Genomic DNA, 55239 nt, shown 5'->3' with positions numbered 1-55239 from the left:
ATCGCCATCTTGACGTTGGCGAGTTCCACCGCCGAACCGTCCGCCTTAACCCGGACCTTGACGTTCGCATCCACAACCCGCTTCACGGGCACAAGGATCTTCATTTGCCTGTCACCTCTTTCACGATAGTCTCTTCACGCTCGTCGGGCGCGCTATAGCAGCGTGCACCTCTTCAGAGTTGTCGAAAGCCGACATTCCGGACGGAATTCTGGTCTTCGCCACGCCAGTAGGGTGGCGCTTCCGTAGTTGCGGCGACCCCGCGCGTCAATATCGGGGCGCACTCGGATCCTCGGCGAAGCACTCAAATCGGTTCAGTCCGGACCGGAAACGGTCCCCCGGCCCCAGCGCGGCGCCGGCTGCGCAGGTTGTGGGTCGCTTGGCGCCGGCTCCACGGCTACGGGCACCGGACCGGCAACCACGGCCGGCTCCTCGTCTGCGCCGGCGAGTAGCGGTACGCCGCGGCTGCGCAAGACAAGCACCAGCACGGCTCCAGCGATGATGCCGCCAATATGGCAGGCCCAGGAAACCTGATCCTCGCCCCCCTGGGCGAACATGAAGATCTGGAACAGGATCCACAGGATCAGCGGGATGAAGGCCGGGATGCGCAACGGGATGCGCGCGAAGACCAGCACCCATACCTTCACCCGCGGATAAAGGATCAGATAGGCGGCGACCACACCGGCGATGGCGCCCGACGCGCCAATCAGCGGCACCTGCGAATCCCAGGCAACCAGACCCTGGAAGAAAGCGCCGGCGATGGCGCAAAGCAGGTAGAAGACGAGGTAGCGGACATGGCCGAGTGCATCCTCGACATTGTCGCCGAACACCCACAGGAACAGCATGTTGCCGCCGAGGTGGAAGATATCCGCGTGCAGGAAGGAATAGGTCAGATAGCTCAGGCTCTCCGGAATGACGACAAATTGCGGAGCGAGCTCGACGCTGTCATGCACAACCGACGGGATGAAACCGAGGCCCAGCACCGCGGCGTTGGCGAAATCCTCGCCGCCCAGTGTGGTGACAAAGTAGATCAGCACGTTGAGCGCGATCAGGCTGATCGTCACATATTGCAGCTTGATGTGCCGCAGCCGGTTGGTGTCGTAAAGCGGGATGAACATCGGGCCTCTCCCGCTTCCGGCGGATTCAGCGGTTCTTGCCGGGAACCCATAGCACGTCGGCATTTCCATTGTCATTGACCGCGCGTGCGGCGACGAACAGAAAGTCCGAGACACGGTTGATGTATCTTATCGCCTCGCGGTTGACGTGCTCGTCCGGGTCTTGCGACAGCGCCACCATGATGCGCTCGGCGCGGCGGGCCACCGTGCGGGCGAGGTGAAGGGCAGCCGCTGCCGGCGTACCGCCGTTGAGCACGAAGGATTTGAGCGGCTCAAGGTCCTTGTTGAGGAGATCGATATCCTGTTCGATGCGGTCGGTCTGCGAGGCGATGATGCGCAACGGCTCGTAGTCGAGCGGCTTGCCATTATCGGGGACTGCCAGATCGGCGCCGAGGTCGAAAAGGTCGTTCTGGATGCGGCCGAGCATCGCATCGATCGCCGGATTTACTGCCGCGGTATGAATGCGGGCCATGCCGATGCAGGCATTGGCCTCGTCGACCGTGCCGTAGGCGTCGATGCGAAGGTCGGATTTCAGCCGCCGCTCGCCAGAGCCGAGGCCTGTGGTGCCATCGTCGCCAGTGCGGGTGTAGATCTTGTTGAGCTTGACCACGGGTTACCTCCCGGCTGGCGGCTGCTGCGTCACTTACGGGTGAAATACACCGCCAGCATGATCAGCACCAAGGCCACGAACTGCAAGAGCACGCGTGTCTGCATCAGTTTGTTGGAGGTCATGCTGGAGCCGCCGCGCATCATATTGATGAGGCCGCGGATCAGTACGATCACCACGGCGACCATAACGAGAACGGCGAGGATGTTGAAGACGGTTGCCATGGTGTGTTCCAGTTGGATTGCGTTCAGGCGCGTTTGGCGAGCAGACGGTAGAGTACCGATGACGGCAGGATGCGTTTAAGGATCGCGCCGATCCTGGCCGGCACTGTTACCACATAATGCGGGCGTGGGCGCCGCGACAGAAGCGCATGGTGCAAGGCGGCATAAACCACCTCCGGCCCGGGCTTCAGCCGCGATGTGCTGCCGCCGGCCCGCAGCCGTTTGAGTTGCGCCGCATAGGCGAGGCGATGAACGGAATTCTCGTGATCGATATTCGCCAGGAACCATGCGAGGCTGTTGCTGGCTATCTTCGATTTCACCGGCCCCGGTTCGATCAGCGAAACATTGATGCCGCTGCCGAGGAGCTCTTGATAGAGGGACAGCATCAGCCCTTCGATAGCGTGCTTCGATGCCGAGTAGGCGCCGCGAAAAGGCACCGGCGCGAGGCCGAGGATCGATGAGCAATGAACGAGACGACCATGGCCCTGGCGGCGCATCACCGGTACGACACGGCGAGTGAGGTCATGCCAGCCAAAGACATTGGCCTCGAACTGCTGCCGTAAAGCCTCGACCGGCAGGTCCTCGACGGCGCCGGGCTGTCCGTAGGCGCCATTGTTGAAGAGCGCATCGAGCCGGCCGCCGGTCCGTTCCAGCACCGACGCCACCAGCGCCTCGATCGATCCGGGCTCGGTGTAGTCCAGATAAAAGGCCTCGATGCCGTCGGCCTCGAGCGCAGCGATGTCTTCGGGCTTTCGGGCCGTTGCGAACACCCGCCAGCCTTCCTTCTTAAGAGCATGGGCGCAATAGGCGCCTATGCCGGAAGAGGCACCTGTGACAATGATGGTGCGCAACTCTTCTCCGGGAGGACTGGTGGTTTGACCTAGGGTTGTCATTTACCGCAAACCCTTCCCATATTCGCGGCGTCGGGACAATCGAAGGGAACGCGGTTCTTGTTGCGGAAGATCGTAGCCCTCAAACGCGTCCTCTACGACGCGCTCGGCCATTTCAACACCGACGACGGCTGGGCAATGGCCAGCCATCTGGCGATCACCGCGCTGATGGCGCTTTTTCCTTTCCTGATCTTCGCCACGACGCTGGCGAGTTTTTTCGGCGCGCAGGCTTTCGCCGACACCGCCGTGCACCTTGTGTTCGACACATGGCCCGAGCAGATCGCCAAACCGATCGCGCGCGAGGTGCTCAACGTGCTTACCGTCCGGCGCAGTGACCTGTTGACCTACGGTATCGTGCTTGCCGGATATTTCGCCTCGAACGGCATCGAGGCGCTGCGCACCTCGCTCAACCGGGCCTATCGTGTCTCGGAAACGCGCGGCATCATCTATCGGCGGGTGCAGAGCATCATCTTCGTGCTGATCGCGACGGCCGGGTTTTTGGCCATCAGCGTGCTGCTGGTCTTCGCGCCATTGCTGGCACGGCTGGCCGAGTCGCATTTCGAATGGATAAAACCCTATATGGGCACGATCACGCTGTGGCGTTACGTCATCGCCTCGGTAGTCATCATCGGCGGCCTGTTCGCCGTGCATTTCTGGTTGCCGGCCGGCAAGCGCCGCTTCGTTTCGATCGTGCCTGGCATCATCTTCACGCTGGTCGGCTGGCTCATCGGGTCGACCATCTTCGCCGCCTATCTCGATCATTTCTCGTCCTATGTGACGACCTATGCCGGCCTCGCCTCGATCATGATCGCCGTCGTGTTCCTCTATATCGTCTCAGCGATCTTCATCCTCGGTGGCGAGCTCAACGCCGCGATCAGCCGCTATTTAGAGGCGCGTGCCCGCGTCGGTGGCTGAGCCGTCGCCAGCCCGACGCCGAGCGTCGCGATCGCCATGCCGGCGATCTGGAGCGGGCTCAAGTGCTCACCGAACAATGCCCAGGCGATGACCGCGGTGACAGCCGGCACGAGGTAAAACAGCGAGGCGACCTTCGACATTTCGCCGTCGCGGATCATCACCATCAACAGGAAGATGGCGCCGATCGACAGCACCAGCACGAGCCAGGTCATGGCGAAGATCAGTTCGCCGTTGACGATGACCGTTCGGGTCTCGAAGGCGAGCGAGGCCAGAGCCATCACCGATGCGCCGCCGACATATTGCCAGAACGTGGCAGCCACCAGATCGCCGCCGGAAGCAAAGCGCTTCTGCCAGATGGTGCCGGCGCTCATGCCGAGTACCGAGACCAGCGAGGCGCCCAGTGTCTCGGCCGTCACGCCGCCGCCGAGCGCACCGAGCTTCGGCCAAAGCACGATCACCACGCCGATCAACCCGAGGCCGAGACCGGCCCAGTGGCGCGGCAGGATGGCCTCGCCGAGAAGCCGGCCGGCGAGCACTGCCGTGATCAGCGGCTGCAGGCCGACGATCAGGGCTGAAAGTCCGGCGGGCATGCCCCGGTGGATTGCCCAGAACACGCCGCCGAGATAGATGCCATGCATCAGGATGCCGGCACCGGTCGCGTGCAGCGCCTCATCGCGGGTGGCGCGGCTCGAACCAAGTGCGGCCATCAAAGCGACAAGCAGGATTGCGGCCAGGACAAAGCGCGCGGCCAGGAACGTAAAGGGCTCCGCCCACGGCATGGCATAGCGCGCGCCGATGAAGCCGGTCGCCCACAGGACGACGAAAGAGGCGGGGATGAACCGCTTGAGGCTGTGCATTTCCGGAGGCCGCGATGAATTCGGGTGAGGGATCGACTGCGGCGACTGCTTAATGCCGTTCGGGCCGGCAAGCAAAACCAAACGGTTGATCCATAGAGTCATTTGAATTAAAGGAGCGCCGTTGATGGCCGCGAGCTCACCGGTCTAGTCTAGAGACCGACCAGCCGCTTGAGATCGGCGGGCGATGCGCCCGCCTTACGCTGGGCGGCAAGGCCGGTATTGCCAAGGCTCTTCGACAGTTTTCGTCCGTCCGGGCCGAGGATCAGGCGATGGTGAAAATAGGCCGGCTGCGGCAGGCCAAGCAGTTGCTGAAGCAGCCGCTGCACGCTGGTCGCGGAATAAAGGTCCTGGCCGCGCACGACATGGCTGACGCCCTGCAGCGCGTCGTCCATGGTGACGGCGAGGTGATAACTGGTCGGGATTTCGCGGCGCGCCACGACCACGTCGCCCCAATCCTGCGGATGGGCTTCGATACGACGCATCGCGGAGAGCGTCTCGTCCGTGTGTTCGGCCCATGACAGGTCCTTGCCGGCGCGCGCTATTGCCGCATCGACGTCCAGCCGCCAGGCAAATGGCACATTTTCGGCGACGCGCCGCTTGCGTTCGCTCGCCGTCAACGCCTTATCGGCGGCGGGATAGAGCGGCACGCCGTCCGGGTCGCGCGGCCAGTCGCGGCCACGCTTCTCGCTGTCGGCGATAAAGGCGCGGATCTCACTTCTGCTCATGAAGGCCGGGTAGACAAGTTCTTCCTTGATCAGCCGCTCGAGCATCGCCCGATATTCGGCAAAATGCTCGGACTGGCGGCGCACCGGTTCCTCCCAGCCAAGCCCCAGCCATTTCAGGTCGCGAAAAATGCCTGCCTCGAATTCCGGCGTGCAGCGCGTCGTGTCGATATCCTCGATGCGCAGCAGCAGGCGTCCGCCCGCCGCCTTTGCCAATTTCTGATTGAGCAGCGCCGAATAGGCATGGCCGAGATGCAGTTCGCCGTTCGGGCTCGGCGCGAAGCGGAATGTCAGCAGTGTCATTGTCCGGCGGCAATCGGGTTGTGTGGCGCTTTCGCCAATTGCTACTTTGCGCCGGTGGCGTCGTGCGTCCAGAGGGACACGTGACGAAGCGTGCGGCACTTTTGATTTTGGAACAAGCAGACATGCAACGCATCGCCAGTCTCGACGACATTGCGCAAGGGCTGGATAGGCTATGCTTACTCGACCCACGCCTGGAAAAAGTGCGCGGCATGGCCGGCGAGGTGCCGCTCAGGCTGTCGGAGCCGGGGTTCAGGAGCCTTGCCTCGATCGTCGTTTCACAACAAGTGTCCCGCGCGAGCGCCGATGCCATCTTCGGCCGGCTGACGAGACTGCTCGATCCGCTGACGCCGCAGGCGATACTTGCCGCCGACGAGGCGATCTTTCGCGAGGCCGGGCTGTCGCGGCCCAAGCAGCGCGGCCTGGTTGCCGTCGCCCGGGCGGTGGCCGACGGGCTCGACCTCGATCACCTCTGCCAACTCGATGCGACGGAGGCGATCGCAGCGATGACCAAGGTGGCGGGCATTGGCCCGTGGACGGCTGAAGTCTACCTTTTGTTTGCCGCCGGACACCCAGATATCTTTCCGGCGCGCGACGTTGCATTGCAGAGCGCGGTCGGCCATGCACTCGGCATCGACCCGCGTCCGCCGGAGAAAATGCTGATCCGGCTTGCCGAATCATGGAGCCCGTGGCGCGGTGTCGCATCGCGGCTTTTCTGGGCTTATTATCGCGAATTGAAGGGCAGGGATGCCGCGCCTCCGGCCTGAATCCGCAAAAAAGCATTGAAATCATGCGTTTTTGAGACCCGGCATGATCGACAATCCGCTTCACATCCCTGTCATGTCGGGCTTACAGTATCCGCGTCGACCGGTTCTAGGGTGAAGGAGGTCAACGACGTGACGGTTGCCGTATCTCCGGATGGGCTTCCAGCGCTGGTGCTGAATGCGGATTACCGTCCGCTCAGCTATTACCCCCTGTCGCTCTGGTCCTGGCAGGATGCCATCAAGGCGGTGTTCCTCGAGAGGGTGAACATCGTCGCCGAATACGAACACGCCGTCTCTTCACCGACCTTTTCGATGAAGCTGCCGAGCGTCGTCAGCCTGAAGGCTTACGTGAAGCCGTCGAGGCATCCGGCGTTTACCCGTTTCAACGTCTTCCTGCGTGACCGTTTCCAATGCCAATATTGCGGCACGCCGGACGATCTGACGTTCGACCATGTCATTCCTCGCCATCGCGGCGGCGCCACGACCTGGGAGAATGTCGTCGCTGCCTGCTCGCCCTGCAATCTGAGGAAGGGCGGCATGATGCCGGCCCACGCCAAGATGTGGCCGCTGCAGAAGCCCTACCAGCCGACGGTGCATGATTTGCATAATAACGGCCGGCTGTTCCCGCCCAACCATCTACACGAAAGCTGGATGGATTATCTGTACTGGGATGTCGAACTCGAACCATAGAGTTCGGCAGAAATCCGGCATGCCGGTCGCCTGACGCAGCTTTCTGCGCTTCCGGTGCTCACGTACTTTAGTACGCTCCACTCCGGTTCTCGAAAGCCACGTCATGCACTCCGGCCTGACGAATTTCTGGACGAACTCTGCGTTGCGCCGCTCAGTCGCGGGCGAAGGCGCTGCGGAAGGCTACGACTGCCAGGACAAAGCTGGCGATGGCGTTCCAGCCGGCCAGCGACAGGCCGAGGATGCGGAGCGCCGCCTTGTCGCAGGAGGGCGGGACGAATTTGTCGAGCGCATCGAGCACGCCCTTGCCGCCGGTGTCCACCGGCCCGGCGGCTGCGGTGCAATCGGCCGGGCCTGGCCACCACGCCCATTCGACGCCGGAGTGATAAACGCCGAGATAGACGCCGTAGAGCATCAGCAGGCCGCCAATAGCCAGCAGGCCACGGCTTACCCAGGCTGGCGCGTGAAGAGCCGACGCAAGCACCGCCAGCAGCATCAAGGGCACGCCGACGTAGTAAGGCGTGCGCTGCTCGAGGCAGAGCTTGCAGGGGATGTAGCCGCCGAGATACTGGAAGGCCAGCGCCGAGCCGACCGTGGCGGCCATGGCCACAGCGAGAAACAGGGCGGTGCGCAGCCGCTGGCGTCCGGTATCGGCATTCACGGTCGCTGTCATCGGACTCAGTCCATTCGGTTCGATGCCGTTCAGACGGCGTATTTGACGACGATATAGAGCAAAATCAGGGCAGCGGCGGCGGCGCCTGCAATCTGGCCGAGGCGCTTTTCGATGAAGTGGCGGATCGGCTCGCCATAGCGGCGCAAGAGCCACGCGAGAAACAGGAAGCGAGCACCGCGCGCCATGATTGCCAGCACGATGAACAGCAGCAAAGGAACACCGATGACGCCCGACAGGATCGTCACAACCTTGATCGGCGGCAGATGGGCGAGGCCGGAGGTGACCAGCATCAGGATGATGAAGCCGACACCCGATGAGACGCGCATCGCCTCGAACTCGTCATATTTGCCATAAAATTCGAGGATCGGCCGCGCCACCGCATCATAGGCATAATGGCCGATGAACCAGCCGGCGATGCCGCCCAGCACCGAGGCGACGGTGGCGACCAGCGCGTAACGATAGGCGCGATCCGGCCGTGACAGCGCCATCGGCAGATAGAGGACGTCGGCCGGCACCAGGAACACCGAGCTCTCGACGAAGGCGATGAAGGCCAGCCACCATTCGGCGGATTTGCTCGCCGCCAGCGACAAGGTCCAGTCGTAAAGTCCGCGAAGCATCGGCACTCCTAATGCACGCCCAAACCAGAAGCGGTCTTGGGATCACGACATGTACAAACAAGACTTGGAAGCGCCCCGCATCAACCTCGTCGGACAAGGTGCGCTTCAATGACATGCGCCGCCTGTCTAGAAAGATTTTCCGCGCTGCACAATGGCAGCTGCTTCACGAAATCGAAAGGCTGAGGCTTGAGCGAGCCCAGATGTCGGGATTTGGCCAGTTGACGAGCAAGCCATGGCGTCGAACACTTGCCCGCTGAAGTGCGTCAAGGCAGTTTCCAATTACATCGTGGGTTTTCCGGTCGAACACGATCCGTGTTTAAATACCGGCGATTGCTGTCGCATCCTCTCTCCCTGCTTCGCCCTTTGCGCCATGTCGTTGTCTGATTTCATTTATCGCCCTTTTGATTTGCGCCATGTCGTTGTCTGATTTCATTTATCGCCCTTTTGAAAAGCTCATCCGCCCGCTGGATATTCCACCCGCGCCGCTGCCTGCGAGCGGGCCGTTTGCACTGCTCCTGCATTTTGCGCGGATGTTCCGCGGCACCCTTGCGGCCATTACCGTCCTGATGATGGCGGTCGAGGGGATCAACCTTGCGACGATTTGGGGGGCCTCGTTCGTCGTCGATGGGGTGAGCGCGAAGGGCGCGGCGGTTTTCCTGCAGGAGGACTGGCCGACGCTGGTCGTGCTCGGCGTGCTGGTTTTCCCCGTGCTGCCGTTGCTCATCTTCGTGGGCAATGCGCTGAACTCGCAGACGGTGGCCGTATGCATGCCGGCGGCGATGCAGTGGCAGGGCCACAAGGCGGTGGAACGTCAGGATCTTGCCTTCTTCCACGACCTCTTCGCAGGTCAGGTGGCGTCGCGCATTTCGCAAGTCGCATCCGCCGTGCAGCAGCAGATCGTCGTGGCCTTCTACAGAATACCGCTGTTTCTGGTGCAACTCGTCGGTTCGCTCGTTCTGCTTGGCGCGTTGTCCTGGCCGCTGGCGCTTCCGGTTTTCCTCTGGATCTCCGCCAACATCGCCATTGCGGTGGTGGCGGTACCCCAATATTCCGAGCGGTCGCGCCGCTCGGCGCGGGGGCGAAGCCTCGTGGTCGGCGCCATGACCGACCTCTACAGCAACATTCAGATGGTCAAGCTGTTTGCGGCGGAAGACAGCGAGGCGGGCGCGATGCGGACCGTGATGGAAAACGCCATCGAGACCCAGCAGCGCGAAAGGCGCATCTATCTGACGACCGATATGGGCGTCGTCCTGCTCAACGTTGCCCTCTTTCTCACCAACGTTGCCATAGGGCTCTGGGGATTTGTCGCCGGCTTCGTCACGGTTGGTCAGTTCGCCGCTTCGATCGCCATCGTGCAGCGGCTCAATGCCAACTCCCGTGCCTTCCTGCAGATGGGCCAGCAGATTTTCCAGGCGGTGGGCACGATCCGCGACGCAATGCCGGTCGTGACGACGCCGCCGACCATAAAAGACGCGCCGAACGCCAAGCCGCTCGACGTCACGGCCGGCGAAGTCGAGTTCAAGAACATCCAGTTCGAATACCGCGAGGGGCAACGGGTGATCGAAGACCTGTCGCTCACCGTGCGCGCAGGCGAGAAGGTCGGGCTCGTCGGCCTCTCCGGGGCCGGCAAGTCGACCCTTGTCAGCCTGCTCCTGAGGTTCTTCGAGCTGAAGGGCGGCGCGATCCTGATCGATGGGCAGGATCTCCGCAGCGTGACCCAGGCCAGCCTTCGGGAGAGCATCGGCGTCGTCACCCAGGACGTCTCACTGCTGCATCGCTCCGTCGGCGACAACATCCGTTATGGCCGGCCCGATGCCCCGCCGGAGGCGTTGGAGCGCGCCGCGATGCTGGCCGAGGCCGACGGCTTCATCGCCGATCTCAGAGATGGCGAAGGCCGCACCGGCTACAACGCTTTCGTCGGCGACCGCGGGGTGAAACTTTCCGGCGGCCAGCGTCAGCGCGTCGCGATCGCCCGGGTGTTGCTCAAGGACGCGCCAATCCTGGTTCTCGATGAGGCGACGTCCGCATTGGACAGCGAGGCCGAGGCGGCGGTCCAGGACAAGCTCGCTCTTCTGATGGAAGGCAAAACTGTGATCGCCATCGCCCATCGCCTGTCGACGATTGCCAGGATGGACCGGATCGTCGTCCTCGACAAAGGCCGCATCGTCGAGGAGGGAAAACCATCGGCGCTGCTGGAGCGCGACGGGCTCTATGCCCGACTGTGGAAGCTTCAGACCGGCGGCTATATTGCCGACGCCCTCGAGGAGATGTGAGCCGCCCTCGGTGATGATGTTTTGCTCATGGCCGGCTCGATACATTCTGCTTTCACTCCGGAAACCGGACTTGGCTGAACTCGTTTCCACCATAACGTTCGGAAGCCGATCCCAACTTCATCGCTCATGAGCGAAGCCATAATCCCGAACTCCCGTGCCGCCATTCTCGAGCGGCGATCTGCCGGCGCGCTGACATGGTCCGGCCCCGCCCTGATGTTGTTCGCGCGGTCGGCTTTCGCTGTTGCCGCGCAGGGCCTGGTTGCGGCCGTGTACGCTGCGCACGGTTCGGCGACGCCCTGGCGCGACGCAGGGGCTTGGCTGCCGGTATACGGCAGCTTGATCGACGCGGGCTGCCTTGGACTCCTTTGGTGCCTTGCGCGGCGCGAGGGCATCACGTTGCTCGATTTGGTCGGTTTCGATCGCAACCGCTTGGGGCGCGATCTGTTGTTGGACGTTGCGCTCATCCTCCCGAGCCTCGTTTTCATCTACGTTGGGATCACCGCCAGCAGCCTGTTGGTCTATGGCAACCCTGACGCACCGCAAATATACGGACCTTTGCCGCTCTTGCCTGCGCTCTACGGGGTGCTGATCTTTCCGTTGGTCTGGGGCATTACGGAGCAGACCACCTATAACGGCTATCTTCTGCCGCGTTTCCAAGTCTTGTCGGGAAGCACGGGATTTGCCGTTGCCGTCGTAGCGTTTTCCTGGTCGTTTCAGCATGCGGTGATGCCGCTGACGTTCGACCCACACTTCATGCTCTACCGGCTCTTGGCACCGATCGCGCATTCGACATTCATCACCCTCGTGTACCTGCGCGTGCGCCGCATCCTGCCGCTGGCGACGGCGCATTGGCTCATGGATGGGGCGTCGGTATTCATCGGCATTCTGTGGCCGCTGTTGCGGTAGAAGGGTTCAAACGGGCTGAGATGCCCACTTTAGACCGAAGCCTCCGATCGACGAAATCGAAAGCCTGGGTTTGAGCTACATGGGGTCTCGGGAATTGGCCAGTTGACGAACAGGCCTCCAACCGTATAGTCCGCGCCCATCCAGGCCGCCCGGCCTGAGCCCCTATGGCGGAATTGGTAGACGCGCTCGACTCAAAATCGAGTTCCGCAAGGAGTGCTGGTTCGATCCCGGCTAGGGGCACCATTTTTAAATTCCCACCCACTTCTTATTGAACCTAATGGCGTGGGTGGGATCGTCCACGACGCCCTCGACGGCCACCGAATGGTTGCGTCTTGCCTGTTGCCGCAAGCTGCCCAAGCTTCCGCTGAACGGTGCGCGGACCAGCCCCAAGCGCAATCTGGCGTTCCTCACCGCACGCGATCAGGCGTGCCGCGGTCCCGCAAAAAGACGTTGCCGCAAAGTCGATCGCTGCCCGACGGACATGTTTCCTCCCGCGAACTACCCACCAGACCCGGCCCACGGATGCAACCTCGGGAGGTGAGATATGCGGGCATTATGGCACGATGCGAAACAGCTTCGTCTTGGATCGTGCTGCGGGCCGGAGCCGCCGCCGTGCCTAGCGCAGGGCCGCCACGACGTCGGCGAAGTCGGCCCGCTTGCCATTGCCGGCGCGACGCAATTGCACCTCGACCGGCTTGCCGTCGGATTGGTCGCAGTAGACGATGGGTCCGGGCCGCACCCATTTGTCGCCCCACTCGGTCAGCGCGATAATGACCGTTTTGAATTCCAGCCCCTTCCGGGTCAGGACGTAGTCGGCCTGCTCGCCGGCGGCACCCGGGCGACGGTCCATCAGGCCGGCCTCGACGAAATCCTCGAGGCGCTTGGCCAGGATGTTGGTGGCGATCCCCAGGCTCTTCTGGAATTGCGAAAAGCGCGTGCAGCCGCCGAATATCGCGTCGCGCAGGATCAACAGGCTCCAGCGCTCGCCGACCAGTTCCAGGGCGCGTGAGGCCGAGCAGTTTTGTTTTTCATAGAGACGACCAAGCATGGTGTGAACATACCCTATTGACTTGCATCATGCAAGTATGCATTGTGCTTGCATGATGCAAGCGACAGAGGTCGAGAGAGTGTCGCTCCACTTCATCGCCCGAGATTTCGGGTGTCCATCAACCAATCAGATCCAGACAGGAGATATGTTATGAAAAAGGAAGAAGATTACACGACGTCATTCGTCGTTAAGCAAAGCCCCGAAGAGGTTTTTGCCGCGGTTGTCAATCCGCGAGCCTGGTGGTCGGAAGATATAGATGGCGATACCAACAAGCTCGGTGCGATATTCTACTATCATTTCAAGGATATCCACCGCGGCACATTCAAGGTCACGGAGCTTGTGCCTGGCAAGAAGGTCGTCTGGCACGTCGTCCAGAACTACTTCAACTTCGTCAAGGATGCGACCGAGTGGACCGGCACGGACGTGGTCTTCGAGATCGCGCCGACCGAAAAGGGGACCGAGCTGCGTTTCACCCATGTCGGGCTGACGCCGAGTGAAGAATGCTACGATGTCTGCCATGACTCGTGGCGCTTCTATGTCGCGAGTCTCCGCGACCTGATTTCGACGGGCAAGGGGCAACCCAACAAGGGCGAAGAGAACGCCAACCCAACGGTTGTGCCGCAAAACGAGGACCTCGGCGCCGTCGAGCGCAAGGCGGCAGGCGATGGCGCCGGGATGATCGTCATGACGACGGCAGCGGCGAAGCCTGGCATCGAAAGCAAGGTGCGGAATGCCCTGCGGGACGTGGCGGGGGCGGCCCGCAAGCAAAGCGGGTGCATCGACTATAGCGTCTTTCGCTCGGAGGCAGAGCCCAACGTTACCATCTGCGTCGAGCGCTGGGCATCGAAGCAGGAGCGCGACGCTTTTCTACGCTCGGCGGACGCGAAGAATTTCGTTTCGGCCATAACCGGCGCCTTCCTGGAGCGGCCTTCGCCGATCTCCTACACGACGTTGGAAGTCGGGTCCTAGTTGCAAGGTTCGCCCGGCGACGGCGCCGGCTGCCCTGGAGCAATGCAATGGGGAGACGGCGTCCAAGCGTGTGAACAGAAAACCATAGCCTACTTGCATGATGCAAGAACGAATAGCTTGTATTTATGCAAGAGGAGGAGAGATCGCCGTGCCGAAATCGATGGAAGTCACAAACAAAGCCGTTCTCGTGACCGGGGCCAATCGCGGCCTCGGCAAGGCGCTGGTCGAGGAAATATTGAGGCGGGGTGCCAAGCGCGTCTATGCCGGCGCGCGCAAACCGCTCGCCCACGCGGATCGGCGCGTCACGCCGCTGATCCTGGACGTGACCGATGCGGTGCAGATTGGGGCGGCTGTCGAGCGGATCGGGTCTCTCGATATCCTCATCAACAACGCCGGCATCGGGCTCTACGACGATCTTGGCGATCGTGCTGCGCTCGAGCGACACCTCGCCGTCAACCTGCTCGGCGTGCATGGCGTAACCCACGCATTCCTGCCGCTGCTCACGCATTCGCGCGGCGCCGTGGTCAACATCCTGTCGGAAGCGGCTCTCGTTCCCTTCCCGATTATTCCGTCTTACTCACTATCGAAGGCCGCCGCGTTTTCCATGACGCAATCGCTGCGTGCTCTCGCCGGCGCTCGTGGCGTGAGCGTTCATGCAGTCCTGTCCGGTCCCATCGACACCGACATGAGCAGAGACGCCGATATACCGAAGAGCTCCGCGGAGAGCGTCGCGAAAGGCATCCTGGACGGCATGGCGCGAGGGGAAGAGGAAATCTTCCCTGATCCAAAATCGGCATCCATGGCCGAGAGCTGGCGCGGCAGCGCGTTCAAAGCGCTCGAACGCCAGATGGCGGCTTTCGTCCAAGCCATGCCCACCAAGCCATAGGCGACTGGCCATCGATGCGCTGCCAGCATTTGCAATTCAGCGCCCCACAGTGGAGTGGAACGTCATGCTGTTGAACGCAACCTTCCCCGGTTTTCACCAGCGGATCACGATGACTTTGTCGGTCCCGTTGGCGAGTTCGACAGCTTCGGTGCCATCCGGTTTGCGGCTTTGGATTCTGGCGCTCTCGACAGCTTCAACGCCAACAACGTTGACTGCAAAGGCTTCATCGATTTCGGCGGCACAGACCAAGGTGTCCGGCGGCAGGTCCTTTACTTGATCCAACAACTCGCGAAGCTTCATGGTCGAATCTCCTTGGCGATAGCAGGAATGAGCAGCACGCTTTCGCCGCACATTCGGAACCATGTCCCTTGAGAAAGGTTCCCGATGAGGTGGAGATGCCGCAGAATGGGACGAACACGGCGATCCGCCCGTCGCGATGATGTGAACGCGCCGTGCGAAGCATCTGTCTCAAATCCCTGTCCCTAATGCTGCCGGCGCAATTCCTTGTTGATCATGCCGCCCATCGCTAGACCGACCGCCATCACCGCAAAAGTCGCCGCGATAGATCGCTTCGGCAGCACCGTCTCCCAACCTGGCGTCAACCGCTTCGGCACGAAGCCATAATCTGTTGCCGCGGCAATGGCCGCTGCCGCCAACGCATCGCGAAATATCAGAAGCGACGGACGCGACGGCCTCGAGGCGAGCCATAGTTCGAAAAGGAATGCCCAGAAGATGGAGGAAGCGTGATGCGTGCCATAGCCGACGAGCGTGTGCGCCACGTCACCGCGCCGCACCGACGCGGCCTGTTCGCCGTAGAGCCAGTGGCTGGTCGCATTCGTGGGCTGCAGGGCGCCTTTGCCTTCCCGCCTGGCAAGCAGGGCCAATGCAGCTGTCGTGGCGAAGCTGACGATCGTACCCGAAACGGCTGCGGACAATCCTGTCCGGATCAGACTTTTCACTTGGTCCTCCGTCGTTTCGCGGTCGGCTCCTTGGAACGCCTTTGTGAATTCGCGGCAGTGTCGTGATTGCCAAAACGGCAAAACGAGTCCGAAGTTCCGGGAACGGACTTTTGGTTGGACGTTATCCCAGGAGCGTCCTCCGGGATAACGCCTTTGAAGTCCGGCTGCCTTTCCTCGCAAGCTACGGATCGTACCCTGAGCCGCTATTACATCGGCCCCGGCACCATCTTGGTCGGCTGCTCAGGCATCGGAAACGGATAGTTGTCGCATTTCACGTCCGGGTTCGTCGGGCTGAACATTCCGAGCGGGTTGTCCTTGAACAGCCAGGCGTGAAGGTCGTAGTGGTGGAACTCCTTCGGGATGAGCGGGTAATGCCCCTCCATCGGCCCCTGGAATGTCTGGCCGAAGAGCTTCGGCGGCTCCTTTGTGTCCGGCGTCAAGGGCACGAGCCATTCCGCGCCGACCAGGCGCAATTCGCCGCCGACCGGCTCATAGATCAGCACATTGGGGCGCGTCGGATCCGCGGTCGGGCCGACAGTCGTGACATTGACGAAATGGATGCCCATCGCGCCCTTCGGGTAGTCCATCGCCCCCTCTACCTTTTCGCCGCTGTAGAAGACGCATCCTACCGTCGATAGATAAAGCTCGCGAATGGCAACCTTGTAGTCTTCATACCTGGACAGCGATTTACGCAGGGCATCGATCTCGGCTTTGTCGGGTTCGGCCGCCCGAGGAGTGGCGGCGTTCAGACACGCGCCAATGAGACCTGCCAAGGTGAGGATACCGACACGCCTGAGGTGAGTTGTTTTCATCATGCATTCCTCCCAGATTTTTTTCTTCTGGCCGTGCAGGACCGAGGCGGCAGTGATGCTGGACGCGCGGCCGTAATTGATCGCCTCATCCCGGTTGGGACTGCGTCGATGCTAATCCTTTCCGCTGATCGGGAGAATTAACCCTGACGACCTAGGCCCGAGAGAGCCGACGGTGCAGAGACGGACGGTCGGGCCCACTTTGGACCCCATGCACTAGCGCCGGCGCAGCAGGCTCCTCATCCGGTTGCGCAGCAGGCGCGCCATGTTGCGGGTTTCGCGGTAGAGGTGAAGCTGCGACGCCGCCTGGCGGGCGGGGCGGTCGGCGTCCGGCGTCAGCCCGATCACCAGCGTGCCCATCGGCTTGCGTTCGCTCCACAGCCGGCTCATCACCGGATGGTCGGGCACCGCGCAGGAATCGGTCATCATGATGTTGGGGTCGTCGAGATGCTGCCTGGTCACCTCGATCATCAGCAGCGTGCCCGGCGAATAGGCAGCGAGCGTCTCGTCATAGGCGGTCTTCCAGGTGTAGGCGACGCCGGCCTCCACAAAGACGATCAGGCAGGCGATGGTGCGGCCGTCGAGCGTCAGCGAATGGATGCGGCAGAGATCCTGCTCGGCCAGCCGGTGCACCGCCTCGCGGGCGAAGGCGGCGCGGTAGCGGTCGATCGCCATGGCGGTGCGCTCGCGGCCTTTCCAGCCGGCAGCCTCCAGCGTCAGGAAATTTTCGATGGCGTGGCGGATCTCGTCAGGCCCGCGCGCCACGACATGCTCCAGCCGGCCGAGGTCGGCGAGGCGGCGCTTCAGGCGGCGGAACTCGCGATAATGGTGCGCGCGCAGCGAAGCTTTCAGATATTCCTCGCCATCGAGCTCGCTTTCGAGCACCGGGCGCTCGGCCTTGCCGGTGGTGACCAGCGTCAGGCCGCGCGATTCGGCGACGCTGGCGAGCAGGCTCGCCACCGGGCCATCCAGCCTTATGTCGGGCAGCACGAAGACCTTCGGCAGCTTGAGATGCGGCCTCGACAGCATCGCGAAGAAATCCTCGATGACGCCGATCGGATCGTCGCGGTCGACCAGGGGCGTGCCGATCGGGCCGAACGGGCTCGACCAGGTGCGCATGACGGGAACCCCGAGCGGCACCACCGGTCGCTCGACCGAGAACGGCACCAGCAGGCGCAGCCGGTTGCGATACTGGTCACCGTCCCGGATGACGGCCAGCCGCACCTCGCGGTCCTCGAGCCTGGGCATGGCCGGCGCCAGGAAGCGCGGATTGAAGAAGACGTTGGACTCGATCGTGCGGGTACAGAGATAGTCGAGCTCCTCGACCAGGTCGAAGCCGGCGGAGGCCGGATAGATGGCAAGCTTGCGCTCGGGCCGGTTGTTGGCGAGGATCTCGACATGGGCGGGATCGGCTTCGCGGGCAAGCCCGGCAAGGCCGGACACCATGGCGCCGGCCGGGCCGCCGCTGGTTTCCTCGAGCAAGGGGACGGCAGCCATCAGGCGGCTCCTTTGGCGGGCACGAAAATGACCATGGCGATGCCGAGCTTGCGCCAGACCGTAAAGGACAGCGCGCCGGCCTCGAAGATCATGGCGAAGACGGTGGCCATCGCCGCGCCCCACAGACCGAAGAGCGGGATCAGCACGACGCTAAGCGCGATGTTGAAGGCCAGCGTCAGGGCATAGACAGCGGCACAGATATTCTGGTTGCCGCTCATGGTGAGCAGGCTTTCGCAAGGGCCGACGGCGGCCCGCGCGACGACGCCGAGCACCAGCAGGAACAGCAGCGGATAGCCGGCGGAAAATTCGGGACCGAACAGGGTCAGCATCGGCTCGCCCAGGGCCAGCACGAGCAGCGCCATCGCCAGCGACGGCCAGAAGGTCCACGACACCGTTTCGCGGGCGAAGGCGGCGAGCTTTTGCGGCTCGCCATGGGTGAACTGCGCATAGCGCTGGGCGACGCCGGCCTTGACGGCGAAATAGACGAAATGCACCAGCGCCAGCGTCTTGACGGTGGCGAAATAGACGGCGACGTCGTTGGGATCGAGATAGGCGCCGACCATCAGCACGTCGGCATTGGTGAGCAGGAAGAAGAAGCTCTCGACCAGGAAGATCGGCAGCGAGACGATGAACCATTGGCCGAAATGCAGCTTCATCGGCCCGGCCGGAATTCTTTTGTCGATGCGCGAGGTGACGCCGACGAGCTGACCGAGCGTGGTGGCGTAGGTGGCGGCGATCGCGGCGAAGATCGCCGTTCTGGCGTCCGGCGCGTAGCCCGCCAGCAGCATCAGCGCCATGAACGCCAGGATCAGCAGCGGCCGCACCAGGAATGTCGGCGACAGCGCAAACAGCGCCCAGGAATTGGCCCGCGCCAGCCCTTGCAGCAGGTCGGACATGGCGATCATCGGCAGGCAGATGATGCCGAGGATGAACGGCACGACATAATAGTTCTCGATAAAGGGCGACAGCAGCCAGACGCCGAGCGCGCCGAGGCCGGCGATCACCGTCGAGGCAATCAGCACGAACAGCCGGCTGGCCCGCACGATGCCGCGCAATTCGGCCAGCATGCCGCGCTCGCGATATTCGGGAATGAAGCGGATGATCGAGGTGTGAAAGCCGAGGCAGGCGAGATTGCCGACGATGACCATCGTCACCCACACGAGGACGAAAATGCCGTATTCGAACGACCCCATCCAGCGCGCCATCAAAACCTGGCTGACGAAGGCGATGACGGCGCTGACGATGCGGACCGAAAAGGCGATCAGCGACATGCGGCCGGCCTCGCCGCGCGCGCCGGCGCTGAACAGGACGGCATCGATCAGGCCAAGCAGCGGCCTGATGCGCAGCGCAACGCGCTGCGGCAGGAACCGCCCGGCTGTCGTCGCCGCGGAAAAGCGCACCCCGATACTCTCCGTTTTCCGCCAATTTACAGGGTGTTGGTGTAGCGGAGACACATTAAGGAACGGTTGGGTGGGCTTTCCTTCGCCCCGTCTCGGGGAGAAGGCGCCGGCAGGCGGATGAGGGGCGGGTGCGCTGCTTCATATTCATCATTCGCGCAACCCTTCACCCTGCTCGGTAGTGTCTCAGTTTGAAATACGCGGAAACGCCTATCTCGTTTGCCCCATATGCCAAAACGCCTATATGCTTAGCGGAACGCATGGCAGCAACAATGGTCTACACTGTCATCTGGTATGGAAGGCAGGGCATCGTCGACAAGGTGATCTTCGACGAGGAGAAGACCGCGAAAGATCATGCAACCTCCATGTTCCAAACCCGAAAGGGTGACGATGGAATCGTGTCCGTTGAAGTTCGTAAGGACAACGGCGCTGTCGTCTTTAGCCATGCGGAGAACTAGGAATGCCAACCGGACCTAAAGGCCAGGAAGGATGTTCTGCCACCACTTACCAGCTCACAAACAAGCTCATCAAGATCGGTGCCGAGGTTATCAGCCATGGGTGTTATGTCGCCTTCCAGATGCGGAGGTCGCTATCCCGAGGCAACTCTTCCCCGACATCCTGCGGCTGATCGCGGAACTCCGGCCATCGCCCTATCCATCACCGGCGTGACCGGCCCGGTTGTCATGCGTTTCAGCAAAACCAGGGGAGAACTATGCCTTGAAGAAAGCGAAATCGACATCCTCGGCCAGCAGCGGGCAGACATCACGACTTTGGCCGATCACCAACGCCATTTTTGCCGGGTCTGGTCTTGCAACTGGTGCCAGTTTGCGCAAACCTCAGTCTCAACAGACCGGTAATCCGGTGGATGCCTGATTACCTGAATCTGGGAGGGGCGAAGTGTTAGGCGAGCCCATTACCGTTCTGATGGTCAATGAGTATCCTGACTACATTGATGCACAAGTGTGGGCTGCTGAGCTGAAAACCCGTGTGCCGCAGCTGGAGTTCAGGCTTTGGCCAGACGCCGGGAACAAAAGTGACATAGATATTGTGCTGATCGACAAGGGCGCCAGTCCTGGCTTTTTTGATGCCATGACGGGGCTAAGCGCCGTCGTCTATTTGGGAGCTGGTGTCGAGGGTATTGATCTTCAGAGCTTTCCCAAGAGTGTTCCGCTCATCAGGCTCGCAACGCGTGAGCAGGCTTCGGAAGTGGTGCAGTACATCGTCCTTCGCGTTCTCTGCCAGCAACGGCATGTTGCGGATTACATTAGTCTACAAGCCCGCAAGTTGTGGAATCCGATCGCGCCGCGGAAGATCTCCGAGACAAGAATAGTTGTGCTGGGTGCGGGCCGGATCGGTGGCTGGGCCGCAAAGCTGTTTGCGGACTTGGGCTACGACACAGCAGTCTGGTCTCGTCATCAAAAGACGCTTCCTGGTATACACAGTTACTTTGGCCGTGCCCAGCTTGCGGACGCACTCACAAGTCGGGACTACGTTATCTGTTCACTTCCCCTGACTGGTGACACTCGTGGGATACTGAACTCGAGTGCCTTTGGAAAAATGAAGCGAGGTGCCTACCTTGTGAATGTCGGCAGGGGCGCGCATGTCAACGAAGCCGACCTGATCCGCGCTCTCGACGAAGGTCAGCTTTCTGGTGCTTGTCTTGACGTGTTTGAGCGTGAACCGCTGGAGGCTTCATCGCCGTTGTGGACTCATCCCAAGGTGACCGTCACACCTCATGTCGCGAGCTTCTGGGTGGATTCTGGAATCGACCAGGCCGCAGATCTCTGCGGTCAAGTCGCAAGAGGAGAGCCTCTGTCCAACAAGATCGACCTCGAACGGGGTTATTGAATCGAAGTAGTGTCTTTACCCACTTTAGCAAGTTCCGATCTTCATGAAGCGCGGACATCAGCGCGTGCGTCACCCGGCTATTAGATTTCAAACTGAAACACCACCGACGGTCGAGATACAGAAAATTCGAAATGCGTATTTTGGTGTCGGCGGGACAGCGCCCCCTGTGGCCTGCCGGCCATCTCCCCCTCAAATGGGGAGATCGACTAGTCGCCAACGCCTCTGCTGCCCCTCATCGCCCTTTCGGGCACCTTCTCCCCGTATGACGGGAGAAGGAAAGTAGGCGCTTACGCAAACGCCCCGTGGCAGTGCTTGTATTTCTTGCCTGAGCCGCAGGGGCAGGCTTCGTTGCGGCCGACCTTGCCCCAGGTCGCCGGGTTCTTCGGGTCGCGGTCTTCGGGGGCGACGATGGCGTTGGTCTCTTGGCGGACCAGAACGGCCGTCTCGCCGCCTTCGAAATCGTCCTCGCCGGTGAAGCCGTCGATATGGCTGCCGAACATGTCGGGGGCTTCGGGCGGCGGCGCATCGGCCGCCTGGCGGACCAGTTCGACGCGCATCAATTGCGCGGTGACGGCCTGGCGCAGATTGCCCAGCATCGCCTGGAACAGCTCGAACGCTTCGCCCTTGTATTCCTGCAGCGGATCGCGCTGCGCATAGCCGCGGAAGCCGACGACCGAGCGCAGATGGTCGAGATTGACGATGTGCTCGCGCCACAGATGGTCGAGCGTCTGCAGCACCACCGAGCGCTCGACATAGGTCATCACGTCGGGGCCGAAACGCTCGGCGCGCTCCTTGGCGGCGGCGTCGGCGGCCTGGCTGACGCGCTCGCGGATGTCGTCCTCGGCGATGCCTTCTTCCTTGACCCAGTTCTCGACCGGCAGATCGAGATTGAGGAATTCGGCGATCTCGGCCTTGAGGCCGGCGACGTTCCACTGCTCGGCATAGGCGTTTTCGGGAATGTTCTTGGCGACGATCTCCTCGATGACGCCTTCGCGCATCTCTGTGATGGTTTCGGACAGGCCCTCGCCGTCCATCAGCTCGATGCGCTGCTCGAACACCACCTTGCGCTGGTCGTTTGAGACGTCGTCGTATTTCAAGAGGTTCTTGCGGATGTCGAAGTTGCGCGCCTCGACCTTCTTCTGCGCCTTTTCCAGCGCCTTGTTGATCCAGGGGTGGATGATCGCCTCGTCTTCCTTGAGGCCGAGCTTCTGCAGCATGCCGTCCATGCGCTCGGAACCGAAGATGCGCATCAGGTCGTCCTGCAGCGACAGGAAGAATTTCGACCTGCCGGGATCGCCCTGGCGGCCCGAGCGGCCGCGCAACTGGTTGTCGATGCGGCGCGATTCATGGCGTTCGGTGGCCAGCACGTAGAGGCCGCCGGCGGCGAGCGCCTTTTCCTTCAGCCGGGCGATGTCGTCGCGGATTTCCTTTTCCCTGGCCTCGCGCTCGGGGCCGGCCGGCATGTCGCCAAGCTCCTCGGCGATGCGCATGTCGGCATTGCCGCCGAGCTGGATGTCGGTGCCGCGGCCGGCCATGTTGGTGGCGATGGTGATGGCGCCGGGCTTGCCGGCCTGGGCGACGATCGCCGCCTCGCGCTCGTGGTGGCGGGCGTTCAGCACCTCGAAATCCTTGAAACCTTCCTTGCGCAGGCGTTCGGCCAGTTGCTCGGACTTCTCGATGGAAGTCGTGCCGACCAGCGTCGGCTGGCCCTTGGCGCGGGCTTCCTTGATCTCCTTGACGATCGCCTTGTATTTCTCCTCGACCGTCCGGTAGACCTCGTCGTCTTCGTCAATACGGATGACCGGCAGGTTGGTCGGGATCTCGGTGACGTCGAGATTGTAGATGTTGGCGAATTCCTCGGCCTCGGTCAGCGCCGTGCCGGTCATGCCGGCGAGCTTCTTGTAGAGGCGGAAATAGTTCTGGAAGGTGACCGAGGCGAGCGTCTGGTTCTCCGGCTGGATCGCCACATGCTCCTTGGCTTCGAGCGCCTGGTGCAGGCCCTCCGAATAGCGGCGGCCGGGCATCATGCGGCCGGTGAACTCGTCGATGATGACGATCTCGCCGTTGCGCACGATATAGTCCTTGTCCCGCTGGAACAGCCGGTGCGCCTTCAGCGCGTTGTTGACGTGGTGGACGATGGCGACGTTCTCGACGTCGTAGAGCGACTCGCCCTTGAGCAAGCCGGCATCGCGCAGCATGTTCTCCAGCTTCTCGGTGCCTTCCTCGGTGAAGATCGACGTCTTCTGCTTCTCGTCGATCTCGTAGTCCTGCGGCTGCAGCTGGATGATGAAGGTGTCGATGGTGTTGTACATTTCCGAACGGTCCTCGAGCGGACCGGAAATGATCAGCGGCGTGCGCGCTTCGTCGACCAGGATGGAATCGACCTCGTCGACGATGGCGTAGCTGTGGCCGCGCTGCACCATCTGGGCGCGCTCGTATTTCATGTTGTCGCGCAGATAGTCGAAGCCGAGCTCGTTGTTGGTGGCGTAGGTGACGTCGGCGGCGTAGGCGACGCGGCGCTCCTCGTCGGACAGGCCATGGACGATGACGCCGACCTTGAGGCCGAGGAATTTGTAGACGCGGCCCATCCATTCGGAGTCGCGCGTGGCCAGATAATCGTTGACGGTGACGACATGGACGCCGTTGCCGGCGAGCGCGTTGAGGTAGACCGGCAGCGTCGCCACCAGCGTCTTGCCTTCGCCGGTGCGCATCTCGGCAATGCCGCCGTTGTGCAGCACCATGCCGCCGATCAGCTGCACGTCGAACGGCCGCATGCCCAGCACGCGGCGGGCGGCCTCACGCACGGTGGCGAAGGCCGGCACCAGGAGGTCGTCGAGGCTGGCGCCGTTGGCGATGTCCTGGCGGAATTTGTCCGTGCGGGCCTGAAGCTCGGCGTCGGAAAGCGCCCGCATCTCGTTTTCCATGGCATTGATCGCCTCGACGCGCGGCCGGGTCGATTTGACCCGACGATCGTTGGAGGAGCCGAAAACCTTACGGGCGAGACCGCCGAGACTGACCATCCGATGGCCCTTTCGATAGCATTCCAAGTCATTGCGACAGGCGCCGGCCGGCCCCCATCAACTCAACGTGAACGCGGACAAACGCAAAAAGCGCCCGGAAAACGGTTCTGGACGCAAAGTCGTTGGACAGATAAGAGGGGGCTCATTCGATGTCAACGCCGCGCTCGCCCTGTCGACCGCGCCAAATTCCGCCACAATCCTGCTGGTCTGGAAGCCATTCCGCTCTAGCTACCCCGCTTTGGAGATAATCGTAATGTCAGTATTGTTCCGCCGCGCGTCGCTCGCCAGCCTTGGTCTGGCATTCGGGCTATCGGCCCTCTCGCTGTCGCCGCTGATGGCGCAGGAAGCCGCCCCTGCCCAGCCGGCAGCACCCGCTCCGGCGGCCAAGCCGGTCGATCCGAACGCCGTGGTCGCCACCATCAACGGCCAGACGCTGACCGAGGCAGACCTTGGGCTTGCCGAGGGCGAGCTGTCGCAGCAATTCGCGCAGCTTCCGCCCGAGCAGCGCCGCGCCGCGGCGCTTTCGGCGGCGATCGAAATCCGCGTCATGGCGGCTCAGGCGGTGACCACCGGCCTCGACAAGGATCCCGACTTCCAGCGCCGCATGGCCTTCCTGCAGCAGCGCGCGCTGCATGGCGAAATGGTCGAGAAGGGCGTCGTCGACAAGGTTACCGATGCCGAGGTCCGCGCCCGCTACGACCAGGAAATCGCCAACACGCCGCCCACCAATGAGGTGCACGCCCGTCACATCCTCGTGAAGACGAAGGAAGAGGCAGACGCCATCATCAAGCAGCTCGACGGCGGCGCCGACTTCCAGAAGCTTGCCAACGAGCACACCAGCGATCCGAGCGGCAAGACCAGCGGCGGCGATCTCGGCTGGTTCGGACCTGGCCAGATGGTGCCGGAATTCGACAAGGCGGTGTTTGCGCTGGCGGTCGGCAAATATACCGACCAGCCGGTGCAGTCACAGTTCGGCTGGCATGTCATCAAGGTTGAGGACAAGCGCACCAAGCAGCCGCCGGCGTTCGACCAGGTCAAGGACCAGGCGCGCCAGGCGGTCATCCGCGACAAGTATTTCGCGCTGGTCAAGTCGCTGCGCGCCAACGCCAAGGTCGACATCCCCGATGCGAACCTGAAGAAGACGGTCGACGCGCTGGAAAGCGCCAAATAGGCCAGATTGGGCTATGACAGGGCGCGCTGCCGCCCTGTCGCTTCTATTTGGTAGGGCGAGCGATGATGCGTCGACGCCGCCGCCGGACCGCCGTGGCGTCGCCGGCATCGTCAGCGACGATGCCTTTCAAGACATAGCCGACCGCCCTGCGTAAGATCGCCTCGTCCTCGTCCAGGCGGTCTGTCAGAAGGTGCGCCCAGGCAAACGAGGCGATCAAGTCGGCGACGACAGTGGCATCGACGTCGGCTGCCACCTCTCCCCTTGCCTTGGCGCGTTCGACCATCTGGCCGGTATGGATGCGACGCCCTCTTGCGTATTCGGCGAGGGCGGCGGCGGCTTTTTCGTCCGACTGCGCCTCGGCAATCAGCGATCGGAACACGCTGCCCGACGATGTGTCGCGCCAGTGCGCGAACAAGCTCTTCAGGAAGCCGACGAGATCCTCCGCAAGGTTCCCGGTATCGGGATTGTCGACGCGCTTTTGCCGCTGGTAAACGTCGAGCAGCAAGGCGGCCTTGCTTGGCCACCAGCGATAGATCGTCGGTTTTCCGGCGCGTGCGCGGCGCGCCACCGCCTCGATCGAGAAGCCGGAATAGCCGGCTTCGACCAGTACGGCCTCGGCGGCATCGAGAATGGCATCGGCGCTTTCCGGGCTGCGCCGTGCGCCAGCCGACTTGCGCCCGGGATCGGTGATTTCGCCCATCTCTTCTTCCTTACCCGTGAGTTCAGCAGCCATCATATACAACTCTTGACGAAACGGAACGATCCGTTTTATATGTAACGGAACGTTCCGTAACGATGAGGAGAACGCCAATGACCTCGACCGCCGCCACGCGTTTTTCGCGCCTGCGCTTCGCCCTGCTGGTGCTGCTCGGCGTCTATCCGCTGATCACAGCCATTTTGTACGTGGTTTTTCCGCTGACGCAGGAATGGCAAATCTGGCAGCGTACGCTGGTCATCGCGCCGCTGATGGTCTCGATCATGATCTGGGGGCTGATTCCGGGCGTGCAGCGGGCGTTTCGCGGGTTCATCAACCCAGCGGTCCGCTGATGTTCATTCCAGCGCTTGCGACGTCTCCGAGGCAACGCGCCACGCGCCATCGGCCAGCACGAGCTCCAGCGTCACCCGTGCCTTGCCGGTCAGGCGCTGCGCCGATGTGTCCTTCGGCACATAGTCGTAGCGCATGGCGAAAACCACGTCGGCACGGTCCTTGCCGTGCGGCGTCACCTCAAGGCTGCCGGGCTCGAGACCGAACGACCACGATGCCCATTGCGCGAACCAGTCGGTCTTGACCTTGACGATCGCCTCGCTGTCGTAGCGCGTGCCGTAGATGATGGCCGACGCACCGTAGAGCCGCTTGACGGTTTCGTGCATTCTCCCGGCATCAGGCGCCAGATAGTCCTCGCGCAGAAACTGCTCGATGGCGCTCTTGTCGCCGACGGAGCGTTCGAGCGCAGCCACCTGCGAAGCGGGAGCCGGGCTGACAGCCGGTTTCGGTTGCTGGGCAGTGTCTCCGCCCGGCACGAACTCGAAACGCTCGAGCAGCGATCCCTGCTCCCAGGGACGCTGCGCCTCGCGCGTTGCGGAAACGACGTCGCGGCGCACCGCGATCATCATGTCGTTGATGCTCTGTCCGGGCTCGGCCATATGCCGCAAAAGTGCGGCCGCAAAGGGCGAGTTGCGCCCCGTCCCGTCCATTGCCACAGCGCCGGGCGCCGTCGAGAAGGCGATGAACGAGCCGCGCGTCGACTCGAACTGGGCAAGGCCGGCGAGAGCCGTCGCCGAGCGCGTCGTGGCGCTGCGGCTGAGACTTCGGGCAAACGGGTTGTTGCGGCAGGCATCGAGAAAGACCAGGCTGACTTGGGTCTGCTGCTCCATGATGTCGAGGACCTCGTCGATCGGCACCGCCTCGAGCTGCAGCTTGACCGGCATGTCCAGCCTGGCGTCGACCGGCACGATGAAGTTGCGCCCGTCGACTTGCAGGCCGTGGCCGGCATAGTAGAACAGCCCGGCACCGGCACCTTGCAGCGCATCTGAGAATTCGCCGATCTTGCGTTCGAGCTCGCGCTTGCCGAGATCGTTGCCTTCGATCACCTCGAAGCCGATGGCGCGCAGCTTGTCGGCGATGTCGAGCGCATCGTTGACGGGATTGGCCAGCGTGCCGGCTTCGGCGTAGCTGCCGTTGCCGACCACAAGCGCCACGCGCCGCGCCGTCTGCGCATCGGCGCGCAGCAGCAGAAAGCCCAGAAACGCTAGTGCCAAGACCACAAGCCTGCCCATGGGGCAGGATCATAGCGCTATCGGTCGCAGCGACGCCAACAAATTTGCAACAGCCTGCTTGCTGCATGAGGCGGTGTCAGGCTTCCGGCACCCGTAACGGCTGTGAAACGCCTTGCGCCAGCGCGTGCTATCGGGCAAACCGGCGTTCCTTTCGCGATTTTTCCCGCCCGGGGTCTTCCATGTCCACACAGGTTTCGCCGCTCGCGCCGAAGAAATATGCCAAGATGCCGGCCATCGAGGGTGTGCGCATCGCCACCGCCGAGGCCGGCATAAAATACAAGGACCGCACCGACCTGCTGGCCATGGTGTTCGACGCCGGCACCACCATCGCCGGCGTGTTCACCAGGTCGAAATGCCCGTCGGCGCCGGTTGATTTCTGCCGGCAGAACCTCGTGGCTGGCAAAGCACGCGTGCTGGTCGTCAATTCCGGCAATGCCAATGCCTTTACCGGCCAGAAGGGCCGCGCCTCGACCGCACTCACGGGCGAGGTGGCGGCGAAGGCGGCCGGCTGCACAGCGGGCGAGGTATTCCTGGCCTCGACCGGCGTGATCGGCGAACCGCTCGACGCCGGCAAGTTCAGCCATCTGCTGGCCGGGCTGGTCAAGGACGGCAAGCCGGACTTGTGGACCGAAGCCGCCAAGGCGATCATGACCACCGACACCTATCCCAAACTGGCGACCGCGACGGTCAAGCTCGGCGATGCCGACGTCACCATCAACGGTATCGCCAAGGGTGCCGGGATGATCGCGCCCGACATGGCGACGATGCTTTCCTTCATCGCCACCGATGCGCCGATCGCAGCACCCGTGCTGCAGGACCTCCTGTCGCGCGGCACGGCCAAGACCTTCAACGCGGTTACCGTCGATAGTGACACCTCGACCAGCGACACGCTGCTGATGTTCGCCACGGGTGCTGCCGCCAGGCGCGGCGCGCCGGCAATTTCCGACCCCAAGGATGCGCGCCTCGGCGCCTTCCGCCGTGCCCTCGGCAAGGTGCTGAAATCGCTGGCACTGCAGGTGGTGCGCGACGGCGAGGGCGCCCGCAAGCAGGTCGAGGTCACCGTCACCGGGGCCAAATCGGCTCGCTCGGCCAAGCGCATCGCGCTTTCGATCGCCAATTCGCCGCTGGTCAAGACGGCAGTCGCCGGCGAGGACGCCAATTGGGGCCGCGTCGTCATGGCCGTCGGTAAGGCCGGCGAACCGGCCGACCGCGACCTTCTGTCGATCTGGTTCGGCGACAACCGCCTGGCCTATCAGGGCGAGCGCGACGCCGCCTATTCCGAGGAGGCGACTTCGGCGTATATGAAGCGCGACGAGATCCGCATCCGCGCCGATATCGGCATCGGCCGCGGCAAGGCGACGGTGTGGACCTGCGATCTCACCAAGGAATATGTCGCCATAAACGGCGATTATCGGAGCTGATGGCGTTGGCTTCCAGACATCCGGCAAGCGTGTTGGCGATCGTGCGCCGCTATGAGGCGGCCGGCTTTCGCGCCTGGCCGGCGGCCGCCGTCCATTATGACGGCACCTGGGTGGTTCGGCTGACGGCCGGCCACCCGGCCAAGCGGCTGAACTCGGTCAATCCGCTCGATCCGGGCGACATCCAGCACATTGCCGAGCGCATCGGTCGCGCCAGCCGCCGCTTCGACGCCTATGGCAGGCCGCTGACCTTTCGCATCTCACCGCTGTCGGGACCTGATCTTTCGAAGTACCTCGACAGCGAAGGCTGGAGCACGTTCGCGGAGTCGCTGGTCATGCGGCTGCCGCTGGCTGACGCCGCGCTCGACGATGCCATGGACCAGATTCCGTTGAAAGACATCAGCCGTTTCATCGGCGCGGCGCTCAAGGTGAGCGGCTCGGATGTGTCGCTGCGGCCGGGCCTGTCGGAGATCATCGGCGCCATCCAGCCGGAGGCCGGGCTGTTTGCGCTGGTGGCCGGCAGCGAACCGCTGGCAACGTTGATCTGCGTGCATGACGGCGACCTTGCCGGCCTGTTCGAGATCGCCACCGACAGGTCGGTGCGCAACCAGGGCCATGGCCGCCATCTCATCCGGTCGGCGCTGAAATGGGCGCGGCTGCGCGGGGCGCGGGAAGCCTGGCTGCAGGTCGAGGCGGACAACGCGCCGGCGCTGGCGCTCTACCGTTCGCTCGGATTCGACGAAGTCTATCGCTATCGCTATCGCCGGCCACCCGGCGCATGAGCGGCTTGGATACGATCGGCAAACGCCTGCTCCTGGTCGCGGCCTGCGCGCTGGTCGATGCCGACGGGCGCGTGCTTTTGGCGCAGCGGCCCGAAGGCAAGCAACTCGCCGGCCTGTGGGAGTTTCCGGGCGGCAAGGTCGAGCCCGGTGAGACGCCGGAACAATGCCTGATCCGCGAATTGTATGAGGAGATCGGCATCGAAACCGACATCCCTTGCCTGGCGCCACTCACCTTCGCCAGCCATTCCTACGATGATTTTCACCTGCTGATGCCGCTGTTCGTCTGCCGTCGATTCCGCGGCATTGCCCAGCCGAAGGAAGGCCAGGTGCTGAAATGGGTGCGGCCGCGCCAGATGCGCGATTTTCCAATGCCGCCGGCCGATGCCCCGCTGATCCAGTTCCTCATCGATCTGCTGTAACGGCCGCCTGCCGTAAATCGGGCAGCGCCGCAACGCGCTGGCAGCAGCGTTAATGAAAGATTTATCTGACCGTGAAAAATTGACGCTAGGCGGTTACGCCGATTCCACCGCTGGGGAGCGATTTGCATGAGCCTTGAAAAGGACTGGGACTCGCCTTGGCCCGACCGCCTTCCTGGCGCCGCCAATGCCGGCATGGGAATATTGCGCATCGCCCTCTTGTTCGGCTCGGCCGCGGTGGCTCTGGCCTTGATCGCGACGCCCTACCTCGACAGCCGGACCCGCTCGCAGTTTGCCCGCGACGGGCTTGATACGATGAGCACCGGCTCGATCGGCCAGCGCGATAGCTATACGCTACGCAAGAGCGTGCTGCAGCCGCTGCCCAGTTCGGTCTGCGTTATACGGGCCGATGGCAGAAGCAGCGGCGACTGCTGACTCTTCAACAGATCTCTAGGATTCGGCTGTTTCCTAGAATGCAGCTGGTTCACCGCGCGTTAAGCCTGTCGCATTAACCTTTCTTAACGGGTCGGCGCTAGGTTCGGGCAAGAGGGATGGGCGCCCATGAAAATCTTGCTGCAACGATTTTTAGACGACGAGAGGGGTGCGACGGCTATCGAATATGGTTTGATCGTCGCCGTGCTGTCGCTTGCCATTGTCGCTGGTATTGGCCAGGCTGCCGGCGCCATCCAGTGGTTGTTCAGCGATAACAGCAGCAAGCTTGCCAACGCTTTTGCACAGTGACCCGCTTAGCTTTTGCGTGGGATACGCTTAGCTTTTGCGCAAGGATCCGCTCAGGGGCCGCCGGGGTTTTCCAGGATTGTCTTCAGCGATATTTTTGCGGAGCCCGGCTTCAGCGGCTTTTGCTGAGAGGCATCGGGCGCCCAGCCTGACATCCAGACCACCGAGAAACTCGCCCTGACGCGGCCGTCGGCATCCGAAAACCGCTCCGCATAGATTTCGGCGGCGCGCGCGAACAGCGCTCGCGTGCCCGGCCGCCTGCTGCGGTCGACAAGCGCGCTGGTCTCGCCCATGGCGCGCAGGTCGGCGACCAGGCCAAACAGCGAATCGTAGCGCACCGTGATCGTCTCGACGTCGGCAACCGGCAGTGCCAGGCCGGCGCGCTGCAGCAGCGCGCCGGCGTCGCGGACGTCGGTGAACGGGATCACACGCGGGCTGGCGCCGCCATAGAGCTCGGTCTCGGCGGCAAGCAGGCTTTCGCGCAGTTCGGAGAGCGTGCCTGTGCCGGCGAAGGCGCCGAGGAAAAGCCCGTCCGGCTTCAGCGCCCGGCGGACCTGCACCAGCATGCCGGGAATGTCGTTCATCGCCTGCAGCGACAGCAGCGAGACTGCGAGGTCGAGGCTTTCCGGCTCGAATGGCACGGTTTCCAACGGCGCCAACAGTCCTGGCTGGCCACCCAGGAAAGCGGCGTCGGCCTCGACGCGCACGTTTTCCGTCACCTTGCCGCTTTCGGCGAGCACCTCTGCTGCTGCCGGCGTCTGGCAAAACAATGAGGCCGCCTTGCCGAACCTGCGTTCGACGGCGCCGAGCCGGTCGGCAAGATCCTCGGCCGCCCGCCGCATGAGGAAATCCGCGCCGGCGATGGGACGGGTCAGTGCCCGGCGCTTACGCGCCAGCCAGAGCGAGGTGTCAATTACAGGCTGCAATGGGCAGGTCCTTGTGCTTCGCTCTCTGATATAGTGATGCGGAGGACCAACCACGTGGCCGATCCCATGCCAGAGATCAAGCGTATTGCGATCAAGAGCATTGCCCGCAAGGCATTGGGCTGGCCAGCGCGCCTCTTGTTCCCGCCGGTCTGTGCCGGCTGCCGCCGCCATGTCTCGCAGCCCGGCGTGTTGTGCGGCGCCTGCTGGCCGAAACTCAGGCTGCTGGAACGGCCATGGTGCCCGGTGATGGGCACGCCGTTCACCCACAGTATGGGTGAAGGGTTCCTTTCGGCGGAGGCGATAGCCGACCCGCCGCCGTTCGAGCGCGCGCGGGCGGCGGTCGCCTATTCCGGCGTTGCCCGCCAGATGGTGCAAGGGCTGAAATACCAGGACCGCACCGATCTGGCGCCGTGGATGGCGCGCTGGATGCTTCGCGCCGGTGCCGAGCTCATCGCCGAGGCCGATGTGGTCGTGCCGGTGCCGCTGCACTGGCGGCGTTTCTTCAGGCGGCAGTTCAACCAGTCGGCGGAACTGGCGCGGGCGGTGGCGCAGCTCGGGGAGCGGCCTTTCGCGCCATCAGCCATCAGGCGCGTCAAACTCACGCGCCAGCAGGTCGGGCTTGAGCGGCGGGAACGCGAGGAAAATGTTCGCGCCGCATTCAAAGTGCCTGATGAGGCGGAGATCGAAATCGCCGGCCGCCGGGTGCTGCTGATCGACGATGTCTACACCACCGGCGCCACCGTCCGCGCGGTCGCCAAGGCGTTGAAGAAGGGCGGTGCCGGCGCGGTCGACGTACTGACCTTCGCGCGCGTGCTGCCGGGGGACTTTCGGGCCGACGAATCGGCGCCTATATAGCCTAGGAACGAGGCAGGATTGCTGACCGATGGTCGATGTGACGATCTACACGCGGATGATGTGCGGCTATTGCACCGCGGCCAAGCGGCTGCTCGACAGGAAGGGCGTCGCCTATACCGAGCACGACGCCTCCTTCTCGCCGGAGCTGCGCCAGGAGATGATCTCCCGCGCTCACGGCCGGTCCACCTTTCCGCAGATATTCATCGGCGACACGCATGTCGGCGGCTCTGACGATCTCCACGAATTGGAGGCGGAAGGACGGCTGGACACATTGCTCGCCAACGGCTCGGCCAGATAAGGACATGACGATGGGTGGTTTCAAGGCGGCGGCGATCCAGATGCGTTCGGGAACCAGCCCGGAGCGCAATGCGGTCGATCTGGAACGGCTGGTGCGCGAGGCGGCAGGCCTTGGCGCGACCTATATCCAGACGCCGGAAATGACCGGCGCGCTGATCCGCGACAGCCAAGCGCGGGCCGCCTCGTTCACCTCCGAAGACAAGGACATCGTCGTCTCGACGTCGCGGCGGCTGGCCAAGGAGCTCGGCATTTTCCTGCATATCGGCTCGACCGCCATTCTGCGCGCCGACGGCAAGCTTGCCAACCGCGCCCTTCTGTTCGGGCCGGACGGCGCCGCGATTGCCACCTACGACAAGATCCACATGTTCGACGTCGATCTCGACAATGGCGAGAGCTGGCGCGAATCCGCCGCCTATGAGCCTGGCACCGAGGCCGTCGTCGCCGAAGTCAATGGCGCGAAGCTCGGCTTTGCCGTCTGCTACGATCTGCGCTTTCCGCAGCTGTTCCGTGCCGAGGCGCTGGCCGGCGCCGATCTGCTTTCGGTGCCCGCCGCCTTCACCCGCCAGACCGGCGAAGCGCATTGGCACGTGCTGCTCAGGGCGCGCGCCATCGAGAACGGCGCCTATGTGGTTGCCGCCGCGCAAGGCGGCGTGCACGAGGACGGCCGCGAAACCTATGGCCATTCGCTGATCGTCGATCCCTGGGGCCGCATCGTCGCCGAAGCTGCGCATGACGAGCCGGCGGTGATCGTCGCCGAGATCGACCCGGCGCAGTCCGTCGCCGCGCGCAAGAAGATACCGAACCTCAAGAACGCACGCGATTTTGCGGTAAACGCCGGTTCGGCGGAGGCAATGCCGCTCAGGGGTGCCGCCTCTTGATCCGCTTTTCCCTGATCTGCGAGCACGAGCACGAATTCGAGGCCTGGTTCCGCAGCAACGACGATTTCGACACACAGAAGAGGCGCGGTTTCGTCGATTGCCCGGCCTGCGGCTCGCACAAGGTCGAGAAGGCGCTGATGGCGCCTGCCGTCTCCACCGGGCGCAAGCGCGAAAGCATCGCGCTGGCCATGGGCGAGGCGCAGAAGCAGGCGCTGGCGCAGCTCAAGGCCCTTGCCGAGAAGGTGCGCGAGAATGCCGACTATGTCGGCGACAAATTTGCCGAGGAAGCGCGCAAGATCCATTTCGGCGAAAGCGATCCGCGCGGCATCTATGGCGAGGCGACGCTGGACGAGGCCAAGAGCCTCGCCGAAGACGGCGTCGAGTTCATGCCGATTCCAAGTTTCCCCGACGACCGCAACTGAGGAAAGTCTTGCCCCATCCGGAGAAGACTGAAAAGCGGCGTGGTTCAGAGATAGTGATCCGTGTTTTCAGCTGGTTGGCAATAAAGTCGATCGACAAGAGAACGATCGATGGGTTGCCAGTTTTCTATAATGGCGAGAGCGGTGGGAAAGATGCCGATAAGGTTGCCGCCGCGCTGCGATTGATTCAAGAATTTGACCCTGTTCGATACAGCCGTCTGGTCCGCGATCTCAAACGGATCTGGATTACAATCAATCCAGGTGCCGCTGCGCAATTTGTGAAATCGACTTCGACTTGCGAGCTTGATCGGCGATTTGTTCTAGGCGAGCACACGCTGACCGACCAGATCGCCAGCGCGATAGTGCATGAGGCGACGCATGCGCGTCTCCATCAGCGAGGCATTGGCTATGAGGAGGAATTGCGCCACCGGGTGGAGTGGGTTTGCATGAGACGTGAACTGGCTTTTGCGGCGAAACTGCCGGACGGGGCGAGTATTCGTCAATGGGTCGAAGCTCGACAAACGGAACCCTCGGATTTTTCCAATGCAGCGATGAATGGTCGGCAAATTGATAGCGCGCGTGATGCCTTGCTCCATCTCAATGCTCCAGGTTGGCTGGCAAACCTGATCGTCTTTTTCGCCCGGCGGCGATATCAGAGGCGTATCAGGCGACAAGAAGCTGAAGCGCATTTCGACAAGCGAAAATGATGCTCCGTTTCGCTTGTGGGGATTCGCTTCCGCCCAGAGCGGCGATGCCGCCGCCCCCTGCACAAGCGTCCGCAATTTCAGGCCGAGCAGCAAGGATGGGCCTCGCGGGTAATCGTTTCGCTGCTTCTTTCATGCCCACTGCCTGACGGGCTTGCTTCACTTGACGGAGTTGCTTCCGCATAGGCTGCAAACTGGCGTTCAAGCGCCTTGACTGCACTGCTACGCCAGCCCTCCGCCAGGGATTCCGACATGGGATCGGGGAAGATTTCCTCTTCGCCGTTCTCCACTCCGTCCAGGATCGCCCGCGCGACAGACTCCGGAGAGGCTTTCGCGATGTCCAGGCCCCGTGTCATGTCCGTGTCCACCGGGCCGGGAAGGACCCTGTGGACGCTGACACCCCGTCCGGCCAAAAGGGTGCGCAACGACTGCGACAGCGAGAACGAGGCCGCCTTCGAGATCGAGTAAGCCGGACTGAACGGCACGGCGGCAATCGAGGCCAGCGACAGAATGTTGACGATGGCTCCCCGCGACCGGGCCAGCAACGGCAGCAGAGCCTGGGTAACGTCGTACGAGCCGAAGAGGTTTACGGCGAGCTGTTGTTCGAGCACACGACGGTCGCTGAGGTCATCGATGGGCGATACGCCGGCGTTGTTGATGAGGATATCGAGAGCATCGATCTTCTCGACGGCCTCCCGGATCTGCGCAGCGTTGGTCACATCCATGGTCAGGGACGTCACACGCCGGTCCGGATGAGCCATCGGTTGGCGGGTTGCGGCATAGACGCGCTTTACGCCTCTGCTCAGGGCTTCCTCGACCAGTGCCCGACCGATGCCCCGATTGGCGCCAGTCACCAGGATGGTTGTACCTTCGATCTTCATTGCGTCTCTCCTAATGCTTATCGTTGTGTTCGAGCCCAGTGCACGGTCTAGCCGCGACTCAAGGTTGGCGCGCCGCAACTCAGGTTGGCTACAGTCGCCGTTGTCGATACGACTGGTTGGTGAGATGGACTTAGCGCCGGATGTCGAAGCCATGGGAGTGACAAGTGTGACGGGATTCCGATGGACTCGCTGATCACGGCCGCGGCGCATGCGCTTGCGGCGGGCGATCCGCTCGGCGCCTTGAAGCGGGTTGCGCTGCGCGACGATGCGCCGGCACTGGCGTTGCGCGGTATCGCGATGGCGCAGCTTGGCGACTTGAATAGGGCGAAGGTTCTCCTCAAAAGGGCGGCGCGCGCATTCAGCCCGAGGGAGGCCGTGGCCCGCGCGCGGTGTATCGTCGCCGAGGCCGAGATCGCGCTCGTCTCGCGCGACCTTACCTGGCCGGCCAAGGCACTCGACGCCGCACGGGCGACGCTTGAAAAGCATGGCGACCGCGTCAACGCCGCGCATGCGCGCAACCTCGACGTTCGGCGCCTGCTGCTGATCGGCCATCTCGACGAAGCCGAGCGCAGGCTGGACGGCTTCGATCCCTCGCCGCTGCCGCCGGCATCGCGGGTCGCCCACGAGCTGGCTGTCGCCGGCATCGCCATCCGCCGCTTGCGGACCGGCCCTGCGCGCGCCGCGCTTGGCCTGGCGGCGCGGGCGGCGCGCGCGTCCGGCATACCCGCGCTGATCGCGGAGGTGGAGAGCGCATCGCTGGTGCTGGACACGCCGGCCGCACGCCTTGTCGCGCGTGGCGAGGAACGGCCCCTCCTGCTCGATGAAGTCGAGGCGCTCCTGGCGTCGGGGGCGCTCGTGGTGGATGCATGCCGCAATGTCGTGCGGGTCGCAGACAACGTCGTCTCGCTGGCGACCCGCCCGGTGCTGTTCGCGCTGGCCCGCGCGCTGGCCGAAGCCTGGCCGGGGGACGTGGCAAGAGCGACGCTCATTGCGCGCGCTTTCCGCGGAAAGGACGCGGACGAATCACATCGCGCACGGTTACGGGTCGAAGTCGGGCGGCTTCGCGCGGAGCTTCGGAGCTTGGCGGATGTGAGCGCGACGAAGCGGGGCTTTGCGCTGGCCCCGCGCCGCGCAGGTGAGGTCGTCGTGCTGGCGCCACCCGTCGAAGAAGAGCATGCCGCCGTGCTCGCCTTTCTCGCCGACGGCGAGTCTTGGTCGAGTTCGGCCCTGTCGATTGTGCTGGGAGCCAGTTCGCGTACCGTGCAGCGAGCGCTCGAGCAACTCGCCCTGGCCGGCAAGGTGCAGTCGTTCGGCCGCGGACGGGCGCGTCGCTGGATGACCCCACCGCTGACGGGTTTCCCGACAATCTTGTTACTCCCCGGCCCACTGCCGGGCTACTAGGATGGAATCATGGAACGATCCGCAGCCGAAATCCTTCGAGAATATGGACCCTTTCCGGGTGTCGACCACGTAGACGGCGTTACCTTCGACGGTGAGCATGTCTGGTTTGCCTCAGGCGACAGATTGAACGCCTTCGATCCGGCAAGCGGCAAAGTGGTGCGCTCGATCGATGTCGCGGCACACGCCGGAACGGCCTTCGACGGCCATCACCTCTATCAGATCGCCGAGGATCGCATCCAGAAGATCGATCCGAGGAATGGCCAGGTGCTGGCGACGATCCCGGCGCCCGGCAACGGCGGTGATTCCGGGCTCGCCTGGGCCGAAGGAACACTCTGGGTCGGGCAGCATCGGGGCCGAAAGATTCATCAGGTCGATCCCGAGACAGGGGCAATCCTTCGCACCATCGTTTCCAACCGCGTCGTCACCGGGGTCAGCTGGGTCGACGGCGAGCTGTGGCATGGCACCTGGGAGGGGGAGGAGAGCGATGTCAGGCGGATCGATCCTGAAACGGGAAAGGTCCTTGAGAAGCTCGATATGCCGCCGGGAACAGGCGTGTCGGGGCTCGAATCCGATGGCGGCGACCAGTTTTTCTGTGGCGGCGGAAACAGCGGCAAGATCAGAGCTGTTCGCCGGCCCAAACGAGGCTCGGCGGCCAGGATCTGACCTTTTCCATCCCCTCGGCGCGGCCCTTGGCCGGTTCGGTTAACTCAGGCTCGCTATCAGTTTTTCGAGCAGGCGTGCGAGCATGATCTGCTCCGGGCGTACTAACCCAGAAAGTATCTGGTGCTCGCTGGCGACGTGAGCGGTAACCGCCTCGTCAATCAACGCCAGACCCTTTTTTGTCAGCTGCACGACAATGCCGCGGCGATCGTCGGGGTGCGGCCCGCGCTTGATCAGGCCGGATTTCTCGAGCCGATCGAGGCGGTTGGTCATCGCGCCCGACGTCACCATCGTCGCCTCGTAGAGAGCCGTCGGCGTCAGCGCGTATGGCGGCCCGGAACGACGCAGCGTCGCCAGCACATCGAATTCTCCGGATTGCAGCCCGTAACTTGCAAACAGCGGCGCCAGCCGCTCTCGTGCGATCAGCGAGGCGGCCTCGCTCAACCGTCCAAGCACGGCCATCGGCGAGACATCGAGATCCGGCCGTTCCTTTTTCCATTGCCCGATCGCTTTTGCCGCGCGATCCATGTCTCTCACCGTTATGTATTTTGACGTGAAGAATCTTTATATTATCTTACCTCAGCTTGTGGTGTAGGCCAAGGGCCGCGAACGGGCGACGGGACGGTGCGATGAAATTTCTCTGGGACTCGGCGCTTGGCCTTCTGGTCGTCACCGGCGGACTGCTCGGCCTGACGCTGCCGTTCGGCAAGATCGCGACGGCGGCCGGCGTGCCCGCCATGGTCTGGGCCTTCGTCATCTCGCTTGGTGCCGGCGGCGTGCTTTTGTGCGCATTGCTGCTCAACGGGCAGCGCATGCGGCTTACGCTGCACAGGCTGCGCTATTTCTTCGTCACCGCGGCCGTCTCCTACGCAATCCCCAATCTGCTGATGTTTTCAGCGATCCCGCATCTGGGAGCCGGCTATAGCGGCATCATGTTCACGCTGTCGCCGGTCGTAACGCTGGTGTTCTCGATGCTGCTCGGGGTCAGGCGCCCCACCATGCTCGGCGTCGTCGGCATCGCCGTCGGTTTCGTCGGCGCAGTCATGGTGGCGGTGACGCGTGGCGAAGCGGGCCAGCCGGCCGAATTTTTCTGGGTGGCGATGGGCCTGCTCATTCCGGTCAGCCTCGCCGCCGGCAACATCTACCGTACCGTCGACTGGCCCGAAGGCACCGGCCCGATCGAGCTCGCCGTCGGCAGCCATCTGGCAGCAGCCTTGATGCTGTTTGCCGGCATTCTGGTCCTGCTTGGCGGCAATGCATTCGGCTCGCTCGGCGGCGTGCCGCTGGTCGCTGCGGCACAGGTGGCATCAGCCTCGGCGATGTTCGCCTTCTTCTTCCGCCTGCAAGCGGTCGGCGGCCCGGTCTATCTCAGCCAGATCGGCTACGTCGCGGCGGCGGTCGGGCTGTTTGCCGGGACCCTCTTCCTCGGCGAGCGCTATCAACTGCTGACCTGGGCCGGTGCCGTCATCATCACCGCCGGCGTGTTCATCACCACCAAGGCGCAAAGCCAGAGGCCATAGGGGCCAGAAGGCGTAAGCTTCAGACGGATGCCTTCTCCGCCAGCACCATGTAGTTGACGTCCATGTCCTTCGAGCGCTGCCAGCGGTCGGCGAGCGGGTTGTAGGTGACGCCGGTGCGGTCGATGACGGTCAGGCCGGCGCCGGCAAGCGCCTTTTCCAGTTCCTCGGGGCGCACCAGCTTGCCGAACTGGTGGGTGCCGCGTGGCAGCCAACGCAGCACATATTCGGCGCCGATGATGGCCAGGCCCAGGGCCTTCAGCGTGCGGTTGATGGTGGCGACGAACATGATGCCGCCAGGCTTGACCATCTCGCCGCATTTGGCCAGGAACAGATCGACATTGGCGACATGCTCGACCACTTCCATGTTGAGGATGACGTCGAATTTTTCGCCGGCATCGGCAAGGTCTTCCGCGGTCGTGGCGCGATAATCCACGCTCACGCCGACTTCCGCCGCATGCAGCTTGGCCACTTCGATGTTGGTGGCGGAGGCATCGGCGCCGACCACTTCGGCGCCAAGCCGCGCCATCGGCTCGCACAAAAGCCCGCCGCCGCAGCCGATGTCAAGGAAACGCAGGCCTTCGAACGGCCGTGCCGCACGCGGATCGCGGCCGAAGCGGGCCGCCACCTGGTCGCGGATATAGGCAAGCCGGATCGGGTTGAACTTGTGCAACGGGCGGAACTTGCCGTTCGGGTTCCACCATTCGGCGGCAAGGGCGGAAAAGCGTTCCACCTCTCCGGCATCGATCGTCGATCGTCGGGGCTCTGGCATGGCGTGGTCTCCTCGGACGCTAGGAAGTCGGGCGCGAGGCTGCGAATGTCAAGGCGCGAAATTCACCGCCGGCGGTGCGATGCGCGCGATGCCTTCCGGCGCGGCCTTTTGCCGGCTGCATTTGTGTCAGCACGTGTCAGTTGATGGTGTGCCGGAAGGAAACGCCTAGGCTTTGGCGGACGAAGCAGAGACATCGGGTTCGGAGGAGTGCGCAATGATGCGAGCGGTTGCTTCCATTCTTTGGCGCCGGCTTGACCAGGAAGGCCACGACGCTTGCCTTCTGTCGGAAGCGAGTTCCGGGTGGAACCTCAGGGGACACGCGCTTTTCGTCCAGGACGGCGAGCCGTGCAGCATCGCCTACGAGGCGGACTGCGACGCCGATTGGCATACACGATCGGCGCGCGCCGACGGCTTTCTCGGCACGCAAGAGCTGCATTACAGGATCGACCGGCTGACCGAGCGCCAATGGACGCTGAACGGCGAGCATCAAGCGGAAGCCGACGGTCTCATCGATGTCGATCTCGGCTTCACGCCCGCCACAAACCTTTTGGCGCTTCGCCGTTTTGCCCTCGATGTCGGTATGGCGACGCCCGCGCCGGCAGCCTATCTGACATTTCCCGAAATCAGGCTCGTTCGCCTCGAGCAAACCTATCAGCGCGTCGATGCTGCACATTACGCCTATGCCGCCCCGATGTTCGGCTACCACGAGACACTGGAGGTCTCGCCGCTCGGTTTCGTCCTCGACTATCCGCGCCTGTGGAGAGCCACGGCACAGCTGGGCTGAAGCGAGCACCATTTTGGCAAGAAGCAGTGCAGGCGCGATGCTGCGCTGGTGTGTCGCCCGGCCGGCAGCGGCGGCACGCCTTGCGAAACCGCTATCATTTGGCTAAGGAGGCCGCGCATTGAGCGCCCGGCCACAGCTTGGCGCATTTTTCCGCTTTTCGGCCTCCGGTCCGGCATCCAGTCAAAGGCATTTCGCTTCTATGGCGCGCATCGTGATGAAATTCGGCGGAACCTCCGTCGCCGACATCGCCCGCATCCGCAATGTGGCGCGTCATGTCAAACGCGAGGTCGACGCCGGCCATGAGGTCGCCGTCGTGGTCTCGGCGATGGCCGGCAAGACCAACGAGCTCGTGCAATGGACGCGAGAGGCCTCGCCGATGCACGATGCGCGTGAATATGACGCCGTGGTCGCGTCGGGCGAGCAGGTCACTGCCGGCTTGCTGGCGATCGCGCTGCAGAATATCGGCGTGCATGCCCGCTCCTGGCAAGGCTGGCAGATCCCGATCAAGACCGACAACGCGCATGGCGCGGCGCGCATTCTCGATATCGACGGCGGATTCCTGATCAAGCGCTTCGGCGAAGGCCAGGTGGCGGTGGTCGCCGGTTTCCAAGGCATCGGGCCGGACAACCGGATCGCAACGCTCGGCCGCGGCGGTTCCGATACCAGCGCTGTCGCCATCGCGGCAGCGGTCAAGGCCGACCGCTGCGATATCTACACCGATGTCGACGGGGTCTACACGACCGATCCGCGCATCGAGCCGAAGGCGCGGCGGCTGGCCAAGATTTCCTTCGAGGAAATGCTCGAAATGGCCTCGCTCGGGGCCAAGGTCCTGCAGGTGCGCTCGGTCGAGCTTGCCATGGTGCACAGGGTGCGTACGTTTGTGCGGTCGTCCTTCGACGATCCCGACGCACCCGGAATGGGGGATTTGCTCAATCCGCCGGGAACGCTTATTTGCGACGAGGAAGAGATCGTGGAACAGCAGGTCGTCACCGGAATTGCCTATGCCAAGGATGAAGCGCAGATTTCGCTGCGCCGCGTCGGCGACCGGCCGGGCGTCGCCGCCGGCATTTTCGGGCCGCTGGCCGAGGCCAACATCAACGTCGACATGATCGTCCAGAACATTTCCGAGGACGGCAAGTTCACCGACATGACCTTCACCGTGCCGTCCGGCGACGTCGACAAGGCGCTCGCCGTGCTCGAGCGGCTGAAGGCGACGATCGGCTACGACGTGGTGCAGTCGGAAGCCGGCATGTCGAAGGTCTCGGTCATCGGCATCGGCATGCGCAGCCATGCCGGCGTCGCCGCCACCGCCTTCAAGGCGCTGGCCGACCGCGCGATCAACATCCGCGCCATCACGACGTCCGAAATCAAGATTTCGATCCTGATCGACGGTCCCTATACGGAACTAGCAGTTCGCACTTTGCATTCCGTGTACGGTCTGGATAAGCAGTAGCAGACTGCATCGGCCCGAAAATCGGAATCGATTTTCGGAAGGGAGGATGCAGCGGATCGAAAATCTTGGAGCGGTCTTTATGCGTCCAATTGGACGATGGCGCTCTAATTGAGTTGTTGCGTTTGTGCCGCTGTGCAGGGCAACCTGCACCGGTTGAAACGCTATTGGAGAAGAAGCCGCGATGCGTGATTCGGCCAGTGGCCCGCGCGTTTTGCTGAAACGGCTCCGCGAGCTCATGCAAGAGCCGCTGGAGCCGCAGGAGCGGCTTGACCGAATCGTGCGCGACATCGCCTCCAACATGGTTGCCGAGGTCTGCTCGCTCTATGTGCTGCGCGCCGATTCGGTGCTCGAACTCTACGCCACCGAAGGCCTGAACCCGAACGCCGTCCACCTGGCGCAGCTCAGGCTGGGCCAAGGCCTGGTCGGCACGATCGCGGCCTCGGCGCGGCCGCTCAACCTCTCCAATGCACAGGAGCATCCTGCCTTCGCCTACCTGCCGGAGACAGGGGAAGAAATCTATAATTCCTTCCTCGGCGTGCCGGTGCTGCGGGCAGGGCGGACACTCGGCGTCCTGGTCGTGCAGAACAAGACCATGCGCCATTATCGCGACGACGAGGTCGAGGCGCTGGAAACAACGGCGATGGTGATCGCCGAGATGATCGCCACCGGCGATCTGGAGCGGCTGACAAGGCCCGGCCTAGAGCTCGATCTGCGTCGCCCGGTAAGCTTTACCGGCCTGTCCTTCAATGAAGGCGTCGGGCTCGGCCATGTGGTGCTGCACGAGCCGCGCATCGTCGTCACCAATCTTTTCAACGAGGACAGCGAGGAAGAGGTCAGGCGGCTCGACGCCTCCCTCGGCTCGCTCCGGCTCTCCATCGACGACATGCTGGAGCGCCGCGACGTCGCCTTCGAGGGCGAGCATCGCCAGGTGCTCGAAGCCTATCGCATGTTCGCCAACGACCGCGGCTGGGTGCGCCGGCTCGAGGAGGCGATCCGCAACGGCCTGACGGCCGAAGCGGCGGTCGAAAAGGTGCAGAGCGACATGCGTGCCCGCATGCTGCACATGACCGATCCGTATCTGCGCGAACGGATGAGCGATTTCGACGATCTCGCCAATCGGCTGCTGCGGCAGCTGATGGGGCGCGGACCGGAGGACGTCGCGGCCTCGCTGCCCAAGGACGCCATCATCGTCGCCCGCTCGATGGGTGCTGCGGAGCTGCTCGATTATCCCAGGGACAAGCTGCGCGGGCTGGTGCTGGAGGACGGCGCCGCGACCAGCCATGTCGTCATCGTGGCGCGGGCCATGGGCATACCGGTCGCCGGCCAGATGAAGGGCGCCGTTTCCATGGCGGAAAACGGCGATGCCATCATCGTCGACGGCGAGGAGGGCGCAATCCATCTGCGCCCGCAGCCCGACCTCGAGGCGGCCTATGCCGAGAAAGTGCGTTTCCGGGCGCGGCGGCAGGAGGTCTACCGCGAGCTGCGCAAGAAGCCATCGGTGACCAAGGACGGTGTCCAGGTCGATCTTCTGATGAATGCCGGGCTGGCGGTCGACCTGCCGCAACTGGCCGAAGCGGGCGCGGCCGGCATCGGCCTGTTCCGCACCGAGCTGCAATTCATGGTCGCCTCGACCTTTCCGCGCGCGGAAGCCCAGGAGCGCTTGTACCGTGACGTGCTCGAGGCGGCGCGCGACAAGCCGGTGACGTTCCGCACCATCGATATTGGCGGCGACAAGGTGCTGCCCTATTTCAAGGGCTCGATCCAGGAGGAAAATCCGGCGCTCGGCTGGCGGGCCATCCGCCTGACGCTCGACCGGCCTGGATTGCTGCGCACCCAGATCCGCGCGCTGCTCAAGGCGTGCGGCGGGCGCGAACTGAAGCTGATGCTGCCAATGGTGACGGAACTCGGCGAGATCGCGCAGGCGCGCGAGATCATCGATCGCGAGGTCCGGCATCTGTCGCGCTTTGCCCATCATTTGCCGACCAGCCTTAAGGTGGGGGCGATGCTGGAGGTGCCGTCGTTGCTGTTCCAGCTCGACGAGTTGATGAAGGCGGTCGATTTCGTCTCGGTCGGCTCGAACGACCTGTTCCAGTTCGTCATGGCGGTGGACCGCGGCAACACCCAATTGTCCGACCGCTTCGACCCGCTGTCGACGCCGTTCCTGCGTGTTTTGAAGCAAATTGCCGATGCCGGGGCTCGCAACCAGACGCCGGTGACCTTGTGCGGCGAACTTGCCGGCAAGCCGATCTCGGCGATGGCGCTGATCGGCCTTGGCTATCGCTCGATCTCGATGTCGCCGGCATCGATCGGCCCGGTCAAGGCGATGCTGACGGAACTGCCGCTCAGCGAGTTGGAAGCGTTCTTCGACGACAATCTGATGGCGCCGGCGCATGGCCTGCCGATGCGGGCGCTGCTGCAAGCCTTTGCCGACGACCGCTCGATACCGCTGTAGACTTCGCCATGATCAACCTGCCCCGCGACCGTATGGATCAAGTCGTCAAGCGTTTCGACATGCTCGAAGCGCAGATGTCGGCCGGGCCAGCGGCGGACGCCTATGTCAGGATGGCCTCCGAATATGCCGACATCCAGGAGATGGTGGCAAATATCAGGGCACTGCGCGCCGCGGAGCACGAACAGGGCGATCTGGAGGCGATGCTCGCCGACAAGGGCACCGACGCCGAGATGCGGGCCTTGGCCGAGGCCGACCTGCCGGAGGTCAAGCATCGCATCGAGGCGCTGCAGAAGGACATCCAGATCCTGCTCTTGCCCAAGGATGCCGCCGACGACAAGAACGCCATCCTCGAGATCCGCGCCGGCACCGGCGGCGACGAGGCGGCGCTTTTCGCCGGCGACCTGTTTCGCATGTACGAGCGCTATGCCGCGGCGCATGGCTGGCGCTTCGAGACGGTGTCGGCCAGCGAGGGTGAGGTCGGCGGCTACAAGGAAATCATCGCCACCGTTTCGGGCAAGGGCGTCTTTGCCCATCTGAAGTTCGAATCCGGCGTGCACCGGGTGCAGCGCGTGCCGACGACCGAGGCGGGCGGACGCATTCATACCTCGGCGGCGACGGTCGCGGTGCTGCCGGAAGCCGAAGAGGTCGACATCGAGATCAGGGCCGATGACATCCGCATCGACACGATGCGCGCCTCGGGTTCCGGCGGCCAGCACGTCAACACCACCGATTCGGCCGTGCGCATCACCCATCTGCCGACCGGCATCATGGTGGTGCAGGCGGAAAAGTCGCAGCACCAGAACCGGGCGAAGGCCATGCAGATCCTGCGCGCCAGGCTCTACGACCTCGAGCGCAGCAAGGCGGACGAGGAACGTTCCGAATCGCGCAAGTCGCAGGTCGGCTCGGGCGACCGCTCGGAACGCATCCGCACCTATAATTTTCCGCAGGGTCGCGTCACCGATCATCGTATCAACCTGACGCTCTATAAGCTCGACCGGGTGATGATGGGCGAACTCGACGAGATCATCGACGCGCTGATCGCCGATCACCAGTCGAAGCTGCTCGCCGATATCGGCATCGATGGCTGACAGCCTGCCCGCCACGCTGGCGCCGCTGCTGCGGGAGGCGCGAAACCGGCTCACCGCGGCCGGGATCGCGGATCCGGCGCTCGATGCCAGGCTGATCGTCGAGCATTTTTCCGGCACCAGTCGCACGCAGGCCATCGCCGATCCCGGGCGCGCTGTCGATGCGGACGTGACGGCGGTAATCGAAGCCGCCTTGCGGCGGCGCATCGCCGGCGAGCCGGTACACCGGATCCTTGGCTACCGCGAATTCTACGGCTTGCGCCTTTCGCTTTCGCCGCAAACGCTGGAGCCGCGGCCGGATACCGAAACGCTGGTCGAGGCTATACTGCCCTTCGTCAAGGCAATGGCGGCACGCGAGGGCGACTGCCGCATCCTCGATCTAGGGACCGGCACCGGTGCCATCGCGCTGGCGCTGCTCAGCGCCGTTCCGGCCGCGACCGCCACCGGCGTCGATATTTCGCAAGAGGCGCTGGCCACAGCCATGCGCAATGCCGGGGAATTGGGGCTCGCCGGCCGGTTCACGGCGCTCAAATCCGACTGGTTTGAAAAAGTTTCTGGCCGGTACCATGTAATTGTCGCAAACCCTCCCTATATACCCTCAGACGACATTGGAAATCTGCAGGACGAGGTCCGCGGTTTCGATCCAGGCCAGGCCCTCGATGGTGGCGTGGACGGTCTGAGCCCCTACAGGAAGATCGCCGCGGGAGCGGCAGCGTATTTGGAACTCCAAGGCAGGATTGCGGTCGAGATCGGCCATACGCAGCACCAACAGGTTACGGAGATATTCTCCGCGGCCGGGTACCGTTCGGTCGGGGTGTTTCGTGATCTCGGCGGAAACGACAGAGTTCTTGTGTTCGAACGGTGGAAGCCGTGATGCAGTGCGAAAAAAGCGCTTGGCAATACCGGGGAATGCGGCTAGGGTCGCGTTAACCGGATGAGACGAAGCAGGCAGTGCTCTTAGCGATTCGGTTTTCCTTGGAAATAGCTGCCTTCTTGCGCAAACGACGCCCAAGCTTCGTGCGGGAATCGTCCGGCAAGTGAAGTAACCGGAACAGGATGGCACGTGGCGCCAACGCAATTGATGCGGGCGAACGCCGGTGAAGGAACGAAACGGCTGGCCGCATGAGCGCCTCCGTTCGTGAAGAGTTTTTCGAAAATTTCAAAGTGAAGAGAGTCTAATGAGGCCACAACAGCAAAACAGGCGCATGCGCGGTCGCAACAACAGTGGCGGCGGCGGCAACAACAATAACAACAACAATCGTAAGGGGCCGAATCCCCTGACGCGTAACTATGAGAGCAACGGCCCGGACGTGAAGATCCGCGGATCGGCTCAGCAGATTGCCGAGAAGTACGCAACCCTTGCCCGTGACGCGCAAAGCTCCGGCGACCGGGTGATGGCGGAAAACTATCTCCAGCATGCAGAGCACTATAACCGCATCATCGCAGCCGCTCAGGCGCAGATGCCGATCCAGAACGCCCAGCAGAATCGCGACGATTTCGACGATGACGGCGACGAGGATCGCGACGAGTTCGACAATGCCGGCAACAACAATGCCAACGAGACGTCGGGTTCGGCGGTCAATCACGGGGCCGGCCCGCAGCCGGTCATCGATGGCACGCCGGCCGAGCTGGCGCTGAACCAGGAAAACAGCCGCGACAATCGGGGCGGCCGCGACAACCGTGACGGCCGCGACAACAATGGCGGACGCCACCGCGACCGTCGCCCCAATGGCGGTTACGGCCAGAACGGTCAGCGCGGCGAGTATGGCGCGCGCGGCGAGCAGGGTGGCCAGCGCGTCGAACAGCCACGGCGCGACGAGACGCCGGCGCAGGCGGAGCCCGTACCGGCCGCTGAGCCGGTCTTTGTGAGCGAGCCCGCACCGCAATTCCAAAATCTTTCGCCGGCGGGTCTCGCCGCCCAGGCCGAGCTCAACGAAGCCGCGGCCGAAAACAGCCCGGCACGCCGCCCCAGGCGTCCGCGTCGCCCGCGCCTCGATGTCGAACAGGCAGATGGCGGCAACGACAACGCCGGCCCTGACAGTGCCGAGACAAGCAGTGCCGAGACAAGCAATGCCGAGACTGGCAGTACCGACGCTGGCAATGTCGATGCAGCGCCGGCTGAAGGCCCCGGCGGTCAAGCTGTGATCGCAGACGTCGAGAATTGATCGGAAAAACGTTCAGCCGATCTTAGCGCATCCTTTACCCTGGACGGCGGAGAGAAATCTCCGCCGTTTTTGTTTGCGCGCTCGGAATATTATGCGTTCGCCAGTGTCGAGTCTTGAGGGTCCGTGGTTTGCGTCCCATATCTTGCGTGAACAGGATCCGGCTCGAACGGGCGGGTCCGTCACCGCAATCTGATCCGGTGCCGCGAAGCGGGCCGGTGACGGAAGGAGACAGGCATGAATCTTGAAAAATATTCCGAGCGCGTGCGCGGCTTTATCCAGTCCGCGCAAACCATGGCGCTCTCCCGCAGCCACCAGCAATTCACTCCCGAGCATATTCTCAAGGTCCTTGTCGATGACGACGAGGGCCTGGCTGCGTCGCTGATCGAACGCGCCGGCGGCAATGTCCGTGACGTCAAGCTCGGCGTCGAAACGGCACTGGAGGCAATGCCCAAGGTCGAGGGCGGCAATGGCCAGCTCTATCTGGCGCAGCCGCTGGCAAAGGTGTTTTCGACCGCCGAGGAGCTGGCCAAGAAGGCCAGTGACAGCTTCGTTACCGTCGAACGGCTATTGCAGGCGCTGGCCATGGAAAAATCGGCCAAGACCGCCGACATCCTGTCCAAGGCGGGTGTCACGCCGCAGGCGCTGAACCAGGTCATCAACGACGTACGCAAAGGTCGCACTGCCGATTCGGCGAGCGCCGAGCAGGGCTACGACGCGCTGAAGAAATACGCGCGCGACCTGACGGCGGACGCCCGCGCGGGCAAGCTCGATCCGGTCATCGGCCGCGACGACGAAATCCGCCGCACCATCCAGGTGCTGTCGCGCCGCACCAAGAACAACCCAGTGCTGATCGGCGAACCCGGCGTCGGCAAGACGGCGATCGCCGAAGGGCTGGCGCTGCGCATCGTCAATGGCGATGTGCCGGAATCGCTCAAGGACAAGCAGCTGATGGCGCTCGACATGGGGTCGCTGATCGCCGGCGCCAAGTACCGCGGCGAGTTCGAGGAGCGGCTGAAGGCGGTACTTTCCGAAGTCACGTCTGCCGCCGGCGGCATCATTCTGTTCATCGACGAGATGCACACGCTTGTCGGTGCCGGCAAGGCGGATGGCGCCATGGACGCGTCGAACCTGCTGAAGCCGGCGCTCGCCCGCGGCGAACTGCATTGTGTCGGCGCAACCACGCTCGACGAATACCGCAAGCATGTCGAGAAGGATGCGGCCCTTGCCCGCCGCTTCCAGCCGGTCTTCGTCAATGAGCCGACGGTCGAAGACACTGTCTCGATCCTGCGCGGCTTGAAAGAGAAATACGAGCAGCACCACAAGGTGCGCATCTCGGATTCGGCACTGGTCGCGGCCGCAACCCTGTCCAACCGCTACATCGCTGACCGCTTCCTGCCGGACAAGGCGATCGACCTGGTCGACGAGGCCGCGTCGCGGCTCCGCATGCAGGTCGATTCGAAGCCCGAGGCGCTGGACGAGATCGACCGCCGCATCATGCAGCTCAAGATCGAGCGCGAGGCGCTGAAGGTCGAGAAGGACGATGCCTCGAAGGACCGGCTCGCGCGGCTCGAGAAGGAACTCTCGAACCTCGAGGAGGAATCGACCGAGCTGACCTCGAAATGGCAGGCCGAGAAGCAGAAGCTCGGGCTTGCCGCCGACCTCAAGAAGCAGCTCGACGAGGCGCGCAACGAACTTGCCATCGCCCAGCGCCAGGGTGAATTCCAGCGCGCCGGCGAACTTGCTTACGGCAAGATCCCGGAACTCGAAAAGCAGCTGAAGCAGGCCGAAGCCAGGGATGGCAAGGCCGGCATGGTCGAAGAAGTGGTCGGCCCCGATCATGTCGCCCATATCGTCTCGCGCTGGACGGGGATCCCGGTCGACAAGATGCTGGAAGGGGAGCGCGACAAGCTGTTGCGCATGGAAGACGAGATCGGCAAGCGCGTCGTCGGCCAGGGCGAGGCGGTGCAGGCAGTGTCGAAAGCGGTGCGCCGTGCGCGCGCCGGCCTGCAGGACCCGAACCGGCCGCTCGGCTCGTTCATGTTCCTCGGGCCGACGGGTGTCGGCAAGACCGAACTGACGAAGGCGCTGGCCAGCTTCCTGTTCGACGACGAGAGCGCGATGGTGCGCATCGACATGTCGGAGTTCATGGAGAAGCACTCGGTCGCCCGGCTGATCGGCGCGCCTCCCGGCTATGTCGGCTATGAGGAAGGCGGCGCGCTGACCGAAGCGGTGCGGCGCCGGCCCTATCAGGTCGTGCTGTTCGACGAGATCGAGAAGGCGCATCCTGATGTCTTCAACGTGCTGCTGCAGGTGCTCGACGACGGCCGGCTGACCGATGGGCAGGGCCGCACGGTCGATTTCCGCAACACGCTGATCATCATGACATCGAACCTCGGCGGCGAATATCTGGTCAATCTCGGCGAGGACCAGGATGTCGACGTCGTGCGCGACGAGGTGATGAATGTCGTCAGGGCTTCGTTCCGGCCGGAATTCCTCAACCGCATCGACGAGGTAATCCTGTTCCACCGGCTGCGCCGGCAGGATATGGGTCGTATCGTCGAGATCCAGCTCAAGCGCCTGGAAAACCTGCTTGTCGACCGCAAGATCGCGCTTTCGCTCGATCAGGAGGCGATCGATTGGCTGGCGGCCAAGGGCTATGACCCTGCCTATGGCGCGCGGCCGCTGAAGCGGGTGATGCAGAAGGAATTGCAGGACCCGCTGGCGGAAAAGATCCTGCTCGGCGAGATCCTCGACGGCTCGACCGTCAAGGTCACCGCTGGGTCCGACCGCTTGAACTTCCGCTCGAAGCCGGCAGTCGTGGCAACCGAAGCGGCCGCCTGAGCTCAAGCCAAGAGCCTGTTCCATCCCGATCGAATCGGGATGGAATTCCTATCTTCAATCTCGACCATGATCCTTTCCGAAAAACCGGCATACCCTTTTGTTACGCCGGCCTTCGGTTCATGGTCCAACATCACTGGCGGGGCGCAGATGACGCTGGACGACTATAACAGCTTCTGCGCCTCGCTGCCTTCGGCGACCCATGTCGTGCAGTGGGGCGGCGCCCATGTCTGGAAGGTCGGCGGCAAGGTCTTCGCGATCGGCGGCTGGAGTGAGGGCAAGGAGCCGTTCGTTACCTTCAAATGCTCCGACATCGCCTATGACGTGCTGAGGGAGCAGCCGGGCCTTCGGCCCGCGCCCTATCTTGCCTCGCGCGGCATGAAATGGATCCAGCGCCAGACCGGCGAAAGCATGGATGATGGCGCGCTGAAGGATTATTTGCGCGAAAGCCACCGTCTTGTCGTGCTGAAGCTGACGAAGCAGGCGCGCAAGGAATTGGGGCTCGCTGCCGGTTAATCGGTCAGAAATCCGCCATCTTCATGCCCGGTTCATATTGGAACCTTATCGTTGGCAACTGATTTGCTGGCGAAGGGGGTTCGCCTACCACATCGGCCCGAAATCGAGTTTTGATTTTCGCAAAGCACGATGCGGAGATTTAAGGCGTTAGAGCGTCCTTTGCGCGTCGAAAAAGACGCGCGGCGCTTTGAAGAGACAATGCCGGCGGCGGCAATTACGGACCGGAGAATTTGGCCATCATGTTGCGCACCATCTTCACCCTTTCAGCGCTTGCTGCCGGGCTGCTGGCGTCGAATGCGATGGCCTCGCCAATAGTGGATACCGCGCCACGGGTGGTTCGTGCCGCCAATGGCGGCGGCATTCTTGTCGCCCAGAACGGCAATCTCGATATCTACTACGATGCCAGGGGAAACCGCGTCATCGTCGATGCGGAGACCGGCAAGGTCATCGCCATCCAGCCGCCGCAGACCAGGCTCGACCGCCGCGCCTTGCGCCGCGAGCGCTTGCGCAACCTCGGACCGGTCGAGGACGACCCCTATTATCTCGACGACCCTGAGGACACGGCGCGGTTCCGCCGCAGGCAGATGGAAGACGAGGGCAGGGTCATCATACCGCCGGCTGACGAGTACGACCCCTATGGCGACAATTCGGTGGAAGCCTTCCCCGAAGCGCCACGGGATGACGGCTACGGCAACGGTTATCCGGAGGCAGCGCAGCCGGTAAAGCCGCGCACCATCGAGCGCCAGCCGCTCAACGAGGCCTCGATCGAGCCGGTCGAGCCGACGGTGCCGAACGAGCAGGCGGCCTTACCGCCAGACACAGCCCCGCCGCCAAGCACTGGCGGCAAGACGGCGGTCGACCCGTCGCTTGCGCTCGGCGCCCGTCAGGACGTGGCGGCACTGCAGGTGCTGCTCGACCGTGCCGGTGCATCGCCCGGCGTCATCGACGGACGCTTCGGCTCGAATGTCGACAAGGCACTTGCCGCCTACAACGAAATCACCGGCAGCAATCTGAAATCGACCGACGCAATCGGCATCCAGGCGGCCCTGGCGCAATCCGGCGGCGATGCCTTCGCCTCCTATACGATCACGCCCGAGGATGCGGCCGGTCCCTATGTCGCCTCGATACCGGAGGACTACAGCCAAAAGGCGCAGCTCGATCGGATGGGCTACACGTCGGTACCCGAAGCGCTGGCCGAGCGCTTCCATATGGATGAAACCTATCTGAACAAGCTCAATCCGGACGCCAATTTCAATCGTCCGGGCACCATCATCAAGGTCGCCAATTTCGGCAGGCTGGTGGCGACGCCGGTGGCGCGCATCATCGCCGACAAGTCCAATAAGCAGGTCCGCGCCTATGATGCGGCGGGCAAGCTGGTCGCAGCCTATCCGGCGACTATCGGCTCGTCCGACACGCCGTCGCCGTCCGGCACGCATGCGGTGTCGCGTGTCGCATTGGACCCGAACTACACCTACAACCCGAACATCAATTTCAAGCAGGGCGAAAACGACAGGATCCTGACCATCCCGCCGGGGCCGAACGGCCCGGTCGGCTCGGTCTGGATTGCGCTGGACAAGCCGACCTACGGCATTCACGGCACGCCGGATCCGTCCAAGATCGGCAAGACCGAAAGCCATGGCTGCGTGCGGCTGACCAATTGGGACGCGCGCGAGCTTGCCAAGATCGTGACGCCCGGCGTTATCGTGGAGTTCGTCGACTAAAGCGCAACGCCCGCGCCCGAATCACCCGATGACCTTGCGCAGCAGTGGCGCGCGCAGCGCTGCGGCATAGATCAGCTGCACCACCAGGATGAAGCCGACGCTGAGCAACGGGTTGATCAGGCAGAGTGCAGCGCCGACGGCCCACAGGATCTGTGCCTTGACGATGCGCAGATAGACCGTTCGGGTGGTCCCCGCGTCGACACCTTCGGCCAGAAATCCGTTTTTGTCCGCGTAGCGCCAACTGGCGAGCAGCGTCAGTCCGAGCATCAAAAGATTGAACCAGTAGACGAGCACCGCAGTCCTGAATTCGAGGAAGTCGGCGAGAAGGTCGGTCGAGAACGGCAGCAAGGCGATGAAGCCGAGGAAGCAGAGGTTCAGCGTGGCAAGCCGCCGGTCGGATTTTGCAATCAGCCCGTGTTGCGCCTGCTGGCCGAACCAGAAGATGGTCAGCGTCAGGAAGCTGAGCGCATAGGTCAGAAAGCGCGGCGCCAGTGCTGTGATCGCTGTGATCAACTCGCGTTCGGAATGCACCGTTTCATGCGCCGGCACCCTGATCTCGAGAACGATCAGGGTGAGCGCGATGGCGAACACGCCGTCGGTGATGCCGACGACGCGCCCGCGTCCTTCCGCCGAGGGTTCGAGCGGTCGTTTCATGCGGTATTTCCCCCTTGCCTGTAGCGCCGCGAGAAGCTTAGCACGGCACTTGCCGTTTGCACCCTGAGCGGCGTGATCCTGCCTGTGTGGCCAGGTTGGGCCTGGTTTCAACGAGAACAGCGTGCTGGGCGGTTGTCGCCGGCGCGCCGGCGATCTAGGTAAGGCGGCATGCACACGCCAACCAAAGTCGGTACCGGCGCCGTTCCCCTGACCGGCTCACTTCCCGCCGATACGTTCTGTCCGCAGGCGCAGCGGCGGTTCGTGCTGATCGCCGCGATCCTGGCTTCTGCGCTCGGCTTCATCGACGGGTCGGTCCTGGCCATTGCGACGCCGGCGATCCGCGTCGACCTCGGCGCCAGCCTCGCCGAGGCACAATGGATTTCCAATGCCTACGCATTGACACTCTCAGCCCTCATTCTCGTCGGCGGCGCCGCCGGCGATCGCTTCGGCCTGCGCCACTCCTTCGTCGCCGGCATCGTCCTGTTCATTGCCGCCTCGCTTGCCTGCGCGCTGGCGCCTAACCCGGCGGTGCTTATTGCGTTTCGGGCTATCCAGGGTGTCGGAGCGGCCATCATGGTGCCGGGCAGCCTGGCCATTATCGCCAAAGCCTATCCGAAAAAGGAACGCGGCCGGGCGATCGGCATCTGGGCCGCAGCATCAGCACTGACGACGGCGCTCGGCCCGGTGCTGGGCGGCTTCGTGCTGTCGGCGTTCGGCGACGGCATCTGGCGGGCGATCTTCGCCATCAATCTGCCGCTCGGCCTTATCTCGGTCTATCTTCTGCTGGCCAAGGTCCCTGCCGACGCGCCGGCGGAAAGGCGCAGCCTCGATCTCGGCGGCGCTGCACTCGCCATATTGGCGTTCGGAGCACTCGCTTACGGTCTGACCTCGATGAGCGGTGACGGAGAGGGGCTGATGTCCGGCCCGAGTATTGCCGCCGGTGCGGTTTTGCTCGTCGTGTTCATCGTCTTCGAGCGCCGGCGGCGCGAGCCGATGATCGATCTGTCGTTGTTTCGGATCGGCGCGTTCGCGGGCGCCAATGTGGCGACCTTCTTCCTTTATTTCGCGCTGTCGGCCAATCTGTTCTATCTGCCGATGCTCATGATCGCCGGATGGGGGCTGAGCGCGGCCGAGGTCGGTTTCATCTTCCTGCCGCTGTCGGCATTGATCGCAGTGTTGTCCGGACCGGTCGGCCAGTGGTCCGACCGCATCGGGCCTCGCTTTCCGATCGCCAGCGGCAGTCTGGTGGTGGCTCTTGCCTTTGCCGGACTTGCCTTGCTGGCCTATTGGGGCATCCACAATTTCTGGATCGGGGTATTCCCGCTGATGGCTCTGATGGGGTTCGGCATGGCGCTGGTGGTATCGCCGCTGTCGACCGCCCGGCTGTACGGGGGGGCGGGCAAGCGGAAGGGGGGGGGCGGCGGGCAAAAAACCACCCGCTCGAGCCACGGCGGGCGGGTTTGGGTGGGGGGGGGTGGGTGG

58 protein-coding genes, 1 tRNA gene and 1 pseudogene (1 of these 60 only partly in view) are annotated in these 55239 nt (G+C 63.3%); 37 read left to right on the top strand and 23 right to left on the bottom strand.

Annotated elements, in window-relative coordinates; translation table 11 throughout:
- From NKJ91_RS18185 to NKJ91_RS18165, 5 genes are all read right to left on the bottom strand, one after another.
- Positions 1-104 carry the 5' end (the start) of an electron transfer flavoprotein subunit beta/FixA family protein gene (locus tag NKJ91_RS18185; protein WP_352456678.1) on the bottom strand. The gene continues 646 nt to the left of window position 1, outside the view, so only the first 104 of its 750 coding nucleotides appear in the window; its start codon is at positions 102-104; its stop codon lies beyond the left edge, outside the window.
- A 207-nt stretch (positions 105-311) separates the two neighbouring features.
- Positions 312-1115: a rhomboid family intramembrane serine protease gene (locus NKJ91_RS18180; RefSeq protein ID WP_352456677.1), complete on the bottom strand. Its 804-nt coding sequence runs from the start codon at positions 1113-1115 to the stop codon at positions 312-314.
- 25 nt (positions 1116-1140) lie between these two features.
- Positions 1141-1722 carry a cob(I)yrinic acid a,c-diamide adenosyltransferase gene (locus tag NKJ91_RS18175; RefSeq protein ID WP_023677949.1) on the bottom strand — a complete coding sequence of 194 codons (582 nt, stop codon included), beginning with the start codon at positions 1720-1722 and terminating at the stop codon, positions 1141-1143.
- Positions 1723-1751: 29 nt separating this feature from the next.
- Positions 1752-1943 (bottom strand): twin transmembrane helix small protein, encoded by a 192-nt coding sequence (locus tag NKJ91_RS18170; RefSeq protein ID WP_023677950.1) that lies wholly within the window; start codon positions 1941-1943, stop codon positions 1752-1754.
- A 23-nt stretch (positions 1944-1966) separates the two neighbouring features.
- Positions 1967-2833 carry an SDR family oxidoreductase gene (locus NKJ91_RS18165; protein WP_352456676.1) on the bottom strand — a complete coding sequence of 289 codons (867 nt, stop codon included), beginning with the start codon at positions 2831-2833 and terminating at the stop codon, positions 1967-1969.
- Between the two features lie 57 nt (positions 2834-2890).
- Between NKJ91_RS18165 and NKJ91_RS18160 the strand changes: the two genes are divergently transcribed.
- Positions 2891-3745: a YihY/virulence factor BrkB family protein gene (locus tag NKJ91_RS18160; protein ID WP_292656768.1), complete on the top strand. Its 855-nt coding sequence runs from the start codon at positions 2891-2893 to the stop codon at positions 3743-3745.
- Here NKJ91_RS18160 and NKJ91_RS18155 read toward each other — a convergent pair.
- Entirely contained in the window at positions 3712-4602 is an 891-nt protein-coding gene (locus NKJ91_RS18155; RefSeq protein WP_352456675.1) for a DMT family transporter, read from the bottom strand. The genes NKJ91_RS18160 and NKJ91_RS18155 overlap by 34 nt on opposite strands.
- Positions 4603-4751: 149 nt before the next feature.
- The gene (gene gluQRS / locus NKJ91_RS18150; protein WP_352456674.1) at positions 4752-5627 is read right to left on the bottom strand and encodes a tRNA glutamyl-Q(34) synthetase GluQRS; all 876 of its coding nucleotides are present in this window, start codon (positions 5625-5627) and stop codon (positions 4752-4754) included.
- A 122-nt stretch (positions 5628-5749) separates the two neighbouring features.
- Between gluQRS and NKJ91_RS18145 the strand changes: the two genes are divergently transcribed.
- Positions 5750-6391, top strand: a complete 642-nt coding sequence (locus NKJ91_RS18145) for a DNA-3-methyladenine glycosylase family protein (RefSeq protein WP_352456673.1) — start codon at positions 5750-5752, stop codon at positions 6389-6391.
- A 129-nt stretch (positions 6392-6520) separates the two neighbouring features.
- Entirely contained in the window at positions 6521-7078 is a 558-nt protein-coding gene (locus NKJ91_RS18140; RefSeq protein ID WP_023677956.1) for an HNH endonuclease, read from the top strand.
- Between the two features lie 151 nt (positions 7079-7229).
- On the opposite strand, the gene NKJ91_RS18135 is transcribed toward NKJ91_RS18140, so the two are convergent.
- Positions 7230-7748: a disulfide bond formation protein B gene (locus NKJ91_RS18135; protein ID WP_352456672.1), complete on the bottom strand. Its 519-nt coding sequence runs from the start codon at positions 7746-7748 to the stop codon at positions 7230-7232.
- A 29-nt stretch (positions 7749-7777) separates the two neighbouring features.
- Positions 7778-8365 carry a YqaA family protein gene (locus NKJ91_RS18130; protein WP_352456671.1) on the bottom strand — a complete coding sequence of 196 codons (588 nt, stop codon included), beginning with the start codon at positions 8363-8365 and terminating at the stop codon, positions 7778-7780.
- 413 nt (positions 8366-8778) lie between these two features.
- Between NKJ91_RS18130 and NKJ91_RS18125 the strand changes: the two genes are divergently transcribed.
- The 3 genes from NKJ91_RS18125 (at position 8779) to NKJ91_RS18115 (ending at position 11787) form a co-directional block, all read left to right on the top strand.
- Positions 8779-10638, top strand: coding sequence for an ABC transporter ATP-binding protein (locus NKJ91_RS18125; protein ID WP_352456670.1), 1860 nt, complete (start codon positions 8779-8781; stop codon positions 10636-10638).
- A gap of 126 nt (positions 10639-10764) precedes the next feature.
- Positions 10765-11544 carry a CPBP family glutamic-type intramembrane protease gene (locus tag NKJ91_RS18120; RefSeq protein WP_352456669.1) on the top strand — a complete coding sequence of 260 codons (780 nt, stop codon included), beginning with the start codon at positions 10765-10767 and terminating at the stop codon, positions 11542-11544.
- 158 nt (positions 11545-11702) lie between these two features.
- A tRNA-Leu gene (locus NKJ91_RS18115) sits at positions 11703-11787 on the top strand.
- A gap of 373 nt (positions 11788-12160) precedes the next feature.
- Here the strand turns inward: NKJ91_RS18115 and NKJ91_RS18110 are convergent.
- A complete protein-coding gene (locus NKJ91_RS18110) occupies positions 12161-12592 on the bottom strand; it encodes a winged helix-turn-helix transcriptional regulator (protein ID WP_352456668.1) in 432 nt (143 codons plus the stop codon).
- 150 nt (positions 12593-12742) lie between these two features.
- On the opposite strand from NKJ91_RS18110, the gene NKJ91_RS18105 reads away from it, so the two are divergent.
- Both NKJ91_RS18105 and NKJ91_RS18100 read left to right on the top strand, forming a co-directional pair.
- The gene (locus NKJ91_RS18105) at positions 12743-13561 is read left to right on the top strand and encodes an antibiotic biosynthesis monooxygenase (RefSeq protein WP_352456667.1); all 819 of its coding nucleotides are present in this window, start codon (positions 12743-12745) and stop codon (positions 13559-13561) included.
- 148 nt (positions 13562-13709) lie between these two features.
- Positions 13710-14447, top strand: coding sequence for an SDR family NAD(P)-dependent oxidoreductase (locus NKJ91_RS18100; protein ID WP_352456666.1), 738 nt, complete (start codon positions 13710-13712; stop codon positions 14445-14447).
- 93 nt (positions 14448-14540) lie between these two features.
- On the opposite strand, the gene NKJ91_RS18095 is transcribed toward NKJ91_RS18100, so the two are convergent.
- The 5 genes from NKJ91_RS18095 to NKJ91_RS18075 form a co-directional block, all read right to left on the bottom strand.
- Complete coding sequence (locus NKJ91_RS18095; RefSeq protein ID WP_023677964.1) at positions 14541-14747, bottom strand: hypothetical protein; 207 nt, start codon at positions 14745-14747, stop codon at positions 14541-14543.
- Between the two features lie 182 nt (positions 14748-14929).
- A complete protein-coding gene (locus NKJ91_RS18090; protein WP_023677965.1) occupies positions 14930-15406 on the bottom strand; it encodes a hypothetical protein in 477 nt (158 codons plus the stop codon).
- A 206-nt stretch (positions 15407-15612) separates the two neighbouring features.
- Positions 15613-16221 carry a hypothetical protein gene (locus NKJ91_RS18085; protein WP_352456665.1) on the bottom strand — a complete coding sequence of 203 codons (609 nt, stop codon included), beginning with the start codon at positions 16219-16221 and terminating at the stop codon, positions 15613-15615.
- A gap of 210 nt (positions 16222-16431) precedes the next feature.
- Positions 16432-17712 carry a GNAT family N-acetyltransferase gene (locus tag NKJ91_RS18080; RefSeq protein WP_352456664.1) on the bottom strand — a complete coding sequence of 427 codons (1281 nt, stop codon included), beginning with the start codon at positions 17710-17712 and terminating at the stop codon, positions 16432-16434.
- Positions 17712-19112 carry a lipopolysaccharide biosynthesis protein gene (locus NKJ91_RS18075; protein ID WP_352456663.1) on the bottom strand — a complete coding sequence of 467 codons (1401 nt, stop codon included), beginning with the start codon at positions 19110-19112 and terminating at the stop codon, positions 17712-17714. The genes NKJ91_RS18080 and NKJ91_RS18075 overlap by 1 nt, the downstream gene beginning before the upstream one ends.
- Before the next feature lie 269 nt (positions 19113-19381).
- Here NKJ91_RS18075 and NKJ91_RS18070 point away from each other — a divergent pair, with 269 nt between their 5' ends.
- From NKJ91_RS18070 to NKJ91_RS18055, 4 genes and pseudogenes are all read left to right on the top strand, one after another.
- Positions 19382-19567 (top strand): hypothetical protein, encoded by a 186-nt coding sequence (locus NKJ91_RS18070; protein WP_352456662.1) that lies wholly within the window; start codon positions 19382-19384, stop codon positions 19565-19567.
- A 53-nt stretch (positions 19568-19620) separates the two neighbouring features.
- Positions 19621-19778 (top strand): annotated as a pseudogene (locus tag NKJ91_RS18065) (IS1380-like element ISCARN79 family transposase); the annotation flags it as partial.
- A 48-nt stretch (positions 19779-19826) separates the two neighbouring features.
- On the top strand, positions 19827-19982 hold the full coding sequence (locus NKJ91_RS18060; RefSeq protein WP_352456661.1) for a hypothetical protein: 156 nt from the start codon (positions 19827-19829) through the stop codon (positions 19980-19982).
- 24 nt (positions 19983-20006) lie between these two features.
- Positions 20007-20957 (top strand): 2-hydroxyacid dehydrogenase, encoded by a 951-nt coding sequence (locus NKJ91_RS18055; protein WP_352456660.1) that lies wholly within the window; start codon positions 20007-20009, stop codon positions 20955-20957.
- Between the two features lie 287 nt (positions 20958-21244).
- On the opposite strand, the gene secA is transcribed toward NKJ91_RS18055, so the two are convergent.
- On the bottom strand, positions 21245-23977 hold the full coding sequence (secA, locus tag NKJ91_RS18050; RefSeq protein WP_352456659.1) for a preprotein translocase subunit SecA: 2733 nt from the start codon (positions 23975-23977) through the stop codon (positions 21245-21247).
- A gap of 253 nt (positions 23978-24230) precedes the next feature.
- Between secA and NKJ91_RS18045 the strand changes: the two genes are divergently transcribed.
- The gene (locus NKJ91_RS18045) at positions 24231-25148 is read left to right on the top strand and encodes a peptidylprolyl isomerase (protein ID WP_352456658.1); all 918 of its coding nucleotides are present in this window, start codon (positions 24231-24233) and stop codon (positions 25146-25148) included.
- Positions 25149-25191: 43 nt separating this feature from the next.
- On the opposite strand, the gene NKJ91_RS18040 is transcribed toward NKJ91_RS18045, so the two are convergent.
- Positions 25192-25848: a TetR/AcrR family transcriptional regulator gene (locus NKJ91_RS18040; RefSeq protein WP_352456703.1), complete on the bottom strand. Its 657-nt coding sequence runs from the start codon at positions 25846-25848 to the stop codon at positions 25192-25194.
- Positions 25849-25958: 110 nt separating this feature from the next.
- Between NKJ91_RS18040 and NKJ91_RS18035 the strand changes: the two genes are divergently transcribed.
- The gene (locus NKJ91_RS18035; RefSeq protein ID WP_352456657.1) at positions 25959-26195 is read left to right on the top strand and encodes a putative antibiotic biosynthesis monooxygenase; all 237 of its coding nucleotides are present in this window, start codon (positions 25959-25961) and stop codon (positions 26193-26195) included.
- A gap of 3 nt (positions 26196-26198) precedes the next feature.
- Here the strand turns inward: NKJ91_RS18035 and NKJ91_RS18030 are convergent, their stop codons facing one another.
- Positions 26199-27413, bottom strand: a complete 1215-nt coding sequence (locus NKJ91_RS18030) for a caspase family protein (protein ID WP_352456702.1) — start codon at positions 27411-27413, stop codon at positions 26199-26201.
- Between the two features lie 191 nt (positions 27414-27604).
- On the opposite strand from NKJ91_RS18030, the gene argJ reads away from it, so the two are divergent.
- The 5 genes from argJ to NKJ91_RS18005 all read left to right on the top strand — a co-directional run bounded on the left by argJ (position 27605) and on the right by NKJ91_RS18005 (position 30782).
- A complete protein-coding gene (gene argJ, locus NKJ91_RS18025) occupies positions 27605-28846 on the top strand; it encodes a bifunctional glutamate N-acetyltransferase/amino-acid acetyltransferase ArgJ (RefSeq protein WP_352456656.1) in 1242 nt (413 codons plus the stop codon).
- On the top strand, positions 28846-29625 hold the full coding sequence (locus NKJ91_RS18020) for a GNAT family N-acetyltransferase (RefSeq protein ID WP_352456655.1): 780 nt from the start codon (positions 28846-28848) through the stop codon (positions 29623-29625). Before argJ ends, NKJ91_RS18020 begins: the two co-directional genes overlap by 1 nt.
- The gene (locus tag NKJ91_RS18015; RefSeq protein WP_023677979.1) at positions 29622-30044 is read left to right on the top strand and encodes a (deoxy)nucleoside triphosphate pyrophosphohydrolase; all 423 of its coding nucleotides are present in this window, start codon (positions 29622-29624) and stop codon (positions 30042-30044) included. The genes NKJ91_RS18020 and NKJ91_RS18015 overlap by 4 nt, the downstream gene beginning before the upstream one ends.
- Positions 30045-30170: 126 nt before the next feature.
- Complete coding sequence (locus tag NKJ91_RS18010; RefSeq protein ID WP_023677980.1) at positions 30171-30476, top strand: hypothetical protein; 306 nt, start codon at positions 30171-30173, stop codon at positions 30474-30476.
- Positions 30477-30602: 126 nt separating this feature from the next.
- Positions 30603-30782 (top strand): Flp family type IVb pilin, encoded by a 180-nt coding sequence (locus NKJ91_RS18005; protein ID WP_352456654.1) that lies wholly within the window; start codon positions 30603-30605, stop codon positions 30780-30782.
- A gap of 50 nt (positions 30783-30832) precedes the next feature.
- Here NKJ91_RS18005 and NKJ91_RS18000 read toward each other — a convergent pair whose 3' ends face one another.
- Positions 30833-31705: a methyltransferase domain-containing protein gene (locus tag NKJ91_RS18000; protein WP_352453067.1), complete on the bottom strand. Its 873-nt coding sequence runs from the start codon at positions 31703-31705 to the stop codon at positions 30833-30835.
- 54 nt (positions 31706-31759) lie between these two features.
- Here NKJ91_RS18000 and NKJ91_RS17995 point away from each other — a divergent pair, with 54 nt between their 5' ends.
- Genes NKJ91_RS17995 through NKJ91_RS17975 form a run of 5 tightly spaced genes read left to right on the top strand, consistent with a single transcriptional unit; the run spans position 31760 to position 34861 of the window.
- A complete protein-coding gene (locus NKJ91_RS17995; protein ID WP_352456653.1) occupies positions 31760-32560 on the top strand; it encodes a ComF family protein in 801 nt (266 codons plus the stop codon).
- Between the two features lie 28 nt (positions 32561-32588).
- A complete protein-coding gene (grxC, locus tag NKJ91_RS17990) occupies positions 32589-32858 on the top strand; it encodes a glutaredoxin 3 (protein WP_352456652.1) in 270 nt (89 codons plus the stop codon).
- Between the two features lie 10 nt (positions 32859-32868).
- Positions 32869-33735 carry a carbon-nitrogen hydrolase family protein gene (locus tag NKJ91_RS17985; RefSeq protein WP_352456651.1) on the top strand — a complete coding sequence of 289 codons (867 nt, stop codon included), beginning with the start codon at positions 32869-32871 and terminating at the stop codon, positions 33733-33735.
- Positions 33732-34157 (top strand): DUF1178 family protein, encoded by a 426-nt coding sequence (locus NKJ91_RS17980; protein WP_352456650.1) that lies wholly within the window; start codon positions 33732-33734, stop codon positions 34155-34157. The genes NKJ91_RS17985 and NKJ91_RS17980 overlap by 4 nt, the downstream gene beginning before the upstream one ends.
- A gap of 8 nt (positions 34158-34165) precedes the next feature.
- Positions 34166-34861 (top strand): hypothetical protein, encoded by a 696-nt coding sequence (locus NKJ91_RS17975; protein WP_352456649.1) that lies wholly within the window; start codon positions 34166-34168, stop codon positions 34859-34861.
- Between the two features lie 77 nt (positions 34862-34938).
- Here NKJ91_RS17975 and NKJ91_RS17970 read toward each other — a convergent pair whose 3' ends face one another.
- Complete coding sequence (locus tag NKJ91_RS17970; protein WP_352456648.1) at positions 34939-35739, bottom strand: SDR family NAD(P)-dependent oxidoreductase; 801 nt, start codon at positions 35737-35739, stop codon at positions 34939-34941.
- A 180-nt stretch (positions 35740-35919) separates the two neighbouring features.
- On the opposite strand from NKJ91_RS17970, the gene NKJ91_RS17965 reads away from it, so the two are divergent.
- Positions 35920-37140 carry a helix-turn-helix domain-containing protein gene (locus tag NKJ91_RS17965; RefSeq protein ID WP_352456647.1) on the top strand — a complete coding sequence of 407 codons (1221 nt, stop codon included), beginning with the start codon at positions 35920-35922 and terminating at the stop codon, positions 37138-37140.
- Positions 37141-37149: 9 nt separating this feature from the next.
- Positions 37150-37803, top strand: coding sequence for a Vgb family protein (locus NKJ91_RS17960; RefSeq protein WP_352456646.1), 654 nt, complete (start codon positions 37150-37152; stop codon positions 37801-37803).
- Positions 37804-37842: 39 nt separating this feature from the next.
- Here the strand turns inward: NKJ91_RS17960 and NKJ91_RS17955 are convergent, their stop codons facing one another.
- Positions 37843-38328, bottom strand: coding sequence for a MarR family winged helix-turn-helix transcriptional regulator (locus NKJ91_RS17955; protein WP_352456645.1), 486 nt, complete (start codon positions 38326-38328; stop codon positions 37843-37845).
- A gap of 101 nt (positions 38329-38429) precedes the next feature.
- Here NKJ91_RS17955 and NKJ91_RS17950 point away from each other — a divergent pair, with 101 nt between their 5' ends.
- Entirely contained in the window at positions 38430-39320 is an 891-nt protein-coding gene (locus NKJ91_RS17950; RefSeq protein ID WP_352456644.1) for a DMT family transporter, read from the top strand.
- A 19-nt stretch (positions 39321-39339) separates the two neighbouring features.
- Here NKJ91_RS17950 and ubiG read toward each other — a convergent pair whose 3' ends face one another.
- The gene (gene ubiG / locus NKJ91_RS17945; RefSeq protein ID WP_023675148.1) at positions 39340-40089 is read right to left on the bottom strand and encodes a bifunctional 2-polyprenyl-6-hydroxyphenol methylase/3-demethylubiquinol 3-O-methyltransferase UbiG; all 750 of its coding nucleotides are present in this window, start codon (positions 40087-40089) and stop codon (positions 39340-39342) included.
- Positions 40090-40303: 214 nt separating this feature from the next.
- On the opposite strand from ubiG, the gene NKJ91_RS17940 reads away from it, so the two are divergent.
- The 9 genes from NKJ91_RS17940 to NKJ91_RS17900 all read left to right on the top strand — a co-directional run bounded on the left by NKJ91_RS17940 (position 40304) and on the right by NKJ91_RS17900 (position 53103).
- Complete coding sequence (locus NKJ91_RS17940) at positions 40304-40873, top strand: putative glycolipid-binding domain-containing protein (RefSeq protein ID WP_352456643.1); 570 nt, start codon at positions 40304-40306, stop codon at positions 40871-40873.
- A 199-nt stretch (positions 40874-41072) separates the two neighbouring features.
- The gene (locus NKJ91_RS17935; protein ID WP_352456701.1) at positions 41073-42326 is read left to right on the top strand and encodes an aspartate kinase; all 1254 of its coding nucleotides are present in this window, start codon (positions 41073-41075) and stop codon (positions 42324-42326) included.
- A 181-nt stretch (positions 42327-42507) separates the two neighbouring features.
- On the top strand, positions 42508-44778 hold the full coding sequence (gene ptsP / locus NKJ91_RS17930; protein WP_352453081.1) for a phosphoenolpyruvate--protein phosphotransferase: 2271 nt from the start codon (positions 42508-42510) through the stop codon (positions 44776-44778).
- A gap of 8 nt (positions 44779-44786) precedes the next feature.
- Positions 44787-45866 (top strand): peptide chain release factor 1, encoded by a 1080-nt coding sequence (gene prfA / locus NKJ91_RS17925; protein ID WP_352456642.1) that lies wholly within the window; start codon positions 44787-44789, stop codon positions 45864-45866.
- On the top strand, positions 45859-46737 hold the full coding sequence (gene prmC / locus NKJ91_RS17920; protein WP_352456641.1) for a peptide chain release factor N(5)-glutamine methyltransferase: 879 nt from the start codon (positions 45859-45861) through the stop codon (positions 46735-46737). Before prfA ends, prmC begins: the two co-directional genes overlap by 8 nt.
- A 331-nt stretch (positions 46738-47068) precedes the next feature.
- On the top strand, positions 47069-48028 hold the full coding sequence (locus tag NKJ91_RS17915) for a DUF4167 domain-containing protein (protein WP_352456640.1): 960 nt from the start codon (positions 47069-47071) through the stop codon (positions 48026-48028).
- A 234-nt stretch (positions 48029-48262) separates the two neighbouring features.
- Positions 48263-50869, top strand: a complete 2607-nt coding sequence (gene clpB, locus NKJ91_RS17910) for an ATP-dependent chaperone ClpB (protein WP_352456639.1) — start codon at positions 48263-48265, stop codon at positions 50867-50869.
- A gap of 147 nt (positions 50870-51016) precedes the next feature.
- Positions 51017-51382: an MmcQ/YjbR family DNA-binding protein gene (locus tag NKJ91_RS17905; protein ID WP_352456638.1), complete on the top strand. Its 366-nt coding sequence runs from the start codon at positions 51017-51019 to the stop codon at positions 51380-51382.
- A gap of 239 nt (positions 51383-51621) precedes the next feature.
- Positions 51622-53103 (top strand): L,D-transpeptidase family protein, encoded by a 1482-nt coding sequence (locus NKJ91_RS17900; RefSeq protein WP_352456637.1) that lies wholly within the window; start codon positions 51622-51624, stop codon positions 53101-53103.
- A gap of 21 nt (positions 53104-53124) precedes the next feature.
- Here NKJ91_RS17900 and NKJ91_RS17895 read toward each other — a convergent pair whose 3' ends face one another.
- Positions 53125-53757, bottom strand: a complete 633-nt coding sequence (locus tag NKJ91_RS17895) for a TMEM175 family protein (protein WP_352456636.1) — start codon at positions 53755-53757, stop codon at positions 53125-53127.
- Between the two features lie 168 nt (positions 53758-53925).
- Between NKJ91_RS17895 and NKJ91_RS17890 the strand changes: the two genes are divergently transcribed.
- Positions 53926-55239 (top strand): MFS transporter (locus tag NKJ91_RS17890; RefSeq protein ID WP_352456635.1); only part of this gene is annotated, 1314 nt, incomplete at its 3' end.

Origin of the sequence: Mesorhizobium sp. M0040 (assembly GCF_040323505.1) — a bacterium.
Taxonomy (GTDB): domain Bacteria; phylum Pseudomonadota; class Alphaproteobacteria; order Rhizobiales; family Rhizobiaceae; genus Mesorhizobium.
The sequence above is the reverse complement of the archived record's forward strand: the minus strand, read 5'-3'. Positions and strand labels throughout refer to the sequence as shown.

Excerpts from the sequence above, each read along its gene's own strand:
- NKJ91_RS18010 (WP_023677980.1), top strand. The coding sequence starts at position 30,171 with ATGAGCCTTGAAAAGGACTGGGACTCGCCTTGGCCCGACCGCCTTCCT.
- NKJ91_RS17970 (WP_352456648.1), bottom strand. The coding sequence starts at position 35,739 with ATGAAGATCGAAGGTACAACCATCCTGGTGACTGGCGCCAATCGGGGC.
- NKJ91_RS18080 (WP_352456664.1), bottom strand. The coding sequence starts at position 17,712 with ATGGCTGCCGTCCCCTTGCTCGAGGAAACCAGCGGCGGCCCGGCCGGC.
- NKJ91_RS18120 (WP_352456669.1), top strand. The coding sequence starts at position 10,765 with ATGAGCGAAGCCATAATCCCGAACTCCCGTGCCGCCATTCTCGAGCGG.
- NKJ91_RS17905 (WP_352456638.1), top strand. The coding sequence starts at position 51,017 with ATGACGCTGGACGACTATAACAGCTTCTGCGCCTCGCTGCCTTCGGCG.
- NKJ91_RS18155 (WP_352456675.1), bottom strand. The coding sequence starts at position 4,602 with ATGCACAGCCTCAAGCGGTTCATCCCCGCCTCTTTCGTCGTCCTGTGG.
- NKJ91_RS17955 (WP_352456645.1), bottom strand. The coding sequence starts at position 38,328 with ATGGATCGCGCGGCAAAAGCGATCGGGCAATGGAAAAAGGAACGGCCG.
- NKJ91_RS18105 (WP_352456667.1), top strand. The coding sequence starts at position 12,743 with ATGAAAAAGGAAGAAGATTACACGACGTCATTCGTCGTTAAGCAAAGC.
- NKJ91_RS18165 (WP_352456676.1), bottom strand. The coding sequence starts at position 2,833 with ATGACAACCCTAGGTCAAACCACCAGTCCTCCCGGAGAAGAGTTGCGC.
- grxC (WP_352456652.1), top strand. The coding sequence starts at position 32,589 with ATGGTCGATGTGACGATCTACACGCGGATGATGTGCGGCTATTGCACC.
- NKJ91_RS18145 (WP_352456673.1), top strand. The coding sequence starts at position 5,750 with ATGCAACGCATCGCCAGTCTCGACGACATTGCGCAAGGGCTGGATAGG.
- NKJ91_RS17940 (WP_352456643.1), top strand. The coding sequence starts at position 40,304 with ATGATGCGAGCGGTTGCTTCCATTCTTTGGCGCCGGCTTGACCAGGAA.
- NKJ91_RS18070 (WP_352456662.1), top strand. The coding sequence starts at position 19,382 with ATGGTCTACACTGTCATCTGGTATGGAAGGCAGGGCATCGTCGACAAG.
- ptsP (WP_352453081.1), top strand. The coding sequence starts at position 42,508 with ATGCGTGATTCGGCCAGTGGCCCGCGCGTTTTGCTGAAACGGCTCCGC.
- NKJ91_RS18135 (WP_352456672.1), bottom strand. The coding sequence starts at position 7,748 with ATGACAGCGACCGTGAATGCCGATACCGGACGCCAGCGGCTGCGCACC.
- clpB (WP_352456639.1), top strand. The coding sequence starts at position 48,263 with ATGAATCTTGAAAAATATTCCGAGCGCGTGCGCGGCTTTATCCAGTCC.
- NKJ91_RS18180 (WP_352456677.1), bottom strand. The coding sequence starts at position 1,115 with ATGTTCATCCCGCTTTACGACACCAACCGGCTGCGGCACATCAAGCTG.
- NKJ91_RS17960 (WP_352456646.1), top strand. The coding sequence starts at position 37,150 with ATGGAACGATCCGCAGCCGAAATCCTTCGAGAATATGGACCCTTTCCG.
- NKJ91_RS17895 (WP_352456636.1), bottom strand. The coding sequence starts at position 53,757 with ATGAAACGACCGCTCGAACCCTCGGCGGAAGGACGCGGGCGCGTCGTC.
- NKJ91_RS17985 (WP_352456651.1), top strand. The coding sequence starts at position 32,869 with ATGGGTGGTTTCAAGGCGGCGGCGATCCAGATGCGTTCGGGAACCAGC.
- NKJ91_RS17950 (WP_352456644.1), top strand. The coding sequence starts at position 38,430 with ATGAAATTTCTCTGGGACTCGGCGCTTGGCCTTCTGGTCGTCACCGGC.
- NKJ91_RS18085 (WP_352456665.1), bottom strand. The coding sequence starts at position 16,221 with ATGATGAAAACAACTCACCTCAGGCGTGTCGGTATCCTCACCTTGGCA.
- NKJ91_RS18020 (WP_352456655.1), top strand. The coding sequence starts at position 28,846 with ATGGCGTTGGCTTCCAGACATCCGGCAAGCGTGTTGGCGATCGTGCGC.
- argJ (WP_352456656.1), top strand. The coding sequence starts at position 27,605 with ATGTCCACACAGGTTTCGCCGCTCGCGCCGAAGAAATATGCCAAGATG.
- NKJ91_RS18045 (WP_352456658.1), top strand. The coding sequence starts at position 24,231 with ATGTCAGTATTGTTCCGCCGCGCGTCGCTCGCCAGCCTTGGTCTGGCA.
- prmC (WP_352456641.1), top strand. The coding sequence starts at position 45,859 with ATGGCTGACAGCCTGCCCGCCACGCTGGCGCCGCTGCTGCGGGAGGCG.
- prfA (WP_352456642.1), top strand. The coding sequence starts at position 44,787 with ATGATCAACCTGCCCCGCGACCGTATGGATCAAGTCGTCAAGCGTTTC.
- NKJ91_RS17935 (WP_352456701.1), top strand. The coding sequence starts at position 41,073 with ATGGCGCGCATCGTGATGAAATTCGGCGGAACCTCCGTCGCCGACATC.
- secA (WP_352456659.1), bottom strand. The coding sequence starts at position 23,977 with ATGGTCAGTCTCGGCGGTCTCGCCCGTAAGGTTTTCGGCTCCTCCAAC.
- NKJ91_RS18005 (WP_352456654.1), top strand. The coding sequence starts at position 30,603 with ATGAAAATCTTGCTGCAACGATTTTTAGACGACGAGAGGGGTGCGACG.
- gluQRS (WP_352456674.1), bottom strand. The coding sequence starts at position 5,627 with ATGACACTGCTGACATTCCGCTTCGCGCCGAGCCCGAACGGCGAACTG.
- NKJ91_RS18015 (WP_023677979.1), top strand. The coding sequence starts at position 29,622 with ATGAGCGGCTTGGATACGATCGGCAAACGCCTGCTCCTGGTCGCGGCC.
- NKJ91_RS18130 (WP_352456671.1), bottom strand. The coding sequence starts at position 8,365 with ATGCTTCGCGGACTTTACGACTGGACCTTGTCGCTGGCGGCGAGCAAA.
- NKJ91_RS18095 (WP_023677964.1), bottom strand. The coding sequence starts at position 14,747 with ATGAAGCTTCGCGAGTTGTTGGATCAAGTAAAGGACCTGCCGCCGGAC.
- NKJ91_RS18110 (WP_352456668.1), bottom strand. The coding sequence starts at position 12,592 with ATGCTTGGTCGTCTCTATGAAAAACAAAACTGCTCGGCCTCACGCGCC.
- NKJ91_RS18035 (WP_352456657.1), top strand. The coding sequence starts at position 25,959 with ATGACCTCGACCGCCGCCACGCGTTTTTCGCGCCTGCGCTTCGCCCTG.
- ubiG (WP_023675148.1), bottom strand. The coding sequence starts at position 40,089 with ATGCCAGAGCCCCGACGATCGACGATCGATGCCGGAGAGGTGGAACGC.
- NKJ91_RS18040 (WP_352456703.1), bottom strand. The coding sequence starts at position 25,848 with ATGGGCGAAATCACCGATCCCGGGCGCAAGTCGGCTGGCGCACGGCGC.
- NKJ91_RS17965 (WP_352456647.1), top strand. The coding sequence starts at position 35,920 with ATGGACTCGCTGATCACGGCCGCGGCGCATGCGCTTGCGGCGGGCGAT.
- NKJ91_RS18125 (WP_352456670.1), top strand. The coding sequence starts at position 8,779 with ATGTCGTTGTCTGATTTCATTTATCGCCCTTTTGAAAAGCTCATCCGC.
- NKJ91_RS18170 (WP_023677950.1), bottom strand. The coding sequence starts at position 1,943 with ATGGCAACCGTCTTCAACATCCTCGCCGTTCTCGTTATGGTCGCCGTG.
- NKJ91_RS17900 (WP_352456637.1), top strand. The coding sequence starts at position 51,622 with ATGTTGCGCACCATCTTCACCCTTTCAGCGCTTGCTGCCGGGCTGCTG.
- NKJ91_RS17915 (WP_352456640.1), top strand. The coding sequence starts at position 47,069 with ATGCGCGGTCGCAACAACAGTGGCGGCGGCGGCAACAACAATAACAAC.